The sequence below is a fragment of the Thalassospira sp. A40-3 genome (assembly GCF_015871485.1).
In the GTDB taxonomy this organism is placed as follows: Bacteria; Pseudomonadota; Alphaproteobacteria; order Rhodospirillales; family Thalassospiraceae; genus Thalassospira; species Thalassospira tepidiphila.
In genome coordinates, this window is sequence record NZ_CP065428.1 from 2,985,172 (window position 1) to 3,042,842 (window position 57,671).

The 57,671-nt window shown below is 55.2% G+C and carries 56 protein-coding genes (2 of these 56 only partly in view); 36 read left to right on the plus strand and 20 right to left on the minus strand.

Translation table 11 applies throughout. The features are described 5' to 3' along the window. Positions 1-997 carry the 3' portion of a PhoX family phosphatase gene (locus tag IT893_RS13770; RefSeq protein ID WP_197145501.1) on the plus strand. 917 nt of this gene lie to the left of the window's left edge, so 997 of the gene's 1,914 nt are visible here — the last part of the coding sequence; its start codon lies off the left edge, out of view; the stop codon is at positions 995-997. Between the two features lie 82 nt (positions 998-1,079). On the opposite strand, the gene IT893_RS13775 is transcribed toward IT893_RS13770, so the two are convergent. Continuing rightward, positions 1,080-1,622 carry a YHS domain-containing (seleno)protein gene (locus tag IT893_RS13775; protein WP_064779492.1) on the minus strand — a complete coding sequence of 181 codons (543 nt, stop codon included), beginning with the start codon at positions 1,620-1,622 and terminating at the stop codon, positions 1,080-1,082. 225 nt (positions 1,623-1,847) lie between these two features. Here IT893_RS13775 and IT893_RS13780 point away from each other — a divergent pair, with 225 nt between their 5' ends. Beyond that, positions 1,848-2,231, plus strand: a complete 384-nt coding sequence (locus IT893_RS13780) for a VOC family protein (RefSeq protein ID WP_197145502.1) — start codon at positions 1,848-1,850, stop codon at positions 2,229-2,231. 20 nt (positions 2,232-2,251) lie between these two features. Here the strand turns inward: IT893_RS13780 and IT893_RS13785 are convergent, their stop codons facing one another. Both IT893_RS13785 and IT893_RS20250 read right to left on the minus strand, forming a co-directional pair. After that, positions 2,252-3,076, minus strand: coding sequence for a carbon-nitrogen hydrolase family protein (locus IT893_RS13785; protein WP_197145503.1), 825 nt, complete (start codon positions 3,074-3,076; stop codon positions 2,252-2,254). 21 nt (positions 3,077-3,097) lie between these two features. Further along, complete coding sequence (locus tag IT893_RS20250) at positions 3,098-3,232, minus strand: hypothetical protein (protein WP_256430639.1); 135 nt, start codon at positions 3,230-3,232, stop codon at positions 3,098-3,100. 78 nt (positions 3,233-3,310) lie between these two features. On the opposite strand from IT893_RS20250, the gene IT893_RS13790 reads away from it, so the two are divergent. Next, a complete protein-coding gene (locus IT893_RS13790; RefSeq protein WP_197145504.1) occupies positions 3,311-3,970 on the plus strand; it encodes a GntR family transcriptional regulator in 660 nt (219 codons plus the stop codon). Between the two features lie 152 nt (positions 3,971-4,122). After that, on the plus strand, positions 4,123-5,460 hold the full coding sequence (locus IT893_RS13795) for an NAD(P)H-dependent oxidoreductase (protein ID WP_197145505.1): 1,338 nt from the start codon (positions 4,123-4,125) through the stop codon (positions 5,458-5,460). Between the two features lie 85 nt (positions 5,461-5,545). On the opposite strand, the gene grxC is transcribed toward IT893_RS13795, so the two are convergent. The 3 genes from grxC to IT893_RS13810 all read right to left on the minus strand — a co-directional run bounded on the left by grxC (position 5,546) and on the right by IT893_RS13810 (position 7,669). After that, positions 5,546-5,803: a glutaredoxin 3 gene (gene grxC, locus IT893_RS13800; protein ID WP_008891709.1), complete on the minus strand. Its 258-nt coding sequence runs from the start codon at positions 5,801-5,803 to the stop codon at positions 5,546-5,548. Positions 5,804-5,929: 126 nt separating this feature from the next. Next, positions 5,930-6,697, minus strand: a complete 768-nt coding sequence (locus IT893_RS13805; protein ID WP_197145506.1) for a ComF family protein — start codon at positions 6,695-6,697, stop codon at positions 5,930-5,932. A 60-nt stretch (positions 6,698-6,757) separates the two neighbouring features. Next, entirely contained in the window at positions 6,758-7,669 is a 912-nt protein-coding gene (locus IT893_RS13810) for a LysR substrate-binding domain-containing protein (protein WP_197145507.1), read from the minus strand. A gap of 131 nt (positions 7,670-7,800) precedes the next feature. Between IT893_RS13810 and IT893_RS13815 the strand changes: the two genes are divergently transcribed. From IT893_RS13815 to IT893_RS13825, 3 genes are all read left to right on the plus strand, one after another. Next, positions 7,801-8,418: a glutathione S-transferase family protein gene (locus IT893_RS13815; RefSeq protein WP_197145508.1), complete on the plus strand. Its 618-nt coding sequence runs from the start codon at positions 7,801-7,803 to the stop codon at positions 8,416-8,418. Positions 8,419-8,538: 120 nt separating this feature from the next. Further along, positions 8,539-10,644 (plus strand): pyridoxamine 5'-phosphate oxidase family protein, encoded by a 2,106-nt coding sequence (locus tag IT893_RS13820; RefSeq protein WP_197145509.1) that lies wholly within the window; start codon positions 8,539-8,541, stop codon positions 10,642-10,644. Positions 10,645-10,741: 97 nt separating this feature from the next. After that, on the plus strand, positions 10,742-11,641 hold the full coding sequence (locus IT893_RS13825) for a methyltransferase domain-containing protein (protein ID WP_197145510.1): 900 nt from the start codon (positions 10,742-10,744) through the stop codon (positions 11,639-11,641). 18 nt (positions 11,642-11,659) lie between these two features. Here the strand turns inward: IT893_RS13825 and IT893_RS13830 are convergent, their stop codons facing one another. Next, positions 11,660-11,878 (minus strand): DUF6500 family protein, encoded by a 219-nt coding sequence (locus IT893_RS13830; RefSeq protein WP_197145511.1) that lies wholly within the window; start codon positions 11,876-11,878, stop codon positions 11,660-11,662. A gap of 126 nt (positions 11,879-12,004) precedes the next feature. Between IT893_RS13830 and sfsA the strand changes: the two genes are divergently transcribed. From sfsA to IT893_RS13850, 4 genes are all read left to right on the plus strand, one after another. Further along, a complete protein-coding gene (gene sfsA, locus IT893_RS13835) occupies positions 12,005-12,718 on the plus strand; it encodes a DNA/RNA nuclease SfsA (protein ID WP_197145512.1) in 714 nt (237 codons plus the stop codon). A gap of 110 nt (positions 12,719-12,828) precedes the next feature. Continuing rightward, a complete protein-coding gene (map, locus tag IT893_RS13840; RefSeq protein WP_197145513.1) occupies positions 12,829-13,635 on the plus strand; it encodes a type I methionyl aminopeptidase in 807 nt (268 codons plus the stop codon). 26 nt (positions 13,636-13,661) lie between these two features. Beyond that, positions 13,662-14,504 carry a DNA repair protein RadC gene (radC, locus tag IT893_RS13845; RefSeq protein ID WP_197145514.1) on the plus strand — a complete coding sequence of 281 codons (843 nt, stop codon included), beginning with the start codon at positions 13,662-13,664 and terminating at the stop codon, positions 14,502-14,504. 37 nt (positions 14,505-14,541) lie between these two features. Further along, positions 14,542-14,937, plus strand: a complete 396-nt coding sequence (locus IT893_RS13850; protein WP_197145515.1) for a VOC family protein — start codon at positions 14,542-14,544, stop codon at positions 14,935-14,937. Between the two features lie 170 nt (positions 14,938-15,107). Here IT893_RS13850 and IT893_RS13855 read toward each other — a convergent pair whose 3' ends face one another. Then, positions 15,108-15,971 carry a MipA/OmpV family protein gene (locus IT893_RS13855; protein WP_252723959.1) on the minus strand — a complete coding sequence of 288 codons (864 nt, stop codon included), beginning with the start codon at positions 15,969-15,971 and terminating at the stop codon, positions 15,108-15,110. A gap of 129 nt (positions 15,972-16,100) precedes the next feature. Then, on the minus strand, positions 16,101-17,315 hold the full coding sequence (locus tag IT893_RS13860) for a helix-turn-helix domain-containing protein (RefSeq protein ID WP_197145516.1): 1,215 nt from the start codon (positions 17,313-17,315) through the stop codon (positions 16,101-16,103). Between the two features lie 690 nt (positions 17,316-18,005). Here IT893_RS13860 and IT893_RS13865 point away from each other — a divergent pair. The 5 genes from IT893_RS13865 (at position 18,006) to IT893_RS13885 (ending at position 23,554) form a co-directional block, all read left to right on the plus strand. Continuing rightward, entirely contained in the window at positions 18,006-19,640 is a 1,635-nt protein-coding gene (locus IT893_RS13865) for a peptide ABC transporter substrate-binding protein (protein ID WP_197145517.1), read from the plus strand. Positions 19,641-19,718: 78 nt separating this feature from the next. Then, positions 19,719-20,642 carry an oligopeptide ABC transporter permease OppB gene (gene oppB / locus IT893_RS13870; protein WP_197145518.1) on the plus strand — a complete coding sequence of 308 codons (924 nt, stop codon included), beginning with the start codon at positions 19,719-19,721 and terminating at the stop codon, positions 20,640-20,642. A gap of 2 nt (positions 20,643-20,644) precedes the next feature. After that, positions 20,645-21,550 (plus strand): oligopeptide ABC transporter permease OppC, encoded by a 906-nt coding sequence (gene oppC / locus IT893_RS13875; protein ID WP_197145519.1) that lies wholly within the window; start codon positions 20,645-20,647, stop codon positions 21,548-21,550. A gap of 19 nt (positions 21,551-21,569) precedes the next feature. Continuing rightward, complete coding sequence (locus tag IT893_RS13880; protein WP_197145520.1) at positions 21,570-22,544, plus strand: ABC transporter ATP-binding protein; 975 nt, start codon at positions 21,570-21,572, stop codon at positions 22,542-22,544. Further along, the gene (locus IT893_RS13885) at positions 22,541-23,554 is read left to right on the plus strand and encodes an ABC transporter ATP-binding protein (RefSeq protein ID WP_197145521.1); all 1,014 of its coding nucleotides are present in this window, start codon (positions 22,541-22,543) and stop codon (positions 23,552-23,554) included. Before IT893_RS13880 ends, IT893_RS13885 begins: the two co-directional genes overlap by 4 nt. 88 nt (positions 23,555-23,642) lie before the next feature. Here IT893_RS13885 and IT893_RS13890 read toward each other — a convergent pair whose 3' ends face one another. Then, positions 23,643-25,403 (minus strand): HD family phosphohydrolase, encoded by a 1,761-nt coding sequence (locus tag IT893_RS13890; RefSeq protein WP_197145522.1) that lies wholly within the window; start codon positions 25,401-25,403, stop codon positions 23,643-23,645. 310 nt (positions 25,404-25,713) lie between these two features. Here IT893_RS13890 and purB point away from each other — a divergent pair, with 310 nt between their 5' ends. Further along, positions 25,714-27,024, plus strand: coding sequence for an adenylosuccinate lyase (purB, locus tag IT893_RS13895; protein ID WP_197145523.1), 1,311 nt, complete (start codon positions 25,714-25,716; stop codon positions 27,022-27,024). 162 nt (positions 27,025-27,186) lie between these two features. Further along, positions 27,187-27,807: a YbhB/YbcL family Raf kinase inhibitor-like protein gene (locus tag IT893_RS13900; RefSeq protein WP_197145524.1), complete on the plus strand. Its 621-nt coding sequence runs from the start codon at positions 27,187-27,189 to the stop codon at positions 27,805-27,807. A gap of 53 nt (positions 27,808-27,860) precedes the next feature. On the opposite strand, the gene IT893_RS13905 is transcribed toward IT893_RS13900, so the two are convergent. After that, positions 27,861-28,760 (minus strand): LysR substrate-binding domain-containing protein, encoded by a 900-nt coding sequence (locus IT893_RS13905; RefSeq protein ID WP_197145525.1) that lies wholly within the window; start codon positions 28,758-28,760, stop codon positions 27,861-27,863. Positions 28,761-28,859: 99 nt separating this feature from the next. Here IT893_RS13905 and IT893_RS13910 point away from each other — a divergent pair, with 99 nt between their 5' ends. Next, positions 28,860-29,783, plus strand: coding sequence for a DMT family transporter (locus tag IT893_RS13910; RefSeq protein ID WP_252723960.1), 924 nt, complete (start codon positions 28,860-28,862; stop codon positions 29,781-29,783). A 53-nt stretch (positions 29,784-29,836) separates the two neighbouring features. Here the strand turns inward: IT893_RS13910 and IT893_RS13915 are convergent, their stop codons facing one another. The 3 genes from IT893_RS13915 to IT893_RS13925 all read right to left on the minus strand — a co-directional run bounded on the left by IT893_RS13915 (position 29,837) and on the right by IT893_RS13925 (position 31,815). Then, on the minus strand, positions 29,837-30,532 hold the full coding sequence (locus IT893_RS13915; RefSeq protein ID WP_197145527.1) for a CTP synthase: 696 nt from the start codon (positions 30,530-30,532) through the stop codon (positions 29,837-29,839). Positions 30,533-30,654: 122 nt separating this feature from the next. Then, the gene (locus IT893_RS13920) at positions 30,655-31,332 is read right to left on the minus strand and encodes a response regulator transcription factor (protein ID WP_008891727.1); all 678 of its coding nucleotides are present in this window, start codon (positions 31,330-31,332) and stop codon (positions 30,655-30,657) included. A gap of 165 nt (positions 31,333-31,497) precedes the next feature. Then, on the minus strand, positions 31,498-31,815 hold the full coding sequence (locus IT893_RS13925; protein WP_008891728.1) for a DUF1476 domain-containing protein: 318 nt from the start codon (positions 31,813-31,815) through the stop codon (positions 31,498-31,500). A 164-nt stretch (positions 31,816-31,979) separates the two neighbouring features. Here IT893_RS13925 and IT893_RS13930 point away from each other — a divergent pair, with 164 nt between their 5' ends. From IT893_RS13930 to purL, 5 genes are all read left to right on the plus strand, one after another. Further along, a complete protein-coding gene (locus IT893_RS13930; protein ID WP_063088929.1) occupies positions 31,980-32,759 on the plus strand; it encodes an NRDE family protein in 780 nt (259 codons plus the stop codon). Positions 32,760-32,980: 221 nt separating this feature from the next. Further along, on the plus strand, positions 32,981-33,745 hold the full coding sequence (purC, locus tag IT893_RS13935) for a phosphoribosylaminoimidazolesuccinocarboxamide synthase (protein WP_008891730.1): 765 nt from the start codon (positions 32,981-32,983) through the stop codon (positions 33,743-33,745). 124 nt (positions 33,746-33,869) lie between these two features. Further along, positions 33,870-34,109, plus strand: coding sequence for a phosphoribosylformylglycinamidine synthase subunit PurS (gene purS, locus IT893_RS13940; protein ID WP_008891731.1), 240 nt, complete (start codon positions 33,870-33,872; stop codon positions 34,107-34,109). Positions 34,110-34,195: 86 nt separating this feature from the next. Then, positions 34,196-34,885, plus strand: coding sequence for a phosphoribosylformylglycinamidine synthase subunit PurQ (gene purQ, locus IT893_RS13945; RefSeq protein WP_064779515.1), 690 nt, complete (start codon positions 34,196-34,198; stop codon positions 34,883-34,885). Next, positions 34,882-37,092: a phosphoribosylformylglycinamidine synthase subunit PurL gene (gene purL, locus IT893_RS13950; protein ID WP_120224558.1), complete on the plus strand. Its 2,211-nt coding sequence runs from the start codon at positions 34,882-34,884 to the stop codon at positions 37,090-37,092. Before purQ ends, purL begins: the two co-directional genes overlap by 4 nt. Before the next feature lie 77 nt (positions 37,093-37,169). On the opposite strand, the gene IT893_RS13955 is transcribed toward purL, so the two are convergent. After that, the gene (locus IT893_RS13955) at positions 37,170-38,345 is read right to left on the minus strand and encodes an Mrp/NBP35 family ATP-binding protein (RefSeq protein ID WP_197145528.1); all 1,176 of its coding nucleotides are present in this window, start codon (positions 38,343-38,345) and stop codon (positions 37,170-37,172) included. Between the two features lie 332 nt (positions 38,346-38,677). Here IT893_RS13955 and hflK point away from each other — a divergent pair, with 332 nt between their 5' ends. From hflK to IT893_RS13975, 4 genes are all read left to right on the plus strand, one after another. Continuing rightward, complete coding sequence (gene hflK / locus IT893_RS13960) at positions 38,678-39,805, plus strand: FtsH protease activity modulator HflK (RefSeq protein ID WP_197145529.1); 1,128 nt, start codon at positions 38,678-38,680, stop codon at positions 39,803-39,805. Beyond that, the gene (gene hflC / locus IT893_RS13965) at positions 39,805-40,677 is read left to right on the plus strand and encodes a protease modulator HflC (protein ID WP_197145530.1); all 873 of its coding nucleotides are present in this window, start codon (positions 39,805-39,807) and stop codon (positions 40,675-40,677) included. Before hflK ends, hflC begins: the two co-directional genes overlap by 1 nt. 115 nt (positions 40,678-40,792) lie before the next feature. Continuing rightward, a complete protein-coding gene (locus IT893_RS13970; protein ID WP_062956136.1) occupies positions 40,793-40,984 on the plus strand; it encodes a DUF2065 domain-containing protein in 192 nt (63 codons plus the stop codon). A gap of 214 nt (positions 40,985-41,198) precedes the next feature. Beyond that, positions 41,199-42,692, plus strand: a complete 1,494-nt coding sequence (locus tag IT893_RS13975) for a DegQ family serine endoprotease (protein ID WP_197145531.1) — start codon at positions 41,199-41,201, stop codon at positions 42,690-42,692. Between the two features lie 77 nt (positions 42,693-42,769). Here IT893_RS13975 and serB read toward each other — a convergent pair whose 3' ends face one another. Continuing rightward, on the minus strand, positions 42,770-43,660 hold the full coding sequence (serB, locus tag IT893_RS13980) for a phosphoserine phosphatase SerB (RefSeq protein WP_197145532.1): 891 nt from the start codon (positions 43,658-43,660) through the stop codon (positions 42,770-42,772). Positions 43,661-43,866: 206 nt separating this feature from the next. On the opposite strand from serB, the gene miaA reads away from it, so the two are divergent. From miaA to ilvC, 4 genes are all read left to right on the plus strand, one after another. Next, entirely contained in the window at positions 43,867-44,835 is a 969-nt protein-coding gene (miaA, locus tag IT893_RS13985; RefSeq protein ID WP_197145533.1) for a tRNA (adenosine(37)-N6)-dimethylallyltransferase MiaA, read from the plus strand. 152 nt (positions 44,836-44,987) lie between these two features. Further along, on the plus strand, positions 44,988-46,751 hold the full coding sequence (locus tag IT893_RS13990) for an acetolactate synthase 3 large subunit (RefSeq protein ID WP_008891744.1): 1,764 nt from the start codon (positions 44,988-44,990) through the stop codon (positions 46,749-46,751). Positions 46,752-46,853: 102 nt separating this feature from the next. Next, positions 46,854-47,363, plus strand: coding sequence for an acetolactate synthase small subunit (gene ilvN / locus IT893_RS13995; protein WP_008891745.1), 510 nt, complete (start codon positions 46,854-46,856; stop codon positions 47,361-47,363). Positions 47,364-47,479: 116 nt separating this feature from the next. After that, complete coding sequence (ilvC, locus tag IT893_RS14000; protein WP_008891746.1) at positions 47,480-48,499, plus strand: ketol-acid reductoisomerase; 1,020 nt, start codon at positions 47,480-47,482, stop codon at positions 48,497-48,499. A 78-nt stretch (positions 48,500-48,577) separates the two neighbouring features. Here the strand turns inward: ilvC and IT893_RS14005 are convergent, their stop codons facing one another. Beyond that, on the minus strand, positions 48,578-49,771 hold the full coding sequence (locus IT893_RS14005; protein WP_197145534.1) for an MFS transporter: 1,194 nt from the start codon (positions 49,769-49,771) through the stop codon (positions 48,578-48,580). A gap of 222 nt (positions 49,772-49,993) precedes the next feature. Here IT893_RS14005 and IT893_RS14010 point away from each other — a divergent pair, with 222 nt between their 5' ends. Then, the gene (locus tag IT893_RS14010) at positions 49,994-50,902 is read left to right on the plus strand and encodes a pseudouridine-5'-phosphate glycosidase (protein ID WP_197145535.1); all 909 of its coding nucleotides are present in this window, start codon (positions 49,994-49,996) and stop codon (positions 50,900-50,902) included. A gap of 65 nt (positions 50,903-50,967) precedes the next feature. Here IT893_RS14010 and IT893_RS14015 read toward each other — a convergent pair whose 3' ends face one another. Further along, a complete protein-coding gene (locus IT893_RS14015; RefSeq protein WP_197145536.1) occupies positions 50,968-51,612 on the minus strand; it encodes a pyridoxamine 5'-phosphate oxidase family protein in 645 nt (214 codons plus the stop codon). A gap of 88 nt (positions 51,613-51,700) precedes the next feature. On the opposite strand from IT893_RS14015, the gene IT893_RS14020 reads away from it, so the two are divergent. After that, a complete protein-coding gene (locus tag IT893_RS14020) occupies positions 51,701-53,251 on the plus strand; it encodes a PLP-dependent aminotransferase family protein (protein ID WP_252723961.1) in 1,551 nt (516 codons plus the stop codon). Positions 53,252-53,371: 120 nt separating this feature from the next. Further along, positions 53,372-54,850 carry a deoxyribodipyrimidine photo-lyase gene (locus IT893_RS14025; protein ID WP_197145537.1) on the plus strand — a complete coding sequence of 493 codons (1,479 nt, stop codon included), beginning with the start codon at positions 53,372-53,374 and terminating at the stop codon, positions 54,848-54,850. Positions 54,851-54,861: 11 nt separating this feature from the next. Here IT893_RS14025 and IT893_RS14030 read toward each other — a convergent pair whose 3' ends face one another. Together IT893_RS14030 and IT893_RS14035 are read right to left on the minus strand one after the other, a co-directional pair. Beyond that, a complete protein-coding gene (locus tag IT893_RS14030; protein WP_197145538.1) occupies positions 54,862-55,446 on the minus strand; it encodes a hypothetical protein in 585 nt (194 codons plus the stop codon). Next, complete coding sequence (locus IT893_RS14035) at positions 55,443-56,990, minus strand: CYTH and CHAD domain-containing protein (protein WP_197145539.1); 1,548 nt, start codon at positions 56,988-56,990, stop codon at positions 55,443-55,445. Before IT893_RS14035 ends, IT893_RS14030 begins: the two co-directional genes overlap by 4 nt. A gap of 419 nt (positions 56,991-57,409) precedes the next feature. Here IT893_RS14035 and IT893_RS14040 point away from each other — a divergent pair, with 419 nt between their 5' ends. Beyond that, a protein-coding gene (locus IT893_RS14040; protein WP_197145540.1) for a hypothetical protein crosses the window boundary here: on the plus strand, positions 57,410-57,671 show its 5' portion. It continues 194 nt past the right edge of the window; the window shows 262 of its 456 coding nt (coding positions 1-262); the start codon lies at positions 57,410-57,412; its stop codon lies beyond the right edge, outside the window.

A 57,671-nucleotide genomic window follows, 5' to 3' on the forward strand; every position in this document is an offset into this window, starting at 1 on the left:
CTGGATGGTTGAAATCGATCCGTACGATCCGACCTCGATGCCGAAAAAGCGCACCGCCCTTGGCCGCTTCAAGCACGAAGGTGCCACCGTCATCATCAACAAGGACAACTCCGTTGTTGCCTATTCCGGTGATGATCAGCGCTTTGACTATCTCTACAAATTCATTGCGGCAAACAAATACAATCCGAATGATCGCGCCGCGAACATGGACCTTCTGGAAAACGGCACGCTCTTTGTCGCCCAGTTCCACGAAGATGGCAGCCTTGACTGGATGCCGCTGATCTTTGGTGAAGGCCCGCTGACCGCCGAAAACGACTTCCACAGCCAGGCTGATGTTCTGATCGAAGCACGCCGTGCGGCCGACCTTCTGGGCGCAACCCAGATGGACCGCCCGGAAGACGTCGAACCGAACCCGGTCAACGGCAAGGTCTATGTCATGCTGACCAACAACTCCAAGCGCAAGGAAGGCAACGCAGCAAACCCGCGTGCGGCCAACCCGCATGGTCACGTGCTGGAGCTCACCCCTCCGGGTGGTCGCGGCAAGGATGCCGATCACACCGCTTCGCGCTTTACCTGGGACATCATGATTGCTGCTGGCAACCCGTCGGTTGCTGATGACAAGGCGGTTTATCATCCGGCGGCGGAATCCTGGGTTTCCTGCCCGGATAACATGGCAATCGACCATCGTGGTCGCCTGTGGATTTCCACCGACGGCGCACCGAAGTCCGACATTCCTGATGGCATGCACGCCACCGATGTCGATGGTCCGGGCCGTGCGCTGACCAAATTCTTCTTTGCGTGCCCGGTTGGTGCGGAAATGTGTGGTCCGGAATTCACCCCGGATGGAAAGACGCTGTTCCTTGCTGTTCAGCACCCGGCAGACGGTTCGTCCTATGACGCGCCAAGCACCCGCTGGCCGGACTTCCAGGCAGCAATGCCGCCGCGTCCGTCGGTTGTGGCTGTGACCAAAAATGACGGCGGTGAAATCGCGGGCTAACCGCCTGCTTCACTGTCCTCTAATGCAAAACGCACCGGCCAGTTTGCCGGTGCGTTTTTTGTTTGTCTGCGTGTCACCCATATTACTTGATCGGGGCTGCCATATCATAGGTGCCGTCATTATCTGAAATCGCCATCCAGCTTTTGTCCGACGCTGACTTGCTTTCAAGGTCGGTCCAATTGCCTTTGGCGGCACTGATGTTTCCTGAAATATCTTCGTTCCAGAAACCAACTACGGCCGGCGTGATATTCAGATAAAGCTTCCCGTCGACAATTCGCCACAGGTTCGGGTTGGCTGGCACTTTGCCGCCTTTTACAACCCCATATGCGCAATGCCCATCAAAGGCCGGGGCGTATTTCGCCGGATCGGCCAGAAACATGTCGCGGTTTTCCTCAGACGCAAAAGCCCAGGTCGCACCATTATATTCAGCCGTAATGTCGGCCCGGCCCGGAACGGCATGGGGCTGCATCATGCCAACATCCTTTTGCGGCAAATTGAAATAGGCCACCGCATCATAGCCGCTGATCGCAAAGCCGGTTTCATCGACATATTGCTCGCCCGCAAAGGCGGCACCCGACAAGCCAAAAACAAATGCCGTACCGATCAAAAACTTTTTGAACATCATCCCTGTTCCTCCGTTTGAAAATCCCTGATGAACCGAGTTTGCCCGGGAAGGGCTTCAAAGCGAAATGACGTTGCGACACTGTTTCGTGAGATCGCGTGAGCCTGTGAAAAACCGCTCAGCGGTTACCATATCAATCAAAGAGAATTACCCCTTGACCTCAACTATAGTTGAGGAATTACCAAGAAGGGAAACCGGAAAACAGACATCCCAAAACAAGGACAAGCCATGACTGCTGCATTTCTCGAACACGTGAATTTTACGGTCGCCGATCCGGCGAAAACCGCCCGGAACCTGCATAACTGGTTTGGCTGGCACACCCGCTGGCACGGGGAGGCCATCCATGGCGGGCTGTCCTATCATGTTGGCAATGACACAAGTTATGTCGCGATCTATGCCCTTGGCACGCCAAAGGACGGCCAGGAAAATTCCTATGCCACCATCGGCGGGCTGAACCATATCGGGATTGTCGTCGATGACCTTGATGCGACCGAGGCAAAGATCAAGGCAGACGGCATTGAAACCTTCAACCACGCCGATTACGACCCCGGTCGCCGGTTCTATTTCCGGGATGAAAACGACATCGAATTCGAAGTGGTCAGTTACGCCTGACCACTTCGATCAAGACCTGGCTAACACGGCTTATATTCCCGATCATTGCCAAGTGATGGCACCATCCGGCGGATTTCATCAACGCGTGTCAGATCAATCTCGGCGGTGATGAAACCCGGATCGGTGCCACCATCAGCCAAAACTTGCCCCCACGGATCAATGATCAGGGAATGACCAAATGTCTGGCGGTCGCCCGGATGATCACCGCACTGGGCGGCCGCAATCACAAAGCATCCGTTTTCAATCGCACGCGCCTTCAAAAGGGTATGCCAGTGCGCCTGCCCAGTTGTGCGGGTGAAGGCCGCCGGAATGCTCAGGATATTTGCCCCCGCCTTGGCGTAATCGCGAAACAGATGCGGGAACCGCACGTCATAGCAGATCGATATTCCGACCTTGCTAAATTCGGTGTCGGCCAGTCGGGCCGCATTGCCGGGACGGAATGTTTTGCTTTCGCGGTAACTTTCGCCATTGGCCAGATCGACGTCAAACATGTGGATCTTGTCATAGGACGTGATGACCTTGCCATCCGGACCAATAACAAAACACCGGTTCGCAACGCGGTCCTCATCGGGCACTTTGACATGCAGCGATCCGACAATCAGGGTGGATTTCAATTCATCGGCCAGGTCGCAAAAGAAAACCAGACCGGGATGCTCATCCTGGGCAAAGGCAGCGGCACGGACATTTTCGCCGCCAAACGACATCATCGACACGTTTTCAGGAAAGGCGATCAATCTGGCCCCGGCAGCACTGGCATCGCGGGCATAGGTTGCCGCCCGCGCAAGGTTATCAGACATCACATCGCGCGAATTGACCTGCACGCAGGCCGCAATGAAACGGGTCATGACGCAGTCTCCTTTTTATCATTATCCGTCTTCATGATGCGGCTCATCCCAGCCTGCCGCAATAGACAATTGGGATAGCGCAGCGGCGAACAAGGCCCGAAAAAAGACCCGCGCCTTGGCGCACACATTCGGTACTTCCGCATCAACAACCGACATCACGCACATCCGAAATTCAGTCTTTTCATCCTCAAAATTAGTGTATACAGTATTCCGTACACCTAACGAGGATCGAAGATGGAACCTCTTTCCGGCCGAAAAAGTCTGACTGACGAAGTGCATGACCGTTTGGTTGATGCCTTGTGTTCCGGTGCTCTCCCTCCCGGGACACCTTTGCGTCAGGAAGCTATTGCCGAGGAACTCAATGTCTCGCGGCAACCAGTGTTGCAAGCTCTGGGGTTGCTGCGTCGTGACGGACTGGTCGAACCAATGGGACGGCGCGGATATCGCGTTGCGCCTGTCGACAGCGACCTTGTCCGTCACGTTTATGACCTGAGAGAAGCATTTGACGGGCTTGCAGGTCGTCTTGCTGCTGAAACCAAGGCACCGGATCGGGAATCGGCTTTGCGGGCTGCCATTATACAGGGACACCACGCTCTGGGCAGCGGCGACACCGCAAACCTTGTTGCAGCCGACGTCGCATTCCATCAAACGATCTACCGTTTGTCGGGTAACCCCCTGTTGCCCGAAGCATCAGCCGCAGTCTGGCTTCAGATCAGACGAGTGATGCATGCCTACCTGCAGATCGGGTACCCCCGTGATCCGATCTGGACGGAACATCAGGCCATCGCCGATGCAATCTGTGTCGGCGATGGTCCTCTTGCCGAAAAACTGGCGCGCGATCATGGGCGCAATGCACGTGATCGCCTGATTTCCCGAATGGAACAGCCAAGCTGACCTTCCCCTCGCTGCCACCAACAGCTCACTATTTCGTCGCCCTTCGCACCACCAATCCCCATCGACTTCAAAAAATCTGCCAATGACCCGTCCGCGTCGCCAAAGGCAGAACCATATAAGAACGACAAGTTTCCTGTCTGGGAGGAACGCCAATGAACCTTGATACAAAGCTCCGTAAACGGGCCGATGAAGGCAATCCCGTCCGGGTTGGCATCATCGGTGCTGGCAAGTTCGGATCGATGTTTTTAAGTCAGGCCGGTCATCATCCGGGCTATCACGTTCTGGGCATTGCGGATCTGAGTATCGACCGCGCCAAGGCCACCTTGCGCCGTGTCGGCTGGTCAGATGATCAGTTCGCGGCAAAGGACAGCGCATCGGCTTACCGCGATGGCACTACCTGGATCACCGAGGATGCCGATGCCCTGATCGCCGCAGACGGGCTTGAAGTCATTATTGATGCCACCGGAAGTCCCGCAGCCGGTATTCGCTTTGCGCTTAGGGCCATCGAATATGGCCGCCATATCGTCATGGTCAATGTCGAGGCCGATGTACTTGCCGGGCCACTTCTTGCCAAACGGGCCGAGGCCGCAGGTCTTGTTTATTCCATGGCTTATGGCGATCAACCGGCGTTGATTTCGGAAATGGTCGATTGGGCTCGCGCGATTGGCCTGCCGGTAACGTGTGCTGGCAAGGGCACCAAATATCTTCCGATCTATCATCATGTCACGCCCGATGATGTCTGGCATCACTATGGCCTGACACCTGAACAGGCACAGGCGGGCGGCATGAACCCGCAAATTTTCAACAGCTTCCTGGATGGCACCAAATCGGCCATCGAAATGGCGGCCGTGTCCAATGCCTGTGATCTTGTGCCACAGGATTGCGGATTGCAGTTCCCGGCCTGTGGCGTTGACGATTTGCCCCGACTACTTTGCCCGCGTGAAAGTGGTGGCATATTGGATCGCAAAGGCACGGTCGAGGTGGTTTCAAGCCTTGAACGCGATACCCGTCCGGTGTTTCGCGATCTGCGCTGGGGCGTTTATGTGACCTTTGAGGCCCCCAGCGACTATGTCGCGCGCTGCTTTAATGAATATGGCCTTCTGACCGATCCAAGCGGACAATATTCGACCATGTATAAGCCCTATCACCTGATCGGGTTGGAACTTGGCATTTCGGTGGCGTCTGCCGCCCTACGCGGCGAAGCCACCGGCACCTCGCGCGCATGGTCGGGCGATGCGGTTGCCACCGCCAAGCGTGATCTTAAACCCGGTGAAATGCTTGATGGCGAGGGCGGCTATACGGTTTACGGCAAACTGATGCCTGCCCTGACGTCAAAGTCGCGCAATGCCCTTCCGATCGGGCTTGCGCACCATTTGAAAATCAAACGACCGGTGGCGATGGATCAGACGCTTACCTGGGATGATGTCGAATTTGATGCCAAGGACCCGGCAATTGCCTTCCGCAAGGAAATGGAAACCACCTTTGGCTGAGATCGCAATCATCAGACAAATAAAAACCCCGGCCAAACTGGCCGGGGTTTTGTATGACTATTGCCGTTAATCAGCCAAATGGCGATCAGGCAGACAGTTTGGCTTCGAGCTTGTCGGCAGCTTCCAGCGCCATCAGCTCGTCACAGCCGCCAATATGTTCGTCATTGATGAAGATCTGCGGCACGGTGTGACGGCCATTGGCACGGTCCATCATTTCCTTTTTGCGACGCGGTTCCATCATCACATCGATCAGCTGGTATTTCGCACCCTTTTCCTCAAGCAGCTTGCGCGCACGCTTGCAATATGGGCACCATTCGGTGGCATAGACTTCAACTTTTGCCATGTTGCAATCATCCTTCTTCTTGCAGCCGATCATGCCCAAAGCCCCGCTGAACAGGGGATCACAGCATATGATACGGTGCGGAATTACGTTCAGATGAGCGCTGTATATCAGAATTAATGTAATGCGTCATCGCACGACACGTGCAACCGTGATCACAGATACGTGCATAACACCTGATTGTTTTAATGCCCGGACACAGGCATTGGCCGTTGCCCCGGTGGTCAGAACATCGTCAACCAACACCACCCGCGCCCCGACAAGATTGCATTTCTCAGCGCGCGCTTCGTCGACAACAAATGCCCCGCCAACTTCGCGTTTGCGTGAAGACGGCCCAAGCCCGCCAAGGCTTCTTGTGTTGCGGTGACGGGCCAGAACCAGCCCATCCCATGGCACGCCGGTCATCTGCGAAAGCTTAGCGGCCAAAAGACCCGACTGGTTATAGCGCCGTTTCAAAAGCCGTCTTCGATGCAACGGCACCGGCACGATCAGATCGGCCTGATCCCAGATTCCCCTGCCCGCCTGATAGACCCAGCGCGCAAGAAGCGGCGTCAGTTCACCGCGATCCGCATGCTTGAACCGCAACAGGTATTCGCGGCTTTGATCATCGTACACCAGTGCCGCCCGTGCCTGATCAAAGGCCGGTTTCTTTTGCAGGCAATTGCCACACAAAATCTGTCCGCTTTCATCAGGATCACCGCCGATGTTAGCGCTATCATCAAGTTCGAACGGATAGCCGCAACAGGCACATTGCGGGGCCGTGATAAACCTTAAACCCGCCCAACACGCGGCACAGACCGCATGGGTGGTATCGGTCACATCGCCACAGCCACCGCACCGCGGTGGTAAGATGGCGTTAACGCCCATGGTTGCGACGGTGCGGACCCATTCGATCATCTGCAATGCTATCCACGATCACCTTAAGGAACGGGCAGCATAGCACACGCAAGGATTGAATTAGCCAAAATCAAATAACGGATTTTTCCGCAAGGTGTCCGCCGCCAGATCAATAAAGGCCCGAACCTTTGCCGGGGCATGGCGGCCCTCGGGATGGACCAGATGAATTGGGACCGGATCGGGATCATAATCGCCAAGCACGGCCACCAACCGCCCGTCCGCAAGATACGGGGCCGCCTGATAGGACAGCATGCGCACAATTCCCCAACCTTCAAGGGCGGCATTTCGGGCCGCCTCAATCGAATTGGTTTGCCATCTGGCATCCGGGGAGAAGCCGATCTTGCGCCCGCCATCCGGGGATCTGAATTGCCAATCAAGCCGCGCGGACGATCCGGTCGTGGCAATGATGCGATGCGCGGCAAGCTCAGACGGCTGTTGCGGCGTTCCGTATTTCCGAAAATACACTGGTGAAGCGCAAAGTATCTGGCTGACCTCTCCAACCCGCACGGCACTAAGCGATGAGTCGGCAAGATCACCGATACGCACCGCAAGGTCGATGCCTTCCTCGACAATATTGACGATGCGATCAAACAGCAAAAGGCGCGCGCGCATGTCGGGATATTCATCCAGATATGCGCCAACAATCGGGGCGACATGCATCTGGCCGAACTGAACCGGGGCGGTGATGGTCAACATACCGCTTGGTTTGGCATAGGCCCCACCAGCGGCGGCTTCGACTTCTTTAAGGTCGGCCAGCAACCTTTTGCAGTCTGCATAATACCGTGCACCGGCCTCTGTCACCGTGACCGACCGGGTTGTGCGCGTCAGAAGGCGTGCGCCTGTCACATCCTCCAGATACGCGACCGCGCGGGTGACCGCAGGCGGACTTTGACGCAATGCGCGCGCAGCAGCGGCGAAGCTGCGCGCCTCGACCACATGCACAAACACATTCATTGCTTCGAAACGGTCCATCTTACGCCCCGTGATTATTCCACTTAACGGAATACTAAATTTCCAAATAACGGAATTCCATCATTAAATAGAAATAATCACAATATCCTCCGTTTTCGCCCCATGCGAACCAGTAACTCGGAGGATGTTTCATGAAATTGCATTATTTCGCGCTGTCGGGACACGCCCATCGCGCCCACCTTTTCCTTAGCCTGCTTGGCATTGATCACGAACTGGTTCATGTCGACATGGTCAATGGCGAACATAAGTCCCCGGAATTCCTTAAACTGAATCCGTTCGGGCAGGTTCCCGTGCTTGAAGATGGCGACCTTGTCATCGCGGATTCCATCGCAATCATGGTCTATGCCGCCAAAAAGGTCGGCGCGACCAATTGGCTCCCCGAAGATGCAGCCGATCTGGCACAGGTTCAGCGTTGGCTTTCGGTTGCTGCGGGTGAAATTGCCTACGGCCCGTGTGCAGCACGTCTATTGACGTTGTTTGGCGCCAAGTTTGATGCAAACGATGTCATTGCCCGTGCGCATGGCGTGCTGAAACTGATCGATGATCGCCTGTCAAACCGCGACTGGATTGCGCTTGATCATCCGACCGCCGCCGATATCGCCCTTTACAGCTATATCGCCAACGCCCCCGAAGGCAATGTCGCGCTTGATACCTACACGCATGTTCTTGCGTGGCTGAAACGTATTGAAGCACTGCCGGGCTTTGTCCCGTTTGAAACGTCATCGGTCGGTCTTCGGGCGGCTTCGTGATGATATGGGCCGGTCGTTGATCCCTGCGCGTAACGCGCAAGAACTCAAAGCGCCGGCCCCGTCTGACCTGCCTGCCCCGCTACTCCTCGATACCGTCTTTCCAATGGACAGGAGCACGAGATGAACACGGCCAACACTACGACATCCACACCAGTGATGCCCCCAAAAGACCGTGAGGCCTGGCACCAAGGTGAAATCGAGATGCAGGAACGTGTGGGTGTTCGTCAACAAATGGCGGATGTCGGAAAACGTGTTCTGCGTGATCACCTGATCGATCAACATCGCCAGTTTTATCCGCAACTGCCCTTTGCCGTGTTCGGAACTGTTGACGAGAACGATGATGTCTGGGCGACATTACGCGCCAATCATCCTGGGTTCTTGTCGGCATCTGATCCCTATCACCTGTCCGTCAATTTACCACGCGACGCCGATGACCCCGCCGATGCCGGGATGGGCGACGGCAAGCCGATTGGCATGATCGGCATCGAATTGCATACGCGTCGCCGCAACCGGTTGAATGGACGCATTACCGCACAGACTGGTACGAAATTTGACATTCGGGTCGGGCACAGCTTTGGCAACTGCCCGCAATATATCCGTCTGCGCGATTTCGAATTTGTCCGCGACCCGATGTCTGCACCGACATCCAAACCCGAAATATCCGGCGAACTTGATGAACGGGCGCGAAACCTGATTGCACAGGCCGATACCTTTTTCGTTGCGACCTATGTTGATCGTGACGGCGGGCATCGCGAAGTTGATGCATCCCATCGTGGTGGCAAACCGGGCTTTGTTCATGTGGATACCGATGGCACCCTGACTATTCCTGATTTCGCCGGAAACCAGTTTTTCAATACGCTGGGCAATATCCTGTGCAATCCCAAGGCAGGTCTTGTCTTTACCGATTTTGCGACCGGTGATGTCTTGCAAATTACCGGTGATGCAGAAGTCATCACCGAAGGCCCGGAAATCAGTGCTTTCAAGGGTGCCGAACGGCTGTGGCGTGTTTTCCCGCGCAAATCAGTCTGGCGGGCATCGGCATTGCCAATCCGCTGGCGCCCGCAGGAAGAGGGCATGTCCCCCAACAGCCTTCTGACCGGGGATTGGGAAAGTGCCGAGAAGAAGCTTGCCGCGATGAGCGCCGCGCAAAAATGGCGCTCGTTCAAAGTGGTGCGGATGACAGAAGAGAACCATCTGATCAAATCCTTCCACCTCGAACCGGCTGATCAGGGTGGCTTGGTATCGTTTAACCCCGGTCAGCATTTGCCAATCCGGGTGAACGTGGCGGGCCATGACAAACCGTTGATCCGAACCTATACACTTTCCAGCGCACCGTCGGATGCGCACTATCGGATCAGTGTCAAACGCGAAGGCATGGTATCCGGCCATCTTCATGACAACTTGAATGTTGGCGATACGCTTGAGGCACGCGCCCCTGCTGGTGATTTTTCCCTGCTGCCGGATATCAAACGGCCGATGGTTTTAATGGCAGGTGGGATTGGCATCACGCCGATGATGTCGATGATGCGCCATGCGGTTTACGAGGGATTACGCACACGCAATTTCCGCCAGATCTGGCTGTTTTATGTAGCACGGAGCCTTGCTGACCGTGCCTTTGATGCGGAAATTGTCGAACTGGTCAAAGCCGCCCAGGGCAACATCCGTATCATCCGGGTTCTTGGTGATCCCGATGGCGCGACACCGCGCAAGGATTACGAAGCATCGGGTTATATCGACATGAACCTGTTGCGGGCCGTTTTGCCGTTTGATGATTTTGACTTTTACCTGTGCGGCCCGCCCCCGTTCATGCAAGGCCTTTATGACGGGCTGCGCGGGCTTAACATCGCCGACAAGCGCATTCACGCAGAGGCATTTGGCCCCGCGTCATTAACCCGCAGTCGGGACAGCGATGACGACGTTCCCGAATTGCCCCGTGCAAGCAGCAAGCCCACCAAGGTCGAGTTTGCCCAATCAAACCGGTCTGCCGTCTGGCAACCGGATGCAAACAAGACGTTGCTCGAACTGGCCGAGGATGCTGGTCTCACGCCTGAGGCAAGCTGCCGGGGCGGGAATTGCGGCACATGTCGCACCAAAATCACACAGGGCAGCGTGACCTATAAAAACCGGCCCAGCGCAAAAGTCGGCGCAGACGAAGCGTTGATCTGTTGCGCTGTCCCTGCCGAACCGGAAGACGGCGAACCAACGCCACTGGTTCTGTCGATATAGGCTGAATGGATTTCTGGTTCTTCGATTGCAAGGGCGGGATCAAAGCTCTATCTAGATCGTAACTTTTACAACGATTTTAGCCGGAGCTTCCCGCCCCATGGCCGATCCGATCACCGTCTTTGATCGAGACATCCTGAAACTCCGCCGCGACCGTGCGGCGACCAAGGCACAGGATTATAATTTCCTGTTTGCCGAAACAGCCGAACGCCTTGCCGATCGTCTTGATGACACCACGCGTACATTTCCGCTGGCGGTCGATCTTGGCTGCCATAGTGGTGAATTGGGCCTGATCATCGGCACACGCGGCGGCATCGAAACCCTGTATCAAAGCGATATTTCGCGGGGCTATGCCAAGGCCGCACAGGCCAATAACGGCAAAGGCACTCTGGTGGCGGATGAGGAATTCCTGCCCTTTGCCGAAGGATCGCTTGATCTGATCCTGTCCAATCTGTCACTCCATTGGGTCAATGACCTGCCCGGTATGTTGCTTCAGGCACGCCGCGCCCTGAAACCCGACGGGTTGTTTCTGGCCTGCTTGCTTGGGGGTGAGACGCTCAAGGACTTGCGCGAAGCTCTGATGACGGCGGAGGCCGAGGAAGAAGGCGGCGTATCCCCGCGTGTATCACCGTTTGTCGACGTCAAGGATGCCGGGGCACTTTTGCAGCGCAGTGGCTTTGCCCTGCCCGTGGTCGATGCCGATGACATCTATATCGACTACCCGGACGCACTGAAACTGATGCGGGATCTTTCGGGGATGGGCGAAAGCAACCTGATTGCCAAACGATCCAAGAAATTCACTAAACGCAGCACCCTTGCCCGGGCAGCAGCAATTTATCACGAACGCCATGGACGACCTGATGGCCGCATCCATGCCAAGTTTCAGGTGATCTATCTGACCGCCTGGGCCCCGGATGAAAGCCAGCCCAAACCGCTACGCCGTGGAACGGGTCAGGTCAGCCTGGTTGATTTCCTCGGTGATGACGCGAAAAAGCAATAAAGCTGGCTCAAGCTGGGATCACTTCCCGGCTAAGACCATGTCGCGGATCTTGGTCGCCTTTTCAAAGTGGTCAAGCTCGTGGGTTTTGATCCACCATGTGGCGGCCTCCAACAATGTGTCCGGGTCATCATTGCGATTGGCAAAGAACGCATAGAATGACAGGCCGACATCCGGCCCCTTTTGCGCGATTTTCTTGTCGCAAACAGCAATGATTTTGTCGCGCAGACTTTGACGCATGATGGCTCCGTGAAAGGGTTGTGACTGCAAGGGGTTGATGTATGACCTGTTTGCCGCGAAATTGGCAGTCTGATAACGCCCATCACATGACAGTTTATGTCAGGATAGAATTCCCGAAAGGTCGACATGCAACTTCCCCAACCCCTGATCCACGGCAAACTGATCAAACGGTACAAACGGTTTCTCGCCGATGTTGAGCTCGAGAGTGGTGAAGTGATCACGGCCCATTGCGCCAATCCCGGCGGGATGATCGGGCTGAAGGAGCCGGGGATTGATGTCTGGCTGTCGCAATCAGACAATCCGAAACGCAAACTGAAATACAGTTGGGAGCTTTGCCAGATCGGTGATGCATGGGTCGGCATCAATACAGCGCACCCCAACGCCATTGTCGAAGAAGCAATCCTTGCCGGGAAAATTCCCGAACTGACGGGCTATGAAAGCCTGAAGCGTGAAGTCAAATACGGCAAGAATTCGCGGATCGACATTTTGCTGTCTGATCCCGACCGCGGCCTTTGTTATGTCGAGGTCAAAAACGTTCACCTAAAACGCGACGAAGACGTTCCGGGCCTTGCAGAATTCCCCGATGCCGTCACCGCACGCGGGGCAAAGCATCTGGATGAAATGGCCGATATGGTTGCCGAGGGCCACCGGGCGGTGATGTTTTACCTGATCCAGCGCACCGATTGTGATCGTTTCACACTGGCGACCGACATCGATCCGCATTACGGCGAACGCTTCAAGGCTGCGCGGGCCAACGGGGTTGAAGCCATTGCCTATGATTGTTCAATTGATACCAGCGCAGTCACAGTGCGAAACGCGCTTCCGATCACCGGGTTGTAAGCATCAAAGCCCGCGCATATCAGCCAATCCTTGCCAATTATGGCGTCTGGCTTTATGTCATTGGGCTATAAAACAGACACATACCTAGCCGAGTTTAAGGAGATTTTCGGGTGGCGAACGGAACAGTTAAAATTCACGGCCCCGAAGCATTTGAAGGCATGCGCGCCGCTGGAAAGCTGGCAGCAGAAGTGCTTGATATGATTACCCCGCATGTGGTTCCGGGTGTCACCACCGGTGAGCTTGATCGCCTGTGTGATGAATATATCCGCGATCATAATGCGATCTCGGCCTGCCTTGGCTATCGCGGCTTTCCGAAATCCACCTGTACCTCAATCAACCATGTGGTCTGCCATGGTATTCCGGGCGACAAGAAACTCGCCAACGGCGACATCATGAATATCGATGTCACCGTCATCCTTGATGGCTGGTATGGCGATACGTCGCGCATGTATATCGCAGGCACACCAAAGGTCATGGCGCAGCGTCTGGTAGATGTGACCTATGAAGCGCTTTGGCGCGGCATCAATGCCGTCAAGCCGGGCGCAACCCTTGGCGATATCGGCCATGCCATTCAGTCCTATGCCGAAAGCGAGCGTTTTTCGGTGGTGCGTGATTTCTGCGGCCACGGGCTTGGTCAGGTGTTCCATGATGCGCCCAATATCCTGCATTACGGCAAACCGGGCGAAGGACTGGTGCTTGAGCCCGGCATGATCTTTACGATTGAGCCGATGATCAATCAGGGAACCTATGCGTGTAAAATTTTGCCCGATGGCTGGACAGCCGTGACGCGAGACCGCAAACTGTCTGCACAGTTTGAACATTCGCTCGGCGTGACGGAAGACGGGTTTGAAGTATTTACCCGATCCCCCGCCGGTCTGGAAAAGCCGCCCTACGATCTCAGCAAAGCTGCCGAGTAACGGGCACCTAAAAAGGGGAAGCAGATTTGAGCGAAAAACAGGATCGCAAAGCTGCTTCCACTCCTGCCCAACAAACCTCATCAGAAATTGATGATGGCACGCGGGTCTTTTTCGATCAGGCCCGCACAGCGCATGCATCGGGCACGCATGGCGTATCCGGCACCGACGCAGTGGACGTCGAAAAATCCAAATCCGCAAAACCCCATTATCACGGGCATCGCCAACGGCTGCGGGATCGGTTTATCAAGGGTGGTGCGACCGCCCTTGCCGATTACGAGTTGCTTGAACTGATGCTGTGCATGGCAATGCCGCGGGGCGACGTCAAACCACTGGCAAAATCGCTGATCGCGCAATTTGGCAGCTTTGCCAATGTTCTGGCCGCCCGTCCCGAAGACCTCAAAACCGCCAAAGGCCTTGGGGATGCGGGGATTGCCGCCATCAAGATTGCCGAAGCCTGCGCGCTCCACCTATCACGCGAACGGGCGATGGAATTGCCGGTGATCGCCAGTTGGGAACAGCTTATTGATTATTGCCGGGCCCGGATCGGGCATCTTAAGAACGAGGAACTGCATCTGCTGTTTCTTGATCGCAAGAACCGGCTGATCGCCGATGAATGCCATCAACACGGCACGGTCGATCACACGCCGGTTTATCCGCGCGAAGTCATCAAGCGCGCGCTTGAACTGCATGCCTCCGCCCTTATTCTGGTGCACAACCATCCAAGCGGCGATGCCACCCCGTCAAAGGGTGACATCGACATGACCCGCAAGATTGTTGATGCCGCCAAAGCAATGGACATCACCGTGCATGATCACATCATCATCAGCCGTGCCGGATATAATTCCTTTAAGACGCTTGGCCTGATATAGCTGCCATCCCTGATCCATTTCCCACCACGAAATAGCCATGCCCCATATCGGTTTGTTCGCCCTTGTCGTGCGCGACTATGACGAAGCCATCGCATTTTACACCGAAAAAGTCGGCTTTGAGTTGATTGAAGATACCGACATGGGCTGCGGGAAACGGTGGGTGGTGGTCTCCCCGAAGGGAGCTAGTGAAACACGTGTTTTGCTGGCGAAGGCAGGCAATGACGACCAAGTCAGCGCGATTGGCAATCAAACCGGCGGTCGGGTTGGCTTTTTCCTGAACACAGATGACTTTGAGCGCGATCACAAATGCATGGTTGATGCAGGGGTTCGTTTTCTTGAAGCTCCCCGCGATGAGCCCTATGGCATGGTCGCCGTGTTTGAGGACCTCTATGGCAACAAATGGGATTTGCTGCAACTGAAGGTATCAGGGTGAAACTGGCTGCTATCCCGATACCCGTCATCGATCAGGAACAAAGTCGCGCAAAGAGGTAACGGACCGGCAGTTGGTTGCAATAGTGGGGGATGCCGGTCCGTCTCGTCGGCAAAGCCTGATTGCTTGCCGACAAGTTCGAGGTAAGATGATGACAGGGAGACGGTTCAGGGTCAGAAGGTGTAGACCAGCACCAGACCAGCACTGAGCACATAGTCCTCATCAATGATCGGACTGTCAGTATATTCGTCGAGCAGGAATTTAACGTCAGTGGTCCCGACGACGGCAAAACTTTCGGTCACCGGATAGGTCACACTGAAATCAAGATGCGGGATAAAGGTGGCGTCGGGGGAATAGAAGCCACGATCACTGCGCACTTCATTGCGACGTACGCCGACGTTGTAATCAACCAGGTCTTCGCTTTGCCAGGTCACACCACCGCCGACATTGAAGCTGAACTTTTCGTATTCGGTTGGCAGGTAATAAGCAACATCCACCTCATGCCCGCCATGAGCATTGTTGAGATCAGTCTGATAGCTTGCCTGAAGCTCGCCGTGCCAAACACGCAGCGATCCGCCGATACCGGCTTCGTATGCCATATCGCGTTTTTCAAGCCCGTTCAGATAGCTTGAGTCACCCGGATCAAATGGCTCCATCCGAAGGCCACCAATGATCGAAACGCTGGCAAAGTCATTCATCCAGACTTTGGCATCAATGCCGTCAATACCGATACGAAGACGTTCGGCATCGTAGGCCAATACCGGAAGCGCGTCTAAATCTGTACTATCGGCCCCGCGATAGGGATTGCTGCTGATCTGGCCGAAGGCACCGATCTGCCAATCGCCGCCAAGCCAGGGTTTAAGTGGGTCTTCGGTCTGCGGATTTACCTGTTCGCGGATGATTTCCCTTTGTCCAGGCGTTGCAGTCTGGGCGTGTGCGCTGCTGGCAAGCATGATGATGATGGCTGCCGTACAGATGCCAAGTCCGCCCAGCACCATTGCATCCCCCAAACGACGAGAACAAAAATGCGATACCATAATGTCTAAACATCCCAATTGTGTTGTTGATGTCGCGACATTGCCCGAGCGTGCCAAAGAAGGCGTCCGGTTTTATAGCCTTGTACTTACAATCCGTGCCAAACAGGTACGAATGCGCATTCATACGCCTTAACTATTTGATTTTGCGAAATTGTTCTGACGATAGTTACTTGGTGTATGACCGGTGATTTTCTTGAACGCCTGATTGAAGGTCGATTTCGAATTGAAGCCGACCTCGGTTGCGATATCTAGGATCGTGCGATTTGGTTCCTCGATCAGCAGGCGAGAAGCCTCGTCAACCCGGACTTCATTAACGAAATCAAAGAAGCTTTTGCCCAGATGCTGGTTCAAGACAAAGGAAAGCTGGTTGGGCGTCGCCCCGACAGCAGAAGCCAGTTTCGGCATGGTGAGCAATGGATCAAGCATCACATTGCGGTCTGCAACGATCCTTGCAAGGCGGGTGCGAATACGGTCGATGCCGGGGTCATCAACAATTGCACGCAACAACGGGGGCTGCTGGGTGTCCGGCCCTTGGCCGGTTTCCTGACGTTCAGGCAGATTGTCCTGGGCACCGTCTTCGGTTTCCGCTTGCACAAAGATCGCCGGGTTCTGCGCAATAACCTGACACATGCGGAAGAACACAACCACAAACCCCACCTTGACACCAAGCGACAGCCATTCCGCGTGAAAGACAAACAGATCCAGCAAATTGGTCAAGGTGAAGACGGTAAACAACACCGTCATCCCGACAAGAAGTTCGATAATCCAGCGACGCATTCGTTCACTGTCGGCTTGGAGTTGCCAATTGGCTTGTCGCAAATAACGCCGCGCGAGCCGCCATATCCCAGCCATGTAACCGACAAACGACACGCAAAACAGGATGACAATCGCCAGGAGAACCAAATTGGCAAGCCCTTGCGATGAAAACGCAATCTGCAACCCGACATCACGCACATGATCCTGATTGGCGACCATCCGCGTACTTTTTAGGTAAACCATAAGCCCGATCGCTGCAGTCACCGGGATTAATACCAGAAAATGCCGGTAGGGCCGGGAAACCGGATTGCCGGAAACTTCCCGAAAATACAAATATATCGACGGTATAAAGGCAAAAAAGAATGGCGCAAAAACCGGCACAAGATACAGGTTCACTATCGGACTGATGAACGGGTCGAACGTATCGTCGATAAAACTCATACCGACCGAAAATCCGAACACCATGAGCCAGCGATTGGCGCGAAAAGAACGCTTGCCTTCGTCCATCAACAGGACAATCAGGAAAATCGCCTGCGATACGCCAAGAACCGAAACGATCAGAAAAAGAATGTCGAATGTTTCAATCATTCCTGCGCCTTCAGTGGCGGTTTCTGTTGGTGGGATATGCTTGGCCGAGCAGAACGCAAGGGCCGCAACGAACTCTACGGAAATACGCGACTATCAGGCACGCTGCAACCAAGACTTACTTGAAGGGCCTCAGCAAGATGGATGCAGGCACTGCGATCAAAACAACCCGATTTATGCAATATCGCCTTGATCGCACTGTTCTTCACGCACTTATTTTCACCCATATTCTTGATAGGTTCCACGCGTTCGTAAAATTGCAATCAGATCGCCACCGGGTCTGCAAAAGAGTTCCCTTTCAAATATCTGCTGTTTTAAAATCCGTCCTGTGACCGCCATATGGGCCGGGTTTCTTGCGATTCGGTCGCATCTTGTGATGTGCGAGACGGTCGAATGGGAACGGTGTCAGCACAGACCACCACTTTTGCGCGATCATCCACTGAAACCATATCATCCTGGCGGTTTTCGGACGATCGGTGTTAAGAACGCCAAACGCCGTAATAAATTCGACATAAATCCCCATATGCACAACAATTAACGATTGAAAACGTTTTCCCGCGCAAGCATTAATCTATCTGCCCCGTTGTGTAGAATCTACCTTGCAGTAAGCGCATACCCGGATCAGTATTTTCACGTACGTACTTTCTGGGAGGTACGTAACGAAAAATCAAAATGACAAGGGAGACATTTTAGATGTCAGACAACGCGATGACTGCAAAAGGTCTCGTGAACGGGTTGCTAAAATCCTCACGTGCTTTTGTCTTGGGTACCGCCTTGATTGCCGGATCGATGACGATGTTGTCGACCAGCCAGGCGCAGGCCGAAAAGATCCTGCGAATTGGTAACGACGGCGAACCGCAGTCAATGGATCCGCATTTCATCTCTACCGTTCAGACCAGCCGTATCTCCGATGATATGTCGCTGGGCCTTCTGACATATGGCCCGGATGGCCAACCGGTTCCCGGTGCAGCCGAAAGCTGGACCGTCTCTGAAGACGGAATGACTTACACCTTCAAAATCCGCGACCATAACTGGTCGGATGGCACCCCGGTGACGGCACAGGACTTTATCGCCGGCTGGGAACGTCTTCTTGATCCGGCACTGGGTGCGGAATACGCATCCCTGCTTTACATCATCGAAGGTGCTGAGGAAGTTAACACTGGCAAGGATGGCGCGAAACTCGCAGCCAAGGCCATTGATGACCATACCCTCGAAGTCAAACTGACCGCACCTGCCCCCTATTTCCTGGCACAGCTGACCCACCAGACCGCTTTCGCCATTCCGCGTCATGTCGTTGAAAAATACGGCAAGGATTGGGTAAAGCCGGAAAATATCGTTGTGAACGGCGCTTACAAACTTGTCGAATGGGTGCCAAACGTTCACACCAAACTGGTCAAGAACGAAGAATTCTATGACGCCGCAAACGTTCCGATCGACGAGGTGATCTATTACACCTACGAAGACCGCACGGCGATGCAGAACCGTTTCCGTGCCGAAGAGCTGGACGTTGCGCGCGACATCGCATCCGAACAGATTTCCTGGCTGCGTGACAATTTGGCCGACAGCCTGCGCATCGCGCCCTATGCTGGCATTTATTATTACGCGATCCGCACCGACAAAGAGAAATTCCAGGATCCGAACGTCCGCAAGGCACTGTCGCTTGCGATCAACCGCGAAGCAATCACCGACGCGGTTCTGAAAACCGGCGAACTTCCGGCTTATTCCTTTGTTCCGCCGGGAACCGGTAACTATACCGAGCCTGCATATGTTTCCTGGAAAGACCTTTCGTATGGTGACAAGGTCGCCGAAGCCAAGAAACTGATGGAAGCAGTCGGTTATACCGCCGAAAACCCGCTTAAATTCACGCTGCGTTACAACACATCTGAAAACCACAAACGCATCGCGATTGCGGTACAGAACATGTGGAAACAGATCGGCGTCGATGCAGAGCTGTTTAACACCGAAGGTAAAATCCACTATGCCGACCTGAAAGTCGGTGACTTTGAAGTCGCCCGTGCTGGCTGGATTGCCGATTACAACGACGCGCAGAACTTCCTGTTCCTCGGCGAGGAACGCACCGGCCCGCTGAACTATGCAGCATTTGATAACCCGCGCTACAACGAATTGATGCTGGCTGCCGAGAATGAAGGCGACCTGAAAAAGCGTGCAGAACTGATGCATAGCGCGGAAGCCATCATGATGGAGGCACAGCCCTACATCCCGATTTACTACTATGTCTCGAAACAGCTGGTCTCACCAAAGATCAAGGGCTGGATCGATAATGCCCCGGATCGTCACCTGACCCGCTGGCTCGACATCGCCGAGTAAATCCTGCCTTCGTGTCGCAGGCTGTGTGGTGTTCCTCCCGCCCGCAGCCTGTGACCACCCCGACGGGGATGAGAGAAAATGTTATCTTACGCCATTCGGCGCCTGCTGATCGCGATCCCGACATTGTTCATCGTGATCACAGTCGCCTTCTTCATGATGCGTATCGCACCGGGCGGCCCGTTCGATCAGGAACGCGCATTGCCGCCGGAAATCGAAAAGAACATCAAGGCTGCCTATGACCTTGATAAGCCGCTGGTCGAACAATACGCGATCTATATCGGCAAGCTTTTCCGAGGCGATTTCGGACCATCAATTAAAATCCGCGACTTTTCGGTTGCCGAACTGATCATGGCAGGTGCCCCTGCCTCGATGCAGCTGGGCTTGAGTGCGATTGCCATTGCGCTTGTGTTTGGCGTCGCGTTTGGCACCTATGCCGCCATTCGACAAAACAGCGCGGTTGATTTCGTTGTCATGGGTGTCGCGATGATCGGCATCGCCATTCCGAACTTTGTCATGGCGCCGTTATTATCGCTGGTATTTGGGCTTTATCTGTCGATCCTGCCGACCGCTGGCTGGGGGGATGGGGAACTTGAATACAAAATCCTTCCGATCATCGCACTTGCCCTGCCCCAGATTGCCTATATCGCACGTCTGACCCGCGGATCGATGGTCGAGGTTCTGCATTCGAATTACATCCGAACCGCACGTGCCAAGGGCCTTCGCGAGACGCTTGTCGTCAATCGCCACGCCATCAAGGGCGCGCTGTTACCGGTTGTTTCCTATCTTGGTCCGGCAACGGCGGCCGTCATGACCGGCTCGGTCGTGATCGAAAGCATCTTTGGCGTGCCCGGTATCGGCACCTATTTCATCAAGGCAGCGCTGAACCGCGACTACCCGCTCGTGATGGGGGTGGTGATTGTCTATGCGGTGATGATCATTCTGCTGAATTTCCTGGTCGACATGATTTACGGCCTTCTTGATCCCAAACTGAAGTCACGCTGATAATGAATAAATCTGAAAAAACAGCTCTGCTGCAATCAGCCGGCGCGGCCGAAGAAATCGAAGGTCGCAGCCTGTGGCGCGATGCCCGTATCCGGTTGTTCCGCAACAAGGCGGCTGTCGCCTCAATGATCATTCTGGGCATTATTACGTTACTCGCGATCTTTGCCCCGCTTCTGAGCCCCTATGCCTATGACCAGATCGACTGGGGCTATATCCAGGAAGGTCCGAACTGGGAAAACGGCCATATCTTTGGCACCGATGGCAATGGCCGCGATCTGTTTATCCGGGTGCTTTATGGCGCGCGTGTATCACTTGCGGTCGGGCTTCTGGCTACCACGGTTTCGCTGATCATCGGCGTTACGTACGGCGCAGTTGCCGGATATTTCGGCGGCAAGATCGACAGCATCATGATGCGGTTTGTCGATGTGCTTTATTCCCTGCCCTTCATGTTCTTTGTCATCATGTTGATGGTGGTGTTTGGCCGAAACATCTTCCTGATCTTTGTCGCCCTTGGCGCGGTTGAATGGTTGACCATGGCCCGTATTGTCCGCGGTCAGACATTGTCGTTACGTCGGCGCGAATTTATCGAAGCGGCCCACGCAACCGGTGTTTCGAACTTCAAGATCATTTTCCGCCACATCATTCCCAACGTGCTGGGCCCGGTCATTGTCTATATGACGCTGACCATTCCGCAAGTCATCCTGACCGAGAGCTTCCTGTCCTTCCTTGGACTGGGCGTACAAGAGCCGCTGACAAGTTGGGGCGTTCTGATTTCCGAAGGGGCCAAGGTGATCGAGGCATCAACATGGATGCTGATCTATCCGGCTGTGTTCCTGGCACTCACCCTGTTCTGTTTTAACTTCATCGGTGACGGTCTGCGCGATGCGCTTGATCCGAAAGACAGGTAAGGGAGGACAAGGAAAAACCATGACCACAAATCATATTCTGACTGTCGAAAACCTGACCACGCGCTTTCAGACCCCGGATGGCGAGGTCGAGGCCGTCAATAACGTCAATTTCCACATTGATCCGGGCGAGACGCTTGGTGTTGTCGGGGAGTCCGGATCCGGCAAGACACAGATTTTCCTGTCGCTGATGGGATTGCTTGCCAAAAACGGCGCATCCACCGGTTCGGTCCGATACAAGGACAAGGAAATCCTCAATCTGCAGACCCGCGAATTGAACAAAATTCGCGGTGTGTCGATGTCGATGATCTTTCAGGATCCGATGACATCACTGAACCCGTTTCTGAAAATCTCCCGGCAGATGACGGAAGTTCTGGTCGAACATCGTGGCATGTCGGAAAGCGATGCCTTGGCGCGCGCAATCACCATGCTTGATCGTGTCGGAATTCCCGGCGCGGCCCAGCGCGTTCACATGTATCCGCATGAGTTTTCCGGCGGCATGCGCCAACGCGTCATGATCGCCATGGCGCTGTTATGTGACCCGGAAGTTCTGATTGCCGATGAACCAACCACCGCCCTTGATGTAACGGTACAGGCACAGATCCTTGATCTGTTGCGCGATCTGCAAACAGACTTCAACACAGCCACCGTGATGATCACCCATGATCTGGGCGTGGTGGCGGGTCTTTGTGACCGGGTGATGGTGATGTATGGCGGGCGTGTTGTCGAAACCGGATCGGTCCGCGACATCTATTACGACAGTCATCATCCCTATACCGAAGGCCTTTTGAAATCGATGCCACGGATTGATCGCGCCGATGAAGAAAGCCTGTTTGCCATTCCCGGCCAGCCGCCCAACTTGCAGAACCTTCCAAAAGGCTGCGCCTATCAGGAACGTTGCGAATATGTGTTTGATCGCTGCTGTGCGGAACGCCCGCTTTTGAGGGAATTTGGCAATGGCCGGGCCAGCGCCTGTTTCCGGGAGGATGACAAATGAGCGTGATGAACAATTCCGCAAAAAAAGACGCTTCACCGATCCTGTCGGTCCGCGATCTCAAGGTTCATTTCCCGATCCCATCCAAGGGCCTGTTTGCGCCTGACCGGCAGCTCAAGGCCGTGGATGGCGTCAATTTCGATCTTTATCCCGGCGAGACACTTGGTATTGTCGGGGAGTCCGGCTGTGGCAAATCCACGCTTGGCCGTGCGATCCTGCAATTGATCCCACCAACCGATGGCCAGGTTGCCTGGCTCGGCAAGAACATTGTCGGTGCCCCACATCGTGACATGCAGCCATTGCGTCGGGACCTGCAGATCATTTTTCAGGATCCGTTGGCCAGCCTGAACCCGCGCATGACGATTGGCGAAATCATTGCCGAACCGCTGGTCACCCATAAGCCGGAACTCGGCAAGGAAGAAATCAAGGCACGGGTCAAACGCATGATGGCGCGCGTTGGCCTGTTGCCGCAAATGATCAACCGGTATCCGCATGAGTTTTCCGGTGGCCAGTGCCAGCGCATCGGCATTGCGCGTGCAATGATCCTGGAACCCAAACTGATTGTCTGTGACGAGCCGGTCTCAGCGCTTGATGTTTCCATTCAGGCCCAGATCGTCAATCTGTTGCAGGAATTGCAGCGTGAATTTGACTTGTCACTGATTTTCATCAGCCATGACCTGTCGATTGTCCGCCACATCTGTCACCGCATCATGGTTCTCTATCTGGGTAATGTCGCCGAACTTGCAGACCGTGACAGCATCTATGCCGCACCACGACACCCCTATACCAAGGCCCTGATTTCTGCCGTTCCAATCCCCGATCCCGAGATCGAACGCAATAAGGAACGCATTGTTCTGACCGGTGATTTGCCAAGCCCGCTGTCACCACCATCAGGATGCGTGTTCCGGACCCGCTGCCCATTTGCCAAGAATAAATGCGCACAGGAGCCACCGGTACTGGAACGCGTTTCAGACAGTCAGGAAGTCGCATGTCACTTCCATGACAGCATCTAGTTCAACAAGAGCCTCCCAAGAAACTGCACCCGAACTTTTAAGACCGCCCTTGTGGCGGTCTTTTTTTGATCCGTGTGCAGAAAGCTGTCTAGTCAGGATTGGAGATGATGAACTGTGCGATATCGACTTCGTCGCGCTGATCTTCGCGCAAATACTTGCGTCCGTATTCCTGATAAGTGCCGCTTGTCAGGAAAAGCTCGAAAAGGTCGCTATCGATCTGCCCCTTGTCGCGCATGTCGGCCAGGATCGAGATACATTCAGATAATGTCTTCGGCCGTTTATACGGGCGATCTACAGCTGTCAGCGCCTCAAAGACATCGGCAATCACCATGACCTTTTCGAGGATCCCCATATCATCGCCCGTCAGACCACGCGGATACCCGGACCCGTCCATCTTTTCGTGATGATTTCCGGCAATATCGGGAATGCGTTGCAGTTCCTTGGGATATGGCAATTGGGCCAGCATATCCTGGGTAATGACAACATGATCGTTGATCACCTGGCGTTCTTCGGATGTCAGGGTGCCGTGCGGGATCGAGAGGTTATAAAGCTCGCCCCGGTTAAAACCGTTATAGATGTCGGTTTCGCGATCCATCAGAAGCTTTTCAGTGCCGGTTGCGCGCAGTTCGGCGAGTTTCGCATCATCAAGGCGCTGTTGTTCCGACCAGGACAAGCCGATGGTGCGATCAAAATATCGCGTCCATTCCTGCTCTGCGATGTCATGCAGGGCAAAGATGGTGTCGGTATCAAGTTCGGTATCGCCAATATTGGCATCCGCCACCATGGCAAACTGGGTTTCAAGTTCGGTCACCCGGCGGGCAAAATCGGCCTCGCACTTAAGTGCGTCCTCGCCATCCAGCTTGCGTTTAAGCATCTCGATCTCGGCGTCACGACGCAGTACTTCAAAGCGCGTGCGGACTTCGTGAATACGGTTATGGATGGTTTCAAGCTTGGTGGCCTTTTCCATCACATGATCAGGGGTGACGATCTTGCCGCAATCATGAAGCCAGGCCGACAGGTCAAGCTCGTACCATTCCATGTCTGTCAGATAGAAATTGGAAAAGGTGCCATCCCGGTCATCCACAGCCGCCTGCGCCAGCATGCGCGCTATGATCGGCACACGCGAACAGTGGCCTGCGGTGTGCGGTGATTTGGCGTCAATCGCCTGACCCAGCACGCGGACGAAGCTTTCCATCAGGTCGCGCTGTGCCACCAGCAACCGGCTGTTTTCAATGGCAACCGCCGCCTGACTGGCCAGCGCATTGATGATCGGTTCAATCGCCGGATCAAAGGAAATCACATTGCCCGCATCGTCACGCGCATTGATCAGCTGCAAAACGCCGATCACAACGCCGCTGGTGTTTTTAAGCGGCACGGTCAGGAAGGATTTCGACCGATACCCTGTTTTGGCATCAAATGCCCGGGTGCCGGTAAAATCAAATCCCTCGGCACTATAGGCGTCATCAATATTGATCGCCTTGCCGGTCAGCGCGACATAGGTCGCGATATTGGCGTAGTTCGGGCGGCCTTCGTCGTCATAAAGCGGCAAGGGCGGGAATGGTTTCTCGGTTTCGCGGCCCGAAACAAAGAACGTCTCAAGCGTATCATTGACCATGATCCGGAAATGAAGTTCGCTTTCGTCCTGATTGACGACATAAAGCGATCCACCATCGGCGTTGGTGAAGTTACGCGCGGCCATCAGGATTTTCTGGTTAAGCTCTTCGCGCCCCTGCTGTGCCGACAGGGCGATACCCAGTTCAACCAGTTCCGCCAGATAGTTTGCGTCTGTATTGCGGACCTGTGTCACATCTTTCTGATGATTGTTGGCCCCGTCGCGTTCACGCGCCATAAAAATTCTGCCCACTTCGCATTCGGATTAACCGCGTCGTCGAAGATACATCCTGCCTGCTTACAGGATATATTCTCAATAAGTTGCTATTTTTCTAAGATTAGGCTCAGGACAGACCCTAAACAAGTTTCTCGGTGGCAAAATCGCCTTCACAATCCTGCTATACCCGTCTGCAGGGTTGCCAATTTGCCCGGAATGGACTATCCGACCCCGTGAAAGCGTGCCGGCGCCGTGATCGTGCAATCAACTACGCATTCCGATCATCGAGATCTATTTCCGGCACCCAACCATCTTGCCCGGAGGCGACCGCATGATCCCCCGTTATTCCCGTCCGCAGATGACATCCATCTGGGAACCGGCGAACAAGTTCCGTATCTGGTTCGAAATCGAAGCCCACGCTGCTGACAAACTGGCTGAACTGGGTGTTATCCCGGCTGATTCCGCCAAGCTTGTCTGGGAAAAAGGCGACAAGCCCTATACCCAGGACCGCATCGACCGCATTGACACCGTCGAAGCCGAAGTCAAACACGATGTGATCGCGTTTTTGACCGAACTGGCCGAACAGGTCGGCGAAGAAGCCCGTTTTGTCCATCAGGGCATGACCAGCTCGGACGTGCTTGATACCTGCTTTAACGTGCAGCTTGCCCAGGCAACCGACATCCTGCTTGAAGATATGGACAAGCTTCTGGCAGCACTTAAAAAGCGCGCCTATGAAACCAAAGACGTCCCCTGCATGGGCCGTTCGCACGGCATCCACGCAGAGCCGGTGACCTTTGGTCTGAAGCTTGCGACCTTCTATGCGGAATTCAAACGTAACCGTGATCGCCTTGTTGCCGCACGTGATGAAATCGCGACCTGCGCAATTTCCGGCGCGGTTGGCACATTCGCCAACATCGAACCGAGTGTTGAAGAACATGTTGCCGCCAAGCTTGGCCTGAAACCGGAACCGGTTTCGACCCAGGTGATCCCGCGCGACCGTCATGCCGCCTATTTCGCAGCCCTTGGCGTGATTGCATCGTCGATCGAACATCTGGCAACCGAAATCCGTCACTTGCAGCGCACCGAAGTTCGCGAAGTTGAAGAATTCTTCTCCAAGGGGCAGAAAGGCTCCTCGGCGATGCCGCACAAGCGTAACCCGGTTCTGACCGAAAACCTGACCGGTCTTGCCCGTCTGGTGCGTTCAATGGCCATCCCGGCAATGGAAAACGTTGCCCTGTGGCACGAGCGCGACATTTCGCACAGCTCGGTCGAACGTAACATCGGCCCGGATGCGACCGTCACGCTTGATTTCGCCCTGATGCGTTTGACCAACGTTGTTGAAAACCTGGTTGTCTATCCGGAGCGCATGGACGAGATCCTGAACCAGATGGGTGGTCTGGTCTTCTCGCAGCGTGTTCTGCTGACGCTGACCCAGTATGGCGTTTCGCGCGAAGATTCGTATCGCATCGTTCAGCGTAACGCGATGAAGGTCTGGAACCGCGAAGGCGATCTTCTGTCGCTTCTGAAAACCGACGAAGACGTCACCAACCGCATTCCGATGGACAAGCTCGAAGCGCTGTTTGACCTTGGCTACCACACCAAGCATGTCGACACGATCTTTGCCCGTGTCTTTGCGGACTAAGCAAAATACCAAAGCCTGCTTTAAAGCCCCGGCCGCATGGTCGGGGCTTTTTCGTTGGCTAGTGCAGCAATACAGGCCTTTGACATTGCGCATCATTGATGCTGAGCTATATCGAACACAGCCAACACATCAAAAAATGTCAATTGCAGGAAAGGCATAGCAATGAAACTGAGCATCAAAGGATGGGAAGACGGCGCGCCGATCCCGGCCAAGTTCGCGTTCGGTAAAATCCCGGCAGAGGGCCGGTTTGAAACATCGGACAATATCAGTCCCGCCATTTCCTGGAGCGACATTCCCGAAGGCACCAAATCCTTCGCCCTGATCTGCCACGACCCGGATGTCCCGTCATCGGGCGAGGACGTCAATATCGAAGGCAAGGAAGTCCCGGCAAGCCTGCCGCGTGTTGATTTTTACCACTGGGTTCTGGTCAATATCCCTGCCAGCATCACAAAGCTTGAAGAAGGTGTCGCGTCCAATGGTGTGACGCCAAAGGGCAAGATGCCCGGTGCCAAGCCATATGGCACGGCGGGCCTGAACAACTATACCGACTGGTTTGCCGGCGATACCGATATGGGTGGTGATTACGGCGACTATGACGGTCCCTGCCCGCCATGGAATGATTCGATCATTCACCACTATCATTTCACGGTCTATGCGCTTGATACCGACAAGATCGACCTGCCAGAGCCCTTTACCGGCCCGGATGCCCTTGCCGCCATCGAAGGCCATGTTTTGGGCAAGGCAAGTTACATGGGCACCTACACCATGAACCGCGATCTGTAATCCGCGCCGTACCGCTTTTACAACCCCGGTCGAAACCTTTCGGCCGGGGTTTGTTATTTGATGGCAAGGTCGCTGGCCTCTGCCAACAGCCAGTCGCGGAATTCCTTGACCGGTGCGCGCAGATCACGGTTCTTGGGCCAAACCAGATAATAGCCTGACGGCACTTTGACGACCTGGTCCGGAAACAGGTGGATCAGCTTGCCTTCGGAAATGTCTTCTTCGGCCAGAAGCGGGTTGGCCAGAACAACGCCCTGCCCATGAATTGCCGCCTCAATCGCCATGGATGTCTGATCGATTTCCACGCGTTTTATGGCGCGAATGTCGGGCGCCGTCAGGGTTGAAAACCGGCCCAGCCATTCTTCCCACCACGGATGCAGGATATCATTCAGCAGCGTCGCCCGCGCAAGGTCATCGGGGCGATCCAGTCCCAACCCGTCGCGATAGGACGGCGCGCAAAAGGCCGCCGCCTGCCCCTGATACAGCAGTATGGTTTCGAGGCTTTCATCGACGCCATCGAAATAGCGCACCGCCAGATCGACCGGATCATGATCAAAATCCAAAAGGATCGATGATGATCCGACATGAAGCGAGGTTTCGGGATGGGCGATCAGAAACCGCGACATCCGTTTGGAAAACCATTTTGCCGCGAAGCTTGGCGGCATAACGAACCGCACCGCATGATTTGACTGGTCGCGCAATTGATGGCTGGCATCGCGGATCTGCTGCAAGGCCGGGGCAATGCGCGCAGCATAAGCCAGACCATCCGCCGTTGGCGTGATCTGCCGGACTGTGCGCGTAAACAACTCCACCCCAAGCCAGTCTTCAAGCTTGCGGATTTGCTGCCCCACCGCACCGGGCGTGACATTCAATTCATCCGCCGCCAGCGCAAAGCTTTTCAGGCGCATGGATGCCTCGAACGCTGGCAGTGATTTAAGTGGTGGATATGAGCTCATAGTGCAGTTTTTCTATTTCATGACCCAGATAGTATGATTTGTGAAAACTACCGGGAATTTAGACAATCGGCCATGATTTTTCCAAACTGGTCCGCCACCATGAAAAACAAAGCCTATATCGTGTTCGGGTTTCTGGCCCTTGCCTGGGGCATGACGTTTCTGTTTAACAAAAGCGCCAGCACCCTGATCACCCCGACACAGATTGCCGCCGTTCGCGTGTTTATGGGGTTCCTGCCGGTTTTTGCCGCAGCCCTGATCGGGCGAAAACTTAAATGGCGGCATTTGCGCTTTGCGCACCATTTCATCGTGATGTCGGTTCTGGCGGGCAGTCTTTACTATTTCAGCTTTGCCAAGGGCATTCAGCTTTTGCCATCAAGCCTTGCCGGGATGCTGAGCGGTGCCATTCCGATGATTTCGTTTATCACCGCGGCGGCCTTTTTGCGCGATGAGCCTGTTAATCGTCGCTCGCTTGTTGGATTGGGGGTCGGCTTTATCGGGGTCGCGATGATTGCGCGCCCCTGGGACGCAAGCGTTTCGGCAAATGATCTGGCCGGGGTTGGGTATATCGGACTTGGGTCCCTCTGCGTTGGCCTGTCCTTTGTCTATGCCCGCCGGTTCCTGAGCCCGCTTGGCATTTCGCCCCTTGCACTTTGCACCTATCAATTGGGTATTGCCGCGCTGACATTGTTGGTTACCACCGACTTTGACGGCGCCAGCGCGATCTTTGACAATGGCTGGATCGCCCTTGGTCTGTTCTTTGGGCTTGGTCTGTTTGGCACCGGCTTTGCGTATTTGTGCTATTACTTCGTTGTCGAGAATCTTGGTGCGGTCAAAGCGGCAAGCGTGACCTATATCCCGCCGATTATCGCCGTTCTGACCGGCTCGCTGATTTTAGGGGAAAGCGTTCAACTGCTTGATCTGATTGCACTGGTGGCAATCCTGACCGGGGTTGTCGTAATGCAATCCGGACGCACCCCACCGATGCAACGCCGCCTGCCAAATATGCCATCACAGCAAAGTTGATAAATGAGGCCCCCCGCACACATCAGGTGTGCAGGGGACCTTCAAAAAGGTTGTCAGCCCGCCGCGGCACGGACGAATGCATTGATCAATGGATGATCTTCACCCCGAAGGGCGGCACGCTCGGGCTGAAACGCGGTTCCGATGAAGAACGGATGCCCGCGAAGCTCAACCGCGCGCGGATCGCGATCCTGATCCCAGGCCACAATCCGAAGATCCCGGCCATCAAGCAGATGGGCGTATTCCGGATTAAACCCGAATGAGCAGCGATAGGTTTCTGTCAAATGCGCGGTGCCACAGACATCGCGAATTAGACTGTTTTCCAAAAGGTCGATCCCACCATCTTGATCAATCAACGCACAGCTAAGCGGCGCGATCAGGGGCAATGAAGCATTCGGGTCGATTTCCGCATTTGCCGCATCAGCAAGACCAAGAACATTACGGGCATATTCCAGGATTGCGTGTTGATACCCGCCACAGGTTCCCAGAAAAGCGATGCGGTTTTCACGGGCACGCCGAATGGCGGCAAGTGCACCGTCAAAGCTTTGATAGGGGCTGGCAGGCACGCACCATATCCCGTTATAGCCATCAAGGATTTGGGCATCTGGGCAATCAATGTCGGATGTCGCGACCCAGTGAAATGTGACGGTAAGTCCAAGATTTTTGGCGGCCAAGTCGAGGGCCTTCGGGATGGCCTGATGGGCGGTAACGTTCGGGTTGTAATCGCCGACAAGTGCGATGGTGACGGTCATATGTTTTTCCTCGTTTCGTTTTCAATGACGAGGGAGAAAAGCCGGTTCAGGCAACAAAAAACGGCCCGTGAAATCACGAGCCGGGATTTGAGCGCCAAACTGAGCTGCCTTTGTCGAACTTACTACAAAGTTCCGGACCGCGCCATATCTTCAAGGGCCATTTTCACGGCCTGCGCACGGTTCGAGACGTTCAGTTTGCGATAGATGTTTTTCAGATGGTACTTCACCGTGATTTCGCGCAGATCAAGGTGACGAGCGATGTCCTTGTTCGGACGTCCTTCTGACAGCAGTGCAAGAACTTCACGTTCACGCGGTGTCAGACGGCCAAAATCACCCTCGCTGCCAAAGCCACCGGCAAGGCGACCTTCGCCATCGCCCCCGCCTGACATGTTGTCATTCATGTCGTTCAGAATGGACGACGGCAGGTATTTGTCACCAGCCAGAACCAGCTGCACAGCATTTGCCAAGGCCTGCCCACGCAGGGTCTTGGGAATAAAGCCATGCGCGCCGGCCTCAAGCGCCTTGCGGACATCTTCACTTCGATATGCGCCAGAAAGCAGAACCACAAAGGTCGAATCTGCCACCTTCTCCAAGGTGCGCTTCAAACCTTCAAGCCCATTCATCCCCGGCATGCGCAGATCAAGCAGCACCAGATCGAATGTATTATTGGCTGCTATCAGCTCGAGTGCGGGGTCCAATGCCCCTGCTTCGGCCACTTCACAGTCATCGAAATACTGTTGGAACAGTAGCGAGATTGCCTCACGAACAAGATCGTGATCGTCCGCCAAAAGGATACGCAATGCTGTCGCCTTTCATCTACCTAATCGGCTCCTTCACCTACCTGCGAAGGATACCACACCAAAAGGTTGCACCTACTCAATTTTTCGGTCTGGGGAGCTCAGGATACGTAAGGCTGCACATATTAGCAAACGAGAAGTTTTCCAAGCAGATGCACTAGCGCGCAATCACGACAGTACTTCTGCACGCGCAACCGGACGTAGTTCTTCGAGCTTTACATTCAATGCAGAGGCTGTGACGTCGATATTTTTGCGTCCAAAATCGGCCAGCAACAGGGCAACAACACCGTTTTCGCGCGGGTTGGCAACAACCTCGCCAATGATCTTGCGCGTGTAATCCTGACATTCTTCGGGGGACATGCCCATCTGTTCGCCAGCCCACTGGATCAGCATTTTATAAAGATGGGTTTCGACGCGAAAATCCTGTTCAAGATCAAAGCTGTACTTTGCTTCAAACCCGCGTTCACGATCATTAAAGCTGCTCATAATCGATTCCTTCTGTAAGCTGGTCACATTGTCATCGGAGCCAAACCGATCAAGCCATTGTCTGTCATAGCATTTTATATGACAATAAACGACACCGATTTCACCCCGTTGCCTGATACTTTTGAATTTGACAAAGTGCGGTTCCGCACGCTTTGATCTGGCTCATGTGTACAGTCATTATTTTACGCCGCCCCGACCATGACTGGCCGGTGATCATTGGCGCCAATCGCGATGAAATGAATAACCGTCCCTGGAAGGCGCCTGCGCGCCACTGGGAAGACCGCCCTGATGTCATCGCGGGCCTGGACGAAACCGCCGGGGGAACCTGGCTTGGTGTCAATGAGGACGGGGTGGTTGCCGCCGTGCTCAACCGCTATGGCACGCTGGGCCCTGCCGATGGCAAACGATCACGCGGCGAACTCCCGCTTGAGGCACTTGACCATGCCGACGCGATTGACGCTGCACAAGCCCTTGCCGAGCTGGATGGCGATGCCTATCGCCCGTTTAACATGGTGATCGCTGATAACCGGGATGCCTATTGGCTGGCGAACCGCGGTACGGGCAAGATCGAAATCACTGAAATCCCCGAAGGTCTTTCGATTCTGACCGCCCATGATCTGAATGACACGCAAAACAGTGCGCGAACCAAACGCAATCTGCCACGCTTTATCAGTGCCCCGGCCCCGCACCCCGAAGCCGACGACTGGTTTGCCTGGCAGGCGCTTCTGGCTGATACCGGAACGGAGGCCCCGGACCCGGATCATCATGACATCCGTGCCGATGCCATGCTGGTGCGCAGCAATATCGGATTTGAGACCATCTGTTCGTCGCTGATCGGGCTTCCGGCGATTCCCACAAGCGAACATGAACTGCCGAGGCGACCGGTCTGGCTGTTTGCCGAAGGCCAGCCCGACAAAACACCGTTCCATCCGGTCGACGTCTAACACCAGATGGCGATCAACGCCTTTCAGTTCAACAGGTTATCGCAGCAATTCCGCCCCTCTGCGATACAGATGCTGACGGTTGCAAATTTCGATTATCAAGTTTGCATAAATAGAGCTTAAGCGACAATTGAGTTTCTCGCCAAGCACTGCTATACGGAGGGCGCGAATTTCAGGGTGCCTGCTGCGTCGGACGGCGGGCCTAGATGTGAAAGATCCCGCCAATGTCCAGAAAGCAGCCCATCTACGAGGGTAAAGCCAAGGTTCTTTACGAAGGTACAGAGCCCGGAACGATCATTCAGTATTTCAAGGACGACGCCACGGCGTTCAACGCCCAGAAGCGCGGCACCATTGCCGGCAAGGGTGTCCTGAACAACATGATCACCGAATTCGTCATGACCCGTCTGGCAGAAATCGGCATTCCGACTCACTTCATTCGCCGCCTGAACATGCGCGAACAGCTTTGCAAGAAATGCGAAATTGTTCCGATCGAAGTCGTGGTCCGCAACATCGTTGCCGGTTCGATGGCCAAACGTCTTGGCCTTGAAGAAGGCGAACGCCTGCCGCGCCCGATCGTCGAGTTCTATTACAAGGACGACGCGCTCGGTGATCCGCTGGTGTCGGATGAACATATCCTCGCTCTGGGATGGGCAGGTGCTGAAGAGCTTGAGGAAATTGTCGGCATGACCCTTCGCGTCAATGACTACCTGTGTGGTCTGATGCGCGGTATTGGTCTGAAACTGGTCGATTTCAAGCTTGAGTTCGGCCGCGTCTGGGAAGGCGACTTCCCGCAGTTGGTCCTGGCCGATGAATTCAGCCCGGATAACTGCCGTCTTTGGGATGCGATCACCAACGAAAAGATGGACAAGGACCGCTTCCGCCGCGATCTCGGCGGTGTCGAAGAGGCCTATCAGGAAGTCGCACGCCGTCTTGGTGTCCTCCCTGAGTCCGCCGAAATAGAGCAGCTTAAAAAAGACGAAACCAAATAACACCCCAAGGCCGCGCTCGCGCGGCCTTTTCTTATGGCTGGTCGGCCATGTGTGTCGGACAGCGTTTTGTTTGCAAACAGAACCCCGCGCGAGACCCGCGCATGCGAACTTAAAGGAGCTTCTCGTGAAAGCACGTGTTCATGTCACCCTGAAGAACGGCGTTCTTGACCCGCAGGGCAAAGCCGTTCACCACGCCCTTCAGGGCCTGGGTTTTGATGGCGTCAATGACGTCCGTCAGGGCAAATTCATCGAACTCGAACTGGATGGCACCGATGCCGCCAAGGCCGAAGCCGAGGTCAAGGAAATGTGCGAGAAGCTTCTCGCCAATACCGTGATCGAAGATTACAGCATCGAGCTGGCCTGATCGCCCGTGGCGGGCGGGGTCTTGTCACGGCAGGGCCTTTGTCTATCGGGATTAAGTAACCGACACTAATCAAGAGACGGTATTTCATGAAATCCGCTGTCATCCTGTTTCCCGGCATCAACCGGGAGAATGACGCCATCGCAGCACTGAAGCAGGCCACCGGCACCGAGCCCACCCTGGTCTGGCATGGCGACACCGAGCTGCCAAAGACCGACATCATCATGGTCCCGGGTGGCTTTTCCTATGGCGACTATTTGCGTTGTGGCGCCATGGCGGCCAAGTCGCCGATCATGCGTGCGGTTGCCGAACGTGCCAAACAGGGTGTGACCACCATTGGCGTGTGCAACGGCTTCCAGATCCTCACCGAAGCAGGCCTTCTGCCCGGTGCGCTGATGCGCAATGCCAGCCTGAAATTCATCTGCAAGAACACGCATCTGAAAGTCGAAAACGCCGAGACGCGCTTTACCAATCTTTATAGCGCGGGCGAGATTGTCGAATATCCGGTCGCCCATCACGACGGCAACTATTTTGCCGACAGCGACACGCTTGACCGCCTTGAAGGCGAAGGTCGCGTTGTTCTGCGTTACTGCGATGTGGATGGCAAAGTGGATCCGGCGACCAACCTCAATGGTTCCCAGCGCAACATTGCCGGCATCATCAACGAGGCGGGCAACGTCCTTGGTATGATGCCCCACCCCGAGAATGCAATCGATCCGCTGCATGGTGGCACCGATGGCCGCAATCTGTTCAAAAGCATGGTGGAGGCAGCATCGTGAGCTCCAACGATTTCAACAGCACCCCGATCACGCCGGAACTGGTCAAGGAACACGGCCTGAACGAAGAAGAATACAAACTCGTTCTCGAAATCATGGGCCGCGAACCCAACATCAACGAGCTTGGCATTTTCTCGGTCATGTGGTCTGAGCACTGCTCCTACAAGTCTTCGAAAAAATGGCTGAAAACGCTTCCGACAAAGGCCGACTGGGTCATTCAGGGTCCGGGCGAAAACGCCGGTGTTATTGACATTGGTGATGGTCAGGCCGCCGTCTTCAAGATGGAAAGCCACAACCACCCGTCCTTTATCGAACCCTATCAGGGGGCAGCAACAGGTGTTGGCGGCATCATGCGTGACGTGTTCACCATGGGTGCGCGTCCGGTCGCGAACCTCAATGCCCTTCGCTTTGGCGAGCCTGATCATCCGAAAACCCGCCATCTTCTGAGCGGTGTGGTCGAAGGCATCGGCGGTTATGGCAACTGCATGGGCGTTCCGACCATTGGCGGCGAAACCAACTTCCATGCGTCGTATAACGGCAACATCCTGGTCAATGCGATGACCGTGGGTCTGGCTGATACCGATAACATCTTCTATTCAGCCGCGGCTGGCATCGGGAACCCGGTTGTTTATGTCGGGTCGAAAACCGGCCGTGACGGCATCCATGGCGCGACCATGGCATCGGCCGAGTTTGATGATGACAGCGAAGAAAAGCGTCCTACCGTTCAGGTCGGTGATCCGTTCACCGAAAAGCTCCTGCTGGAAGCGTGCCTTGAGCTGATGGCGACCGACATGATCGTCGCCATTCAGGATATGGGGGCTGCGGGCCTGACCTCGTCCTCGTTCGAAATGGCGTCCAAGGGCGGCGTTGGTGTTGAACTTTGGCTTGATAAAGTTCCGATGCGCGAAGAAGGCATGACGCCCTACGAGCTGATGCTTTCAGAGTCGCAGGAACGCATGCTGATGGTTCTGAAACCCGGTTGCGAAGATGCCGCCAAGGCGATCTTTGACAAATGGGAACTCGACTTTGCCGTTATCGGTACGCTCACCGATACCAAGCGCATGGTTCTGAAATGGCATGGTGAAGTTGCCGGTGATCTTCCGATTGATCCGCTGGCCGAAGCATCGCCAGAATATGATCGTCCGTGGGAACCGACCCCGAAACAGGATCGCATTGATCCCAACAGCATTTCGGCCAAGGTCAGTCATGTTGACGCGCTGAAAACCCTGATCGCATCGCCCGACCTCGCGTCGCGTCGCTGGATCTGGGAACAGTATGACCATCTGGTGCGTGGAAACACGATTGTCCGTCCGGGCGGTGATGCCGGCGTTGTCCGCGTCGAGGGTACCAACAAGGGCCTTGCCGCGACCACCGACTGCACCCCGCGCTATGTCATGGCCGATCCGGTCGAAGGCGGCAAACAGGCCGTTGCCGAGGCATACCGCAACCTGGTTGCAACCGGCGCCAAGCCGCTTGCCATCACGGATAACATGAACTTCGGCAACCCGGAACGCCCGCGCATCATGGGTCAGTTCGTTGGGGCCTGCCAGGGTATTGGCGAAGCCTGCATCGCGCTGGATTTCCCGGTCGTATCGGGCAACGTGTCGCTTTACAACGAAACCAATGGCGTTGGCATCATGCCGACCCCGGCCATTGGCGGCGTTGGCCTGATTTCTGATCTGGGTCACCATGCAACGATCGGCATCAAACGCGATGACAGCGCGTTGATCATGATCGGTGCCGCCACCGGTGAACTGGGTCAGTCGCTGTATCTCAAGACCATCGAAGGTCGCGAAGAAGGCGCGCCGCCACCGGTCGATCTGGGTGCGGAAAAGCGTGCCGGTACGCTGGTGCGTGAACTGATCGAACTGGGTCTGGTGCGGACTTGCCACGATATCGCTGATGGCGGCCTTTTGGTCACCGTTGCCGAGATGTGCCTTGCGGGCAATATCGGTGCAGACCTGCATCTGCCAGAAGCAGGCAGCGAAGTCGCATGGCTGTTTGGCGAAGATCAGGGCCGCTACGTGATCGCAACCCGCGATCCGGACAAGGTTCTGAACGCGGCTGGCAGTGCGAATGTCGCAGCCGTGATTATCGGTCAGGCTGGCGGTGATTCCGTCGTCATTGATGGCGGCGACAAAGTATCGCTCTCCGAACTGCGCGAACTCAATGAAGGCTGGATGCCGTCCTTCATGGCCGAAGCCGTTTAATCAGGCCTCAGACAAAACCAACAAAAAACCCCGCCGGAGCAATCTGGCGGGGTTTTTCTTTGCCTACGCTGAGGCCCTTACTTAAAGCTAATCTTCGGGAACAGGCCTTTTTTCTTCGGCGCTTCGGCCGGGCCAACGCGCTCTTCGATGGCGGCGGCGATCTTGTCGGCAATCAGGCCATAGGCCTTGCTATGTTCGCCTTCGGGCTCTGTCTGGACAATTGGTTTGCCCTCGTCTGCGCCGAGGCGAATTTTAAGATCGAGCGGGATTTCACCGAGGAACGGCACGCCCAGTTCATCTGCCGCCGTGTGCGCCCCGCCATGATCAAAGATGTGATCGACATGGCCGCATTGCGGGCATTTGTAATAGGACATGTTTTCGATCAGGCCGAAAACCGGCACATTGACCTTGCGGAACATGTTAAGGCCTTTGCGCGCATCCAGAAGGGCGATGTCCTGCGGCGTTGAAACAATCACGGCCCCGGTCACCGGCACGCGTTGCGCCATGGAAAGCTGAATGTCGCCCGTGCCCGGTGGCATATCAACCACCAGCACATCAAGATCGCCCCAGTCGGTATCGCGCAGAAGCTGTTCCAGCGCGCCCATCGCCATCGGACCACGCCAGATGACAGGCTGTTCTTCTTCGATCATGAAACCGATCGACATGATGCGCATGCCAAAGGCCGATGGCGGGATCATTTTGCCCTGATGTTCTTTCGACGGCACCGGCTTGGCATCGCGAAGCCCCATCATGCGCGGCAGGCTTGGCCCATAGATATCGGCATCCAGCAGGCCAACCTTGAGCCCCTTGGCCACCAGCGACAATGCAAGGTTGACCGAGGTGGTTGATTTCCCCACCCCGCCCTTGCCGGACGCCACGGTGACGATGCTGCGCACGGTCGGCAATTCCAGCGGCATCTGGCCACCACCCTGCGGGCGCTGACCCGGTTGTGCGGGGCGGCTTGGCTGTGACGGCTGTGTGCTTTGCTGAGCGGCGGCTTTGGGACGCTCTGCCGTAAGCGCCACACGGGCAGTTGTGACCCCGTTCACAGCAGCCACCGCTTTTTCTGCCGCTTGGCGCAAATCTTCGAGGGCGGGGCCGCGTTCGGGATCAACGGCGATCATAACATTGACAGTTTCATCATGAATATCAATACCTTGCACCATGCCCTTGGCTGTGATTGATTGGCCGTCGACTGGGTCGATTACGCTATCGAGCGCGGCAGTAATCTGTTCACGGTTGAGGGAAGTCATATTGCGGTCTCCAAATTTCGGCTTAAGTCCGTGGTCACACAGAACTTGCAGGCGCGTATCATTGTTTTGCAAGGCAACCTGTCATATAAGGCCTAAGGGCATGCTCCGTCCAACAAGATTTCGTGAGTTTGCATTTGGCTACAATCTGTTGCAGTACCAACCGGCGTATCACAGGTTGGGTACAAAACTGGTGAGAAAAAAGTCTGATTTTCCCGGCATGTCCGGGGTCTATCAGCGAATTTGATCTTGTTGGACGGAGCATGCATTGGGGGCTTACCCCAAGCTCGGTAAACAAAGATAAACACCGAACGGCAAGAAGAGGAAGAAACTCGATGCCTTGGAATAATCAAGGGGGCGGTGGCCCCTGGGGCGGCGGCGGAAACAAAGGTGGCGGCCAGAACCCGTGGGGACAGCGTCCTTCCGGTGGTGGCGGCGGCGGAAACACGCCCCCCGACTTTGATGAAATGATTCGTAAAGGCCAGGAACGTCTTAAACGGCTGTTCCCCGGTGGTGGCGGATACAAGGGCTTTGTCCTGATCGGTATCGCCGTAATCGGGTTGTGGCTCTTGACCGGTTTCTACCGTGTCCAGCCAGGCGAACAGGGTGTAACGCTTCTGTTCGGCAAATGGGTTGGCACCACGGGTCCGGGTCTGAACTACTTCCTTCCGGCCCCGATTGGCGAGGTCATCAAGCCGAACGTCGAACGGACCAACCAGATCGAGGTTGGCTATCGCGGTGCAGGCACGGTGACATCAAACGGTTCGCGTGATGTGCCCGAAGAAAGCCTGATGCTGACCGGTGACCAGAACATCATCGACATTGATTATGTTGTTCAGTGGCGTATCAGCGATGCAGGTTCCTACCTGTTTAACGTGCGTGATCCTGAAAACACCATCAAGCTGGCATCTGAAAGTGCGATCCGTGAGGTCATCGGTAAAACCGACCTTGAAGAAGCACTGACTGTTGGCCGTGTCCGGGTTGAAGAACAGACCCGTACCCTGCTTCAGGAAATCATGGACGGTTATGAGTCTGGTATTTTCATTGCCGAAGTGAAAATGCAGAAAGTGGACCCGCCGCGCGACGTTATCGATGCCTTTAACGATGTGCAGCGTGCCCGTCAGGACCGTGATCGTTCCCAGAACGAAGCACTGGCCTATCGTAACGACATCATCCCGCGCGCAAAGGGTGAAGCAGAACGTCAGGTTCTTCAGGCCCGTGCATACAAGGATCGTGTCACCAAGGAAGCAGAGGGTGAAGCAGAACGCTTTATCTCCATCTATAATTCCTTCCTGACGGCCAAGGATGTGACGACCCGTCGTCTGTATCTGGAAACCATGCAGGAGGTCTTGAGCAAGTCTGACAAGATCATCATGGAACAGAACGGTGCAGGTAACGGCGTTGTCCCGTATCTTCCGCTTCCGGAAGTTCAGAAACGTGCGAATGCAGGAGGCAACAACTAATGGCAAGTCCTAAACTTATTGCCGCTGGCGTCGCCCTGGTTATTGCTGCTGTCGTTGGTTCGATGTGCGTGTTTACCGTACGTCAGGACCAGCAGGCTCTCGTTCTTCAGTTTGGTAATCCGGTCCATGCGGTTTCCGAACCGGGTCTGCATTTCAAACTGCCGATCCAGAACGTTGAATATTATGAACGTCGTATTCTGGAACTTGATCCGCCGGTTCAGCAGGTTCTTCTGTCTGACCAGAAGCGTGTCAATGTTGACAGCTTTGCACGTTGGAAAATCATCGATCCTTTGATCTTCCGTCAGCGCGCAACCAACTCTGCCAACTTTGTGCAGCTGTTTGGTCAGCGTCTGAACTCGGTTATCCGTGGTGAGTTGGCACAGGCCCCGCTTGTGACGCTTCTTTCGGACAACCGTGCGCAGATCATGGAGAAAATCCAGTCGACCCTGATCAAACCGGCAGAAGAGTTCGGTGTTGAACTGATTGACGTTCGTATCGGTCGTACCGACCTTCCGCAGGAAACTTCGCAGGCGGTGTATAACCGTATGCGTTCTTCGCGTATTGCCGAAGCCGCACAGCTTCGCGCAGAAGGTGAAGAGCTTAAGGCGAAGATCCAGGCTGAAGCTGATCGTGAACGTATCGGCATCATCGCGGAAGCCAACCGTCAGGCCGAAGTCCTGCGTGGTGAGGGCGATGGGCAGCGGAACGTGATCCTGGGTAAAGCGTATGGCAAGGACACGGAATTCTTCGAATTCTATCGTTCGCTCGAAGCCTACAAAATTGCGCTTGATAACGGCTCGACCATGGTGCTTTCACCAGACAGCGAGTTTTTCCAGTACTTTAATAAGTCTGGCCCAGCGACAAGCCGCTAGACAAAACATAAGGGCGACCTGCATATTGGGCAGGTCGCCCTTTTTGTTTTTATAAATTCGATTTGTCGGGCGACCGTCTGACAGATCACAAAGAAACGCCGGAACGTCCCTGATCATGAAGGAACTTGCAACAGCCATACTTCTGGCCATCGCGTTGGAAGGTATGCTTTACACGCTGTTTCCCGGCGGCCTGAAAAGGGTGATGGAGCTTGTTCAGGAAATTCCTGAATCGCAGTTGCGCATTGGCGGATTGATCGCCGCTGTCATTGCCATTGGCGGAATATGGGCAGTACGAACCTGGCTTTAGCAAACGGGCGCAAGGATCAGGGAAACCGCCAGACAAAGGCCACGCGCCACAAGTTTGTGCTCACAATTCCTTGATTTTTCCAAGTACCGCCCAATTTCTGCCAAAGTCGGGGTTAATTTGAGTACTTAAGCGACGGGTGAAATACAGTCCCGCCGCGCGCTGCACAAAGAGAATGACAAATACCGTGAACGCGGCAACGAACAGGATCAGACACATGCTAGACGCATTATACAACCCGGTGCGGACGAAAGTCACCGCAGCACTGGTGATTGTTCTCCTTGGCGTGACCAGTGTTTCGCAGATCGCGAATGCCCGCCCCGCTCCTGAGAGTTTCGCAGACTTGGCCGAAAAGCTTCTGCCGACTGTTGTAAACATTTCCACAAGCCAGATGGTCGCCGAACGACAGGGACCGGACTTCCAGTTCCCTCCCGGCTCGCCATTTGAAGACCTTTTCCGTGATTTTATGGACCGCAACGGTCAGGGTGGCCAGGGCGGACCGGCTCCGCAACGCCGCCGTGCGACCGCGCTCGGTTCGGGCTTTATCATCTCGGCTGATGGTTACATTGTCACCAACAACCACGTGATTGACGGTGCCGATGAAATCACCGTGCGCCTGCATGATGGCGACACGCTTGATGCCGAACTGATCGGTCGTGACCCGAAAACCGACGTCGCCCTGCTTAAGGTCGAACCGAAAGAAGACCTGCCCTTCGTTAAATGGGGCGATTCCGACAGTGCACGTATCGGTGACTGGGCCATGGCAATCGGTAACCCGTTCGGCCTTGGCGGCACGGTAACCGCCGGGATTATTTCCGCACGTAACCGCGACATCAATCAGGGCCCGTATGATGACTTCATTCAGACGGATGCCTCGATCAACCGCGGTAACTCTGGCGGCCCGCTGTTTAACCTTGATGGTGACGTGATCGGCATTAACAGCGCGATCTATTCCCCGTCGGGTGGTTCGGTCGGTATCGGCTTTGCCATTCCGGCAGGCATCGCACAAAGCGTTGTCGAACAGCTTAAGGAATATGGCCGCACCCGTCGTGGCTGGTTGGGTGTTCACATCCAGACCGTGACCGAAGACATCGCGGACTCGGTTGGTCTTGATGAAGCAACCGGCGCCATGGTTGCCGGCGTCTCCGAAGATGGCCCGGCGAAGGAAGCCGGTATCAAACAGGGTGACGTCATCCTGACCTTTGATGGCAAAACGGTTGAGTCGATGCGTCGTCTGCCGCGCATTGTCGCAGAAACCAAGATCGGCAAGGATGTCGATGTTGTGATCTGGCGCGACGGCGAAAAGCAGACCGTCCAGGTCGAGCTTGGCGAACTTGAGGAAGAAGTCGTCGCGACAAGCGCGGACAGCTCCCAGGAACAGCAAGCACCCGCTGTTGCCGAGGCCAGCATCGATGAACTTGGCATCAAGATCGCCAATGTCGATGAAAGCCTGCGTCAGAGTTACAACCTTGCCGAAGGCACCGAAGGTGTGATCGTCACCGAAGTTTCCGGCGACAGCTACGCCGCCGAAAAGGGTGTTCGCCCGGGTGACATTATCATCGAAGCGTCGCACAGCTCGGTTGATTCGGTCGACGACGTCGTCGATGCGGTCAAAGCCGCCGTTGACGATGACAAACGCACCATCCTGATGCTGATCGAAACATCGGCTGGCCCGCGTTACTTCGGCCTGACGATCTCGACCGAGGAATAAGCCACCCGGCTTAAGTTGATATAAAAAAAGGGCGGCCTGATGATCAGGTCGCCCTTTTTGTTTGAACCGTTCGTACCTTACGAAACGAAGTCCGATTTCGCGTAGCCTTGAAGATACAAAAGTGCGGTCAGATCACCATGATTGATGCAAATGCGCGCCTGTTCCCGAACCGATGGCTTGGCGTGGAAAGCAACCCCGGTCCCGGCAAGCGAGATCATCTGAAGATCATTGGCACCATCGCCGACCGCAATCGCATCATCAACCGTGATGCCTTGCTGAGCAGACAGGCTCTCAAGCGCATCGACCTTGGCCTGACGATCCAGAACCGGTTTCTGAACCTTGCCGGTCAGCTTGCCATCCTTTTCAATCAGGACATTGGCCTGATCGTAATCAAAGCCAAGCTCGGCGCGAACCGCACCGGTAAAGAAATCAAATCCACCTGACACCAGGGCAACAAACCCGCCATTGGCCTTCATCGTCGCAACCAGTTGCTTTGCCCCGCCGGTATATTCAACCGTTTTCCAGGCTTCTTTCAGCATCTCGGTCGACATGCCTTCAAGAAGACCGACACGTTCATCAAGGGCTGCTTCGAAATCAAGTTCACCATTCATCGCACGTGCGGTGATCGCCGCCACCCGGTCCTTGACCCCGGCAAACTCGGCCAGTTCATCAAGGGTTTCACCGGTGACAATCGTGCTGTCCATATCGGCAATCAAAAGCTTCTTGCGACGTGTGGCAACCTTCTGGGTGATGGCATCCACCGGAAGCTCTGCCTCGGAAAGCGTCGTGTCGGCGACATCAAGCGGGATCCCGTCAAAAGTAAGATCACACGCCTCACCCTCGGCAAGCCAGGTCACATCCCCGACCAGTGCGCCCGCCCCGGTCAGCGCGATTGCCGCGTTATCAATCACGGCCTTGGTCAGCGCATTCGAATTCGGGGCGGCAATCAGGGTGAGAACCAATTTCATGGTTGCTAGGCTCCTTGGCGGGAAAGGCATAAAACATCGTTGTCGCCTTTATCCGAATTGCACCGGACTGTGGCAAGAGAACTTTCGCATCCCCGGTGGCCGGGACGCATTATTTGCCGTGAAATTGCGTCGTAAATTCCTATGCCTGTCGCGCCGAACCCAATAGACTGGCCGACCTTTGAACACGTTACCCTGAAGGCACCCTGATGTCGGCCATCCAAGCCAGCAGTTCTTTTGCCCCTGTCCTGATCGTCGCTGGCCCGACCGCCAGCGGCAAGTCGGCACTTGCCCTTGATCTGGCGGAGGCCTTTGACGGGGTGGTGATCAATGCGGATAGCATGCAGGTCTATAAGGAACTGCGTGTGCTGTCTGCGCGCCCCGATGACGGTGAAATCGCGCGTGCGCCGCATCGACTTTATGGGGTCCTTTCCGGACGAGAAGCCTGCTCGGCCGGAAAATGGCGTGAAATGGCAATGGCCGAGATTGCCGATTGTCATGCCAGTGGCAAACTTCCGATCATCACGGGGGGTACGGGCATGTATCTGAATGCCCTGACCGAGGGGATTGCGCCGATCCCCGATATCCCGGCGCGGATTCGCGATCAGGTCACAAACGAGCTTGAAGAACTTGGCCACGCGGCGTTTTTTGCCAAACTTCAGGCCGAAGACCCTGAAACCGCCGCCAACCTTGATGGCAGCAATACCCAGCGACTGATTCGCGCCGCCGAGGTTTTTGTCCATACCGAGCGCGGATTGGCAAGCTGGCACAAGGAACCGGTGATCACCCCGCCCGCGAACATGAAATTCAAGAAACTTTGTTACATGCCGCCGCGCGACATTCTGTATGACCGCTGCAACCGGCGTTTTGATCTGATGATTGAACAGGGCGCCATTGACGAGGTCAAAGGCCTGCTTGCCCTCGAATTGCCTGAAACAGCGCCGGTTATGAAGGCCGTAGGCGTGCGCGAGATCGCAGCTTACCTTGCCGGGGAGATTGATCTGGCCACCGCCAAAGAGAAATCACAGCGCGAAACCAGACGCTATGCAAAGCGGCAATTAACCTGGTTCAGGCATCAAATGTTAGCCAAGGAAATCATCGACGCGCAATATTCGGAAAGTTTGGCAGCAAAAATGCGTCATGATGTTAACCAATTTCTGTTGACCACGCCAAAGTGAGGCGATAGGTTGGCCCTTCCCCCGCCGAAATGGCGGAAAACCGCCGTTTAGGCGGATTTTTCAACTCCAATTCGAGGATAATTGGATCATGTTTCAATCACGCGGTTATCACGCGACACGTTGTTGTCGCTAAGTAAAGAGGCTCGAAAATCATGGCAGAACGTATTTTAAGCGGTTCGGAAGTAGTGTTGCAGGCCCTTGCTGATCAGGGTGTGGAAGTCGTGTTCGGCTATCCTGGCGGCGCTGTCCTACCGCTATATGACGAGATATTTAAACAGAACCGGATTCGTCACGTTCTCGTGCGCCATGAACAGGCTGCTGTCCACGCTGCTGAAGGTTACGCCCGCTCGACCGGCAAGGTCGGCGTTGTGCTGGTGACCTCGGGACCGGGTGCGACAAACGCCGTTACGGGCCTTACCGACGCGTTGATGGATTCCATTCCAGTTGTCTGCCTGACAGGTCAGGTCCCGACCCATCTGATCGGGAATGATGCCTTCCAGGAAGCCGACACCACCGGCATTACCCGCCCGTGCACCAAGCATAACTATCTGGTGAAAAATCCGGATCGTCTGGCGCGCACGATGCACGAAGCCTTCCACGTCGCGTCAAGCGGCCGTCCGGGCCCGGTCGTGATTGACCTGCCCAAGGACATTCTGGTTGGCAAGGCGCCGTATCTGGAGCCGGCACAGGTTCAGCACCGCACCTATAACCCGGTGGTCAAGGGCGAACGCAGCCAGATCGAAGAAGCCATGGAAATGCTGGCATCGGCGAAAAAGCCGATCCTGTATTGCGGCGGCGGGGTTATCAATTCCGGCATGCAGGCCTGCAAGCTTCTGACCGAGTTCACCCGCATGACCGGTGCGCCGATCACGCTGACCCTGATGGGTCTGGGGGCTTATCCGGCGTCAGACAAGCAGTATCTTGGCATGCTGGGCATGCACGGCACCTACGAAGCAAACATGTCGATGCATGATTGCGATGTCATGGTCGCCATCGGTGCGCGTTTCGATGACCGTGTCACCGGCAACCTTGATTTCTTTGCGCCGAACTCGCAGAAAATCCAGGTCGACATTGATCAAAGCTCGATCAACAAGAACGTTCCGGTCGATATCGGGATTGTTGGCGATGTTGGCCATGTTCTTGAAGACATGATCAAGATCTGGAAAGCCAAGCAGTACAAGATCGAAGCCAACGCACTTGATAGCTGGTGGAAAGAAATCGAAGGCTGGCGCAGCAAACACTGCCTGTCCTACAAACAGCCGACCGACGTTATCAAGCCGCAGCACGTTATCCGCCGTGTTCATGCGCTTACCCGTGATCGCAAGACCTATATCACCACCGATGTTGGCCAGCACCAGATGTGGGCCGCCCAGCATTTCGGGTTCGAACATCCGTATGAATGGATGACGTCCGGTGGTCTGGGCACCATGGGCTATGGCATGCCGGCTGCCCTTGGCGTTCAGGTCGCCCACCCGGATGCGACGGTTGTGTGCTTCACCGGTGATGCGTCGATCATGATGAATATTCAGGAATGCGCGACGATGACGCAGTATCGTCTGCCGATCAAAACCGTGATCCTGAACAACCGTTATATGGGCATGGTCCGTCAGTGGCAGCAGCTTCTGCACGGGTCGCGCTATTCCGAAAGTTATAGCGAAACCCTGCCCGACTTCGTCAAACTGTCCGAAGCCTTTGGCTTCACCGGCATGACCTGCAATAACCCGGCTGATCTTGATGATGCCATCAAGAAGATGCTGGAAATTGACGGTCCGGTGATTTTGGACGTCGCTGTCGATGACAAGGAAAACTGCTATCCGATGATTCCGTCGGGCAAGCCGCATAATGAAATGCTGCTTGGGCAGGAAACCAACGGCGACGAAGCCATTGATTCCGACGAAGGGATGGTTCTGGTCTGATCCGCACAAACAATCTGTGCGAATTGATCCCATCACATCAAAATGAAAAGGCCGGCGCGGGCGGCACGTTCTGCCCCGACCGAGCCCTAGCGGAGCGAAACCGTGAAAGAAACCGAAATTTCGAAACACACCATATCCGTTCTGGTGGATAACGAGTCCGGCGTTCTGGCCCGTGTCATCGGGCTGTTCTCCGGTCGTGGCTATAACATTGAAAGCCTGACCGTTGCCGAAGTCGACGCGGATGCCCACCAGTCGCGCATCACCGTGGTTACCTCGGGCACCCCGATGGTGATCGAACAGATCAAGGCACAGCTTTCGCGCCTTGTTCCGGTACACAAGGTCAGTGACCTGACCCTTGCCGGGCCAAGTGTCGAGCGCGAGCTGGCCCTGGTCAAAGTGATTGCAACGGGTGAAAAACGTGTGGAGTCCCTGCGCATTGCCGACATTTTCAAGGCACGCGCAGTGGATGCGACCAACAATTCCTTCGTGTATGAAATCATCGGCAGCCCAGAAAAAATCGACGCCTTCATCAAATTGATGGAGCCGCTTGGGCTTTCGGAAATTTCGCGTACCGGTGTGGCAGCGATTTCGCGCGGCACACTGACGATGTGAGTTTGCCCTGCCCGGTGATCCGCATCGGGTACGGCATTGGGGCCTGCCCCATAATAATTATTACCATCCGCCACGCATGAAAATCAGCGTGGTCCAACGTCCAGAGGTATCGAAAGATGCGTGTTTATTACGACCGCGATGCAGATGTTAATCTGATCAAATCCAAAAAAGTTGCCATCATTGGTTACGGTTCGCAGGGCCACGCCCATGCGCTGAACCTCCATGATTCCGGCGTTAAGGAAGTTGTTGTTGGTCTTCGTGAAGGCTCCAGCTCGCGCAAGAAAGCCGAAGCTGCCGGTCTGAAAACCATGACCCCGGCCGAAGCTGCTGCTTGGGCAGACGTTGTCATGATGCTGACCCCCGATGAGCATCAGGCTGCGATCTATGCTGATGAGCTGCGCGACAACCTGAAACAGGGTGCTGCTCTTCTGTTCGCACACGGTCTGAACGTGCATTTTGGCCTGATCGAGCCGCGCGCTGATCTTGACGTCATGATGATCGCACCGAAGGGTCCTGGCCACACGGTTCGTTCCGAATACAAGCGTGGCGGCGGTGTTCCGTGCCTCGTAGCTATTGAACAGAACGCATCTGGCAACGCGCTTGAAGTTGCTCTGTCCTATGCATCGGCAATCGGCGGCGGTCGTTCGGGCGTTATCGAAACCACCTTCCGTGAAGAGTGCGAAACCGACCTGTTCGGCGAACAGGCTGTTCTTTGCGGCGGCCTGACCCAGCTGATCAAATACGGCTTCGAAACCCTGACCGAAGCTGGCTATGCGCCGGAAATGGCATATTTCGAGTGCCTGCACGAAGTTAAGCTGATCGTTGACCTGATGTATGAAGGCGGTATGGCCAACATGCGTTACTCGATCTCCAACACCGCAGAATACGGCGACTATGTCACCGGCCCGCGCGTGATCGATCCGTCTGTCAAAGAACGCATGAAAGAAGTTCTTACCGACATTCAGGAAGGCAAGTTCGTCCGCGACTTCGTTCAGGAAATGCATTGTGGTCAGCCGATGTTCAAGGCAACCCGTCGTCTGCATGCTGAACATGAAATCGAAGAAGTTGGTACCAAACTGCGCGCGATGATGCCGTGGATTGCTGCAAACCAGCTCGTCGACAAAGAAAAGAACTAAGCACAGCTTAGATCCTTTTTTGCGCAAACGGCCGTCCTGATGGGGCGGCCGTTTTGCTTTGGGCATTTCGGGTTTGGCTTATCCGCCGTGTTTCATCTGTTTAACCGGAAAGCGCAATTCGGTTCCGGCCCAGATCACAACACACAGGACCGACACCCCGGCCCCAAGAACCACAACAGCAGGCCAGCCGCCCATGCCATAGGCGATGGCCGAACTGGCGGAGCCACAGGCACCCCCAAGGAAATAACTGGCCATATAGCCCGTGGTCAGACGGCTGCGGGCCTCGGGGTTAAGGCGATAAACCTCGCTTTGATTGGAAATATGCGCCCCCTGAATGCCCAGATCGATCAGCACCACGCCAAGTGCAAAGGCAATCAGTGACCATTGCCCCCAATACAGCAGTCCCCAGCTTGAGACGGTGGTCATCAGAAAAGCACCGGTGCTGAGCCGTGCCCAGCCCCTGTCGGCAAGCTTTCCGGCAATGCGGGCGGCCAGAATGCCGATTGCACCAATCAGGCCATAAAGCCCGATCACCGCTTCGGACATGCCATACTGGCGCACCAGCATGAAGGCCATCGAGGTCCAGAAAATCCCGAACACGGCATATTGCAGCCCGCCAATCAGGCTGCGGCGGCGCAAGACCGGTTCATCGCGAAAAAGATGCAGGATCGAAAGATACAGCGTGCGGTAACTGGTGTGTGATGTCGGCGGGATATGCGGAATAATCCGGTAACAGGCCACCGCATAAATCGCCATCAGGACAGAGGCGGCGATAAACACCGACCGCCATCCGGCAAGCTCCGCCATGATGCCCGAAAATGTCCGGGCCAGAAGAATGCCCAGCAAAAGGCCACTCATCACCGCCCCCACCGCAGACCCGCGTTTATCATCCGTCGCCAGGTGGGCGGCCAGTGGCACAAGGATTTGCGCGGTCACACACGTGATCCCGACCGAAATACTAAACACCACCAGCATCAAAAAGGACGGTGCCAGCCCCATCGCCAGCAACCCGACCGCGGTCAGGGCCGAGGTCACGGTCAGTAATTTGCGCCGTTCATGATGATCACCCAGTGGCACCACGGCAATCAACCCGGTCAGATAGCCAAGCTGCGCCACGGTTACCAGAAAACCGGCACTGGTTTCACTCAGCCCATATTCACGGGCAAGCAGTTCCAGCAATGGCTGAACATAATAAAGACTGGCAACGGACAGACCGCTTCCGACCGCCATAAAGATCAGGAGGCCGGTGGTCAGGGTGGGCTTGGAATGCATTCTCAGATGGGCCTTGAACGGGTTGGTGGTGGGTTTACGATAGCCGCCAAATCAGCGACTTACAATGCAGTGCCTGACACAGGTGCCGTGCCGACGCGGCATCGGTTGCCCCCGCAACGCACAGCAGCCATTCGCAAAACACCCTGCTTTGCGCTGGATTTCAAAGGCCGATCTGTTTAATTCTGGCCTTTAAAACTTTAAACCAGATATGAGCATATCGGAATGTCGGACTATATTGATATCGCCCCCGAGGTCGCAGGGGCCTTTGCCGCAGGCAAGCCTGTTGTTGCCCTTGAATCAACCATCATTTCCCATGGCATGCCCTATCCGCAGAACCTTGAAACCGCGCGTGCGGTTGAACAGGATGTGCGCGATAACGGTGCGATCCCGGCCACCATCGCCGTGATTGGCGGTCGTTGCAAGATCGGCCTGTCGCCCGACGAACTGGAATATTTCGCCAAGGGGACCGACATCCTCAAACTGTCGCGCCGTGACATCCCCTATTGCCTTGCCAAGAAACGTGATGGTGCCACCACCGTATCGGCAACCATGATCCTGGCTGAAAAGGCCGGTATTCGCGTTTTTGCCACGGGCGGTATTGGCGGTGTGCATCGCGACCTTGCGGGTAACTTCGATGTGTCGGCCGATCTGACCGAGCTTGGCAAAACCGGTGTTGCGGTTGTCTGTGCCGGGGCAAAGGCGATCCTTGATATTCCCAAAACGCTCGAACATCTTGAAACGCTTGGCGTGCCGGTTATTGCCTATGGCACTGATGAATTTCCGGCATTCTATTCGGTTGAAAGCGGTCAAAAAGCGCCGCTGCGCCTTGACACCCCCGAAGAACTTGCCGCTTTCCTTAATTCGAAATGGGAATTCGGCCTCGAAGGTGGCGCCGTTATTGGCAACCCGCCAGAAGCCGACAAGGCACTGGCGCGCGAAGCAATCGAAGGGGCAATTGAAGATGCCCTGATCGAGGCCAAGGAAAAAGGCATTCAGGGGCGCGATGTGACCCCGTTCCTTCTGGCCCGCGTCACCGAGTTGACCAAGGGCAAAAGCCTTGAAGCCAACATAGCCCTTGTGCGCAACAATGCGCGCCTGGGTGCGAAAATTGCCGCTGCCATGGTCGACTGATTGGCGCTGACCATCCTTAAAGACCAAAAGAAACAGGCTGGCAGATTTGCCAGCCTGTTTTGCGTTTACCTGCGCTGATAGCCTTTGCCCTCGAACCCGGGCTTGATGCGCGCATCATCCACCGGTGCGCCCCACGTCGTTGTGCAGGGCAGGACACCGGCCCAGACGGACCAGTCATAGTCTTCATCATCATCGACCGGATCGCCGGCACGGACCTTTGCCGAAACCTGGTCCAGATCAAAGCCCAAGAACATGGTTGCCTTGAGTTCCTGTTTGTTGGGATGACGGATGTGTTCCCACCTGCCCGGTTCCAGTTTTTCGGTAAACAGCCGGGAATGTTCCATCTTTTCGGCGTCTTCACTCACCACCGTTCCTTTGCCATAAATGACGACGGAACGGTAATTGGCTGAATGGTGAAACGCCGAACGCGCCATCACCAGACCATCCAGATGCGTGATGCACAGACAGGCTTCTGCCCCATCTGCGATTGCGGCCAGAATGCGGTTCTTTGACGCGCCATGGATATAGATCCGCTCCCCCACCCGCCAGTGGGCGGTCGGGATCATGGCGGGGCGCCCATTGACCACGGTTCCGACATGGCAAATCAGGGCATCATCAATAATGCCATGCACCTGATCGCGGTCATAACTGGCGCGATTAGGCCCCCGGACAACTTTGGTGTGGGGATGGATTTCGTATTGATCAGACATGGCGGGACCTCTTCGTCAAAAATCAGGCGTCGAATTTGGCCCGATCATGGATCAAATTGGACTTTTCAAAAGGTCCATTATAATAAAAGTGACAGAACCAATTTTCACCGGGGTCGCGATGGTGCGCAGTGATTACAGCTGGATTTATCCAAGCCAGTCGGACAATACCGCCGATGATGGCGGCACCACCGCCTATCGCCGCCTGTATCACGGGATCAGATCCGCCATTCTGGATGGCCGGTTGCATCCGGGCGAACGCCTTCCGGCCAGTCGGGATTTGGCCAAATCACTTGGTATTTCGCGCAACACGGTGGTGACCAGTTTCGATCTGCTAACCTCGGAAGGCTATCTTGAAACCCGTGTCGGTGCCGGAAGCTTTGTCGCCAGCACCCTGCCTGACCGGGATATGCAAACGGGCGACCAAGGCCCGGATAAAAAATCCCAGACGGCAAATGACCGCCCCATAAGGCTTAGTCAAAGTGCCACGCGCATGCTGACCTATCAGCGACGCTTTCCGCGCTTTCGCATTGCCCGTCCGTTTAACCCGGCAACACCCGATCTTGATGGTTTTCCGTTCGATCTTTGGGCCCGGTTGTTGCGCCGGTCCTGGCGGGCGCCGGATATTGATCTGACCATCCCCGATGATCCGCTTGGATTGCCGCTGCTGCGTTCTGAAATTGCCAAATGGTTGCGGCAATCACGCGGGGTGAATTGCAATGCCGATCAGGTGATGATCGTTTCGGGCGCGCAGCAGGCGCTTGACCTTGCCGCACGCGCCCTTGTCGATCCCGGCGACATTATCGCCACAGAGGACCCGGGCTATGAAGGCATTCGGGGCGTTCTGGCGGCAAGTGGTGCTGTGGTTCAACCGATTACGGTTGATGAGGATGGGCTCGACATCGAAGGCCTTGCCCGAACGCCTTCCCCGGCCAGAATAGTGGTCACCACGCCATCACGGAACTATCCGTTGGGTACAACGCTTTCGCTTGCCCGGCGCCTCGCCCTTTTGCAATGGGCGCAGGATAATGATGCCTGGATTGTCGAAGATGACTATGACAGCGAGTATCGCTATGACGGGCCACCACTTTCTTCGCTGCAGGGCTTGGATACCGACAACCGCGTGATCTATGTCGGCACGTTTTCGCGCGTACTGTTCCCAGGCATCCGGCTTGGTTACCTTGTGTTGCCTCCCGCACTGGTTCCGGCCTTTCGCGGCATTCGCGGTTTTGCCGATGGCGTCCCGGCACCGACGACACAGGCCGCCCTTGGCGCCTTTTTTGCCGAGGGGCATTTTGGCAGTCACGTGCGCAAGATGCGCCTGCGCTATGGCGAACGACGTTCGCACCTTCAAAACCTGATCACGGCGGATGCATCCGATATCCTGTCGGTGATGCCTTCGGACGGGGGATTGCATCTTTGTGCCCGTTTGATCGGCGATCAGGACGACATAGAAATGCAGGAAGCCTTGGTAAAGGCGGACCTTGATTGTCGTGCATTGTCTTCGTATTTCCACGATCCCCGGTCAAAAAGTGGGCCCGAACCCGTGCGCGGTCTTGTGCTTGGTTTCGCCGGATGGAAAAAAGATGTGCTTTCGGAAAGTTTCAGTGAACTGGTCAGAACCATCAGACGTAAGTCTTGATGTACCCCGAGCCAGAGAGAGCGGCACGACTTCCCTCTAGATGCTGTCACAGTCGTGACGCTCTCTCCCCTCCGGCTTAAAATCCCCCCCCGAAATGCGCCAAAAAACACAGGAAGACAGATGACCGAACGCCCGATCGCCGTGATGTGGTTTCGAAACGACCTGCGACTGGCGGACAATCCGGCCCTTTTGGCAGCCATCAAATGGGCCAAGGAAAATGACGGTGCTGTCCTTCCAGTTTTTATTCTGGACGACGTCATTTCAGATCAGTTGGGTGGCGCGGCGAAATGGTGGCTGGAAAAAAGCCTGACGGCGCTGAACCGCGATATCGCCGATCTTGGCGACACAAAGTCTGATCGCGCCCTTCGCCTGTTTAAAGGGAATGCAAAAGCCGTTCTCGAAACCCTTGCCGATGACAAACCGGTTAAGGCGGTGTTTTGGAACCGGCTTTATGACAAGCCATCGACCAAGCGCGATACAGATATCAAGGCAGCCCTTCAGGACCACGGCCTGAGCTGCGAAAGCCACAAGGCCAATCTTTTGTTTGAACCGTGGGAAGTCAAAACCGGATCAGGCACCGATTTCAAGGTCTATAGCCCGTTCTGGCGGGCGTGCCAGAAGCTCCCCACCCCGCGCGAACCCCATTCTGCCCCGAACAACATTGCGCTGTTCAAAGGTGAAGTTGATGGACAAATCAACATCACCGACTTTGACCTTTCGCCAAAGCCGGTGAATTGGGCCGGTGGCCTTGAGGAGCGTTTTACTCCCGGCGAACAGGGCGCGAAAGACCAGCTGTTTGACTTCATCGATGACCGTCTTACCGATTATGCTGATCTGCGCGATCGCCCGGACCGCCGGGTAACGTCGGAACTCTCGCCGCATTTGCGCTTTGGTGAAATCAGCCCTTATCAGGTCTGGCATGCCGCCAATCACTATGCCGATGCCAATCCCGGCAAGGGCAAGACCGCCTCGAAATTCATCGCCGAACTTGGCTGGCGGGAATTCGCCCATCACATCCTGTATCATGCAGCCGATCTGCGTTCTGTGCCTCTTCAGGGCCAGTTCAAGCATTTCCCCTGGTCAGATGACGCAAATGGCCTTCGCGCCTGGCAAAAGGGTGAAACCGGTTTTCCGATTGTCGATGCCGGCATGCGCGAACTTTGGCATACCGGCTATATGCATAACCGGGTTCGGATGATTGTGGGTTCGATTCTGGTAAAGCACCTTTTGATCCATTGGCGCGATGGTCTGGCGTGGTTTGACGACACGCTTGTCGACGCCTGCCCGGCCAACAATCCGTTTTCATGGCAATGGATCGGCGGATGCGGGGCAGATGCCGCGCCCTATTTCCGCATTTTCAACCCGGTGCTTCAGGGCGAAAAGTTTGATCCGAAGGGCGACTATGTCCGTCAATGGGTCCCGGAACTGCGAGACATGCCCGAACAATATATCCACAAACCGTGGGAAGCCTCCCCGCTCATCCTCAAGGCCGCTGACGTAACTTTGGGAAAAACCTACCCCGAGCCCTTAATTGGGCTGAAAGAAGGCCGTGAGCGGGCTCTAAGCGCCTATCAGGATATGAAACAGGCTGCTGCGTAAGCATGCTCCGATCACGGTTCCATTTTTAGATACCAGATCAGGTTTTCAACGCTGTTTGGCTTTAACGGGCCGTCGGAGCATATCGCAGTATCAATCAACGTGTCGAAACCTTGATACCCATCAAGGTCTAATAGAGCCAAGCCAAAGGAGCAGCGCTGGTGGTTTACACCGTCGCCAAAGGCAACCATTCCTTCGGCACCATTTGGATGAGAAACTTTCTTCACAAGCTTTTTATGCTTAATCAGAACTGCAGTATTTCTTTCAAAGTTCTTCCTTGAAACAGCAAGGCGTTCCGCCCCTGCTGGAATACCTGCATCCCAGAACCCGATACGGACATACCCCCATCCATTATCCAGTATCCATTTTTGGGCAAACTCGGCGTCCTTATAGATGCCTGTGCGTTCAATTTCGCTCACAGACGTCACTGTTCTGCCGGATGCCTCTGCAATATTCAACTGCGTGGCCCGACTTACAATCTGATCGTCAGGAGCCACAGGCGCTTCAAACGTAAAGAATAATGCCAGTATCGGGCGGATAACCAACCGAAACACATTCTCGAAGAATTCCCAATCAAGGAATAATCCGGGAAACCTCATTTCCAAAATATCTTCTGATCAATGAAATCGTGCATGGCGTCTTCGATCCCCTCAAGACGATGATCGGCGCGCGCCCCGAACCAGCCCGATATCAGACCGACCGCAATCATCCCGTCTTTTGAAAGCTGTGGTGCGAGTGCCATCAAACGGGCCTCGGCAACAGCCGCATCCTGAAGCTGGCCGAGGATTTCCTGCATCGTCGTCAGTTTGCTGCGGAACTTTTTGACCTTTTTCGACCCGTAAATGGCCCCGAAGAACTCCGTCCCATAGCGCATCTGCTTCACATCAAGACGAAGCGCGTGAAGTTGCGGCGTCGTCAGACCCGCAACATGATCACCGCGTTTGGTGACCCGTTTATAGGCCTGCTCCAAAAGCGGTTCGGCCATTTCCGACACGGGTGCTGCCATCGCCTTCATTTGCTCGGCACTGGCACCTGATGCCCAGCGCGAATAGCTTGCCCATGCGCCAAGCAGCAAAAGCAACTGTCCATATTCCGGTTGATCGAGCATATGCCGTGCGTTTGCAAGGGCGGCTTCGCGTTGCTTTTCAGCGGCCTTGCGCAGCTCGCCCCCCCCCGCATGATCGGGGAAGCGTTCCTCGATCATCGGCAGTGTTTCGGTCAGGAACACATCCCAATCGCGCAGGCCATCAAGCCCCTTGCTGCACAGTTTCAACAACCGGCGGAGCAACACGGCCTCGCCCGCAGGCAGGTTTTTCTTAAACAGGTTCAGGGCCACGCGCAGGCGGCGCATGCCAACCCGCATCTGATGGCACCCTTCGATATCAAGGTCCTGACGCACGCAGACCTCGTTGCTGAGGATCATGCGAAGCCCTTGCGCGATCACGGCACGAAACGCGGTTTCCGCCGACATATCCGGGGTCAGTTGTACCGCCGCCGCCCGATATGCACCCGGCCCATTGCCAAGATACAGGTCACGTCCGCGCGATGCCTTGGACCGCATGCTCAGCAACAGCGGCACGGTACGTTGCAGCTCAAGTGCAAGGTCAAACAGGGCTGCCGGATGGCCTTCCTTGAGCTCGAACTCGACCTCGGAGATCGGCACTTCCTTCTCGCCAGATCGGACAACACCCTGATCAATGGCGAGTTCAATCACCGCATCGCGATAGGTCAGATCCACCGCCCCGCGCTTAAGGTCGCTTTCGAAAATGCGGTCGATCTTCTTTTTCTTCACAAACTTCTTAAGAAGCTTTTTGACGTCCTTGTCTGTAAACCGGTCAAGATCAAGAACACCTTCTTCAAGCTCGACCGTCCATTCATTACGCTCGGGCAAGGCTTCACGCAGGCCGTTGGTCGCCTTGATGGTCTGCTCCCAACCATTCGCGCCCTTTTTGCGCAGACGGACCGCCAGGCCCTTTTCAGCCAGCGAGAGTTTCGGCGTGTCGTGATAGATGGAGACAAGGTGCGTGGTCACCAGACGACGACCTTCCTTGACCTCGCGCAGGACCGGCGCGTTTTTAAGACGCGCGACATGTTTCGGATCGATGCGAAGTTTAAGTTCGATCTCGATCTGCTTCTCGGCCATCTGGTTCCCCTAAGCGAGTTATTGTCACAGCGCGACGTCGCGCTGTTCCGCCACCAAGTAGTAACCAATTTTATGTTTCAGCGGGTTGAAACAAGAAGCGGGAATGATGGTAGCGGAATGTAAGATTTTCGCAACAAAAGGCAGAAACGCCCCCAAAATCAAGCCTTAAAAGACCGATCAGCATTTTGCACAACCCTCTGTTTTCATTTGAAAACAAATAGGGGCAATCAGGTTCATTTGATACAGATTGCTTGCACATACCTTGCGCATTCACCCCTGACACAGGCCCCATCAAGTCGTTGATGCAAGGGCGATTCTGAATGGTTGCACCGTCATATATTGATAACAGTTTCGCACCGTTTGCGAATTGCGTTTTGTCAGTTACAGTCTGTTCAAATTCAATCTGCCAGAGGGCGAAGATGCTTAGCCGTAACCACACTTTCAAGACCGCCCTGATCATGGGGATTGCCATGCTGATCAGCGGCTGCAAAACAACAACCACCACAACCGCCCCTGAAATCAGCTATGACGCTTGGCAGGCCAAACAATCTGCATCGACCGTGCCCTACAGCACCAACACCATGGTCAAAATCAATCTGAACTGGTCGCGCATCGGGCCGTTTTCGCGCTATGACACCTGGGTTCGGGCCAATGCCTTTGGCGGAATGTTTGATGTTTATG

Excerpts from the sequence above, each read along its gene's own strand:
- IT893_RS13775 (WP_064779492.1), bottom strand. The coding sequence starts at position 1,622 with ATGATGTTCAAAAAGTTTTTGATCGGTACGGCATTTGTTTTTGGCTTG.
- IT893_RS13780 (WP_197145502.1), top strand. The coding sequence starts at position 1,848 with ATGACTGCTGCATTTCTCGAACACGTGAATTTTACGGTCGCCGATCCG.
- IT893_RS13785 (WP_197145503.1), bottom strand. The coding sequence starts at position 3,076 with ATGACCCGTTTCATTGCGGCCTGCGTGCAGGTCAATTCGCGCGATGTG.
- IT893_RS20250 (WP_256430639.1), bottom strand. The coding sequence starts at position 3,232 with ATGTCGGTTGTTGATGCGGAAGTACCGAATGTGTGCGCCAAGGCGCGG.
- IT893_RS13790 (WP_197145504.1), top strand. The coding sequence starts at position 3,311 with ATGGAACCTCTTTCCGGCCGAAAAAGTCTGACTGACGAAGTGCATGAC.
- IT893_RS13795 (WP_197145505.1), top strand. The coding sequence starts at position 4,123 with ATGAACCTTGATACAAAGCTCCGTAAACGGGCCGATGAAGGCAATCCC.
- grxC (WP_008891709.1), bottom strand. The coding sequence starts at position 5,803 with ATGGCAAAAGTTGAAGTCTATGCCACCGAATGGTGCCCATATTGCAAG.
- IT893_RS13805 (WP_197145506.1), bottom strand. The coding sequence starts at position 6,697 with ATGATCGAATGGGTCCGCACCGTCGCAACCATGGGCGTTAACGCCATC.
- IT893_RS13810 (WP_197145507.1), bottom strand. The coding sequence starts at position 7,669 with ATGGACCGTTTCGAAGCAATGAATGTGTTTGTGCATGTGGTCGAGGCG.
- IT893_RS13815 (WP_197145508.1), top strand. The coding sequence starts at position 7,801 with ATGAAATTGCATTATTTCGCGCTGTCGGGACACGCCCATCGCGCCCAC.
- IT893_RS13820 (WP_197145509.1), top strand. The coding sequence starts at position 8,539 with ATGAACACGGCCAACACTACGACATCCACACCAGTGATGCCCCCAAAA.
- IT893_RS13825 (WP_197145510.1), top strand. The coding sequence starts at position 10,742 with ATGGCCGATCCGATCACCGTCTTTGATCGAGACATCCTGAAACTCCGC.
- IT893_RS13830 (WP_197145511.1), bottom strand. The coding sequence starts at position 11,878 with ATGCGTCAAAGTCTGCGCGACAAAATCATTGCTGTTTGCGACAAGAAA.
- sfsA (WP_197145512.1), top strand. The coding sequence starts at position 12,005 with ATGCAACTTCCCCAACCCCTGATCCACGGCAAACTGATCAAACGGTAC.
- IT893_RS13850 (WP_197145515.1), top strand. The coding sequence starts at position 14,542 with ATGCCCCATATCGGTTTGTTCGCCCTTGTCGTGCGCGACTATGACGAA.
- IT893_RS13855 (WP_252723959.1), bottom strand. The coding sequence starts at position 15,971 with ATGGTATCGCATTTTTGTTCTCGTCGTTTGGGGGATGCAATGGTGCTG.
- IT893_RS13860 (WP_197145516.1), bottom strand. The coding sequence starts at position 17,315 with ATGATTGAAACATTCGACATTCTTTTTCTGATCGTTTCGGTTCTTGGC.
- IT893_RS13865 (WP_197145517.1), top strand. The coding sequence starts at position 18,006 with ATGTCAGACAACGCGATGACTGCAAAAGGTCTCGTGAACGGGTTGCTA.
- oppB (WP_197145518.1), top strand. The coding sequence starts at position 19,719 with ATGTTATCTTACGCCATTCGGCGCCTGCTGATCGCGATCCCGACATTG.
- oppC (WP_197145519.1), top strand. The coding sequence starts at position 20,645 with ATGAATAAATCTGAAAAAACAGCTCTGCTGCAATCAGCCGGCGCGGCC.
- IT893_RS13880 (WP_197145520.1), top strand. The coding sequence starts at position 21,570 with ATGACCACAAATCATATTCTGACTGTCGAAAACCTGACCACGCGCTTT.
- IT893_RS13885 (WP_197145521.1), top strand. The coding sequence starts at position 22,541 with ATGAGCGTGATGAACAATTCCGCAAAAAAAGACGCTTCACCGATCCTG.
- IT893_RS13890 (WP_197145522.1), bottom strand. The coding sequence starts at position 25,403 with ATGGCGCGTGAACGCGACGGGGCCAACAATCATCAGAAAGATGTGACA.
- purB (WP_197145523.1), top strand. The coding sequence starts at position 25,714 with ATGATCCCCCGTTATTCCCGTCCGCAGATGACATCCATCTGGGAACCG.
- IT893_RS13900 (WP_197145524.1), top strand. The coding sequence starts at position 27,187 with ATGAAACTGAGCATCAAAGGATGGGAAGACGGCGCGCCGATCCCGGCC.
- IT893_RS13905 (WP_197145525.1), bottom strand. The coding sequence starts at position 28,760 with ATGAGCTCATATCCACCACTTAAATCACTGCCAGCGTTCGAGGCATCC.
- IT893_RS13910 (WP_252723960.1), top strand. The coding sequence starts at position 28,860 with ATGAAAAACAAAGCCTATATCGTGTTCGGGTTTCTGGCCCTTGCCTGG.
- IT893_RS13915 (WP_197145527.1), bottom strand. The coding sequence starts at position 30,532 with ATGACCGTCACCATCGCACTTGTCGGCGATTACAACCCGAACGTTACC.
- IT893_RS13925 (WP_008891728.1), bottom strand. The coding sequence starts at position 31,815 with ATGAGCAGCTTTAATGATCGTGAACGCGGGTTTGAAGCAAAGTACAGC.
- IT893_RS13930 (WP_063088929.1), top strand. The coding sequence starts at position 31,980 with ATGTGTACAGTCATTATTTTACGCCGCCCCGACCATGACTGGCCGGTG.
- purC (WP_008891730.1), top strand. The coding sequence starts at position 32,981 with ATGTCCAGAAAGCAGCCCATCTACGAGGGTAAAGCCAAGGTTCTTTAC.
- purQ (WP_064779515.1), top strand. The coding sequence starts at position 34,196 with ATGAAATCCGCTGTCATCCTGTTTCCCGGCATCAACCGGGAGAATGAC.
- IT893_RS13955 (WP_197145528.1), bottom strand. The coding sequence starts at position 38,345 with ATGACTTCCCTCAACCGTGAACAGATTACTGCCGCGCTCGATAGCGTA.
- hflK (WP_197145529.1), top strand. The coding sequence starts at position 38,678 with ATGCCTTGGAATAATCAAGGGGGCGGTGGCCCCTGGGGCGGCGGCGGA.
- hflC (WP_197145530.1), top strand. The coding sequence starts at position 39,805 with ATGGCAAGTCCTAAACTTATTGCCGCTGGCGTCGCCCTGGTTATTGCT.
- IT893_RS13970 (WP_062956136.1), top strand. The coding sequence starts at position 40,793 with ATGAAGGAACTTGCAACAGCCATACTTCTGGCCATCGCGTTGGAAGGT.
- IT893_RS13975 (WP_197145531.1), top strand. The coding sequence starts at position 41,199 with ATGCTAGACGCATTATACAACCCGGTGCGGACGAAAGTCACCGCAGCA.
- serB (WP_197145532.1), bottom strand. The coding sequence starts at position 43,660 with ATGAAATTGGTTCTCACCCTGATTGCCGCCCCGAATTCGAATGCGCTG.
- miaA (WP_197145533.1), top strand. The coding sequence starts at position 43,867 with ATGTCGGCCATCCAAGCCAGCAGTTCTTTTGCCCCTGTCCTGATCGTC.
- IT893_RS13990 (WP_008891744.1), top strand. The coding sequence starts at position 44,988 with ATGGCAGAACGTATTTTAAGCGGTTCGGAAGTAGTGTTGCAGGCCCTT.
- ilvC (WP_008891746.1), top strand. The coding sequence starts at position 47,480 with ATGCGTGTTTATTACGACCGCGATGCAGATGTTAATCTGATCAAATCC.
- IT893_RS14005 (WP_197145534.1), bottom strand. The coding sequence starts at position 49,771 with ATGCATTCCAAGCCCACCCTGACCACCGGCCTCCTGATCTTTATGGCG.
- IT893_RS14010 (WP_197145535.1), top strand. The coding sequence starts at position 49,994 with ATGTCGGACTATATTGATATCGCCCCCGAGGTCGCAGGGGCCTTTGCC.
- IT893_RS14015 (WP_197145536.1), bottom strand. The coding sequence starts at position 51,612 with ATGTCTGATCAATACGAAATCCATCCCCACACCAAAGTTGTCCGGGGG.
- IT893_RS14025 (WP_197145537.1), top strand. The coding sequence starts at position 53,372 with ATGACCGAACGCCCGATCGCCGTGATGTGGTTTCGAAACGACCTGCGA.
- IT893_RS14030 (WP_197145538.1), bottom strand. The coding sequence starts at position 55,446 with ATGAGGTTTCCCGGATTATTCCTTGATTGGGAATTCTTCGAGAATGTG.
- IT893_RS14035 (WP_197145539.1), bottom strand. The coding sequence starts at position 56,990 with ATGGCCGAGAAGCAGATCGAGATCGAACTTAAACTTCGCATCGATCCG.